This window comes from Zoogloea sp. (assembly GCF_017302315.1).
Lineage (GTDB): Bacteria > Pseudomonadota > Gammaproteobacteria > Burkholderiales > Rhodocyclaceae > Zoogloea.
Genome location: NZ_JAFLDT010000033.1, coordinates 1 through 41614 on the forward strand (window position 1 = coordinate 1; position 41614 = coordinate 41614).

Annotated in this window: 37 protein-coding genes, 1 tRNA gene and 2 pseudogenes; 14 read left to right on the forward strand and 26 right to left on the reverse strand. The window is 66.0% G+C overall.

Annotated elements, in window-relative coordinates:
- Positions 1–120: 120 nt before the first annotated feature.
- Positions 121–483 (reverse strand): cysteine rich repeat-containing protein, encoded by a 363-nt coding sequence (locus J0L98_RS11380; protein WP_296411910.1) that lies wholly within the window; start codon positions 481–483, stop codon positions 121–123.
- A 5-nt stretch (positions 484–488) separates the two neighbouring features.
- Positions 489–851 carry a hypothetical protein gene (locus tag J0L98_RS11385; protein WP_296411911.1) on the reverse strand — a complete coding sequence of 121 codons (363 nt, stop codon included), beginning with the start codon at positions 849–851 and terminating at the stop codon, positions 489–491.
- Positions 852–1048: 197 nt separating this feature from the next.
- Here J0L98_RS11385 and J0L98_RS11390 point away from each other — a divergent pair, with 197 nt between their 5' ends.
- Entirely contained in the window at positions 1049–1759 is a 711-nt protein-coding gene (locus J0L98_RS11390; protein ID WP_296411912.1) for a response regulator transcription factor, read from the forward strand.
- Between the two features lie 18 nt (positions 1760–1777).
- Positions 1778–3100 carry an ATP-binding protein gene (locus tag J0L98_RS11395; protein WP_296411913.1) on the forward strand — a complete coding sequence of 441 codons (1323 nt, stop codon included), beginning with the start codon at positions 1778–1780 and terminating at the stop codon, positions 3098–3100.
- Positions 3101–3217: 117 nt separating this feature from the next.
- Here the strand turns inward: J0L98_RS11395 and J0L98_RS21605 are convergent.
- Positions 3218–3322: pseudogene (locus tag J0L98_RS21605) on the reverse strand (GNAT family N-acetyltransferase); the annotation flags it as partial.
- 103 nt (positions 3323–3425) lie between these two features.
- Entirely contained in the window at positions 3426–4376 is a 951-nt protein-coding gene (locus J0L98_RS11400) for a restriction endonuclease (protein ID WP_296411914.1), read from the reverse strand.
- Between the two features lie 237 nt (positions 4377–4613).
- On the opposite strand from J0L98_RS11400, the gene J0L98_RS11405 reads away from it, so the two are divergent.
- The 5 genes from J0L98_RS11405 to J0L98_RS11425 all read left to right on the forward strand — a co-directional run bounded on the left by J0L98_RS11405 (position 4614) and on the right by J0L98_RS11425 (position 12560).
- Positions 4614–7394 (forward strand): type I restriction-modification enzyme R subunit C-terminal domain-containing protein, encoded by a 2781-nt coding sequence (locus tag J0L98_RS11405; protein ID WP_296411915.1) that lies wholly within the window; start codon positions 4614–4616, stop codon positions 7392–7394.
- Between the two features lie 122 nt (positions 7395–7516).
- Positions 7517–8938: a hypothetical protein gene (locus J0L98_RS11410; RefSeq protein ID WP_296411916.1), complete on the forward strand. Its 1422-nt coding sequence runs from the start codon at positions 7517–7519 to the stop codon at positions 8936–8938.
- A 279-nt stretch (positions 8939–9217) separates the two neighbouring features.
- Positions 9218–9454, forward strand: a complete 237-nt coding sequence (locus J0L98_RS11415; protein WP_296411917.1) for a type I restriction-modification system subunit M N-terminal domain-containing protein — start codon at positions 9218–9220, stop codon at positions 9452–9454.
- The gene (locus J0L98_RS11420) at positions 9447–10904 is read left to right on the forward strand and encodes an ATP-binding protein (RefSeq protein WP_296411918.1); all 1458 of its coding nucleotides are present in this window, start codon (positions 9447–9449) and stop codon (positions 10902–10904) included. The genes J0L98_RS11415 and J0L98_RS11420 overlap by 8 nt, the downstream gene beginning before the upstream one ends.
- 132 nt (positions 10905–11036) lie before the next feature.
- Positions 11037–12560: a class I SAM-dependent DNA methyltransferase gene (locus tag J0L98_RS11425; protein WP_296411919.1), complete on the forward strand. Its 1524-nt coding sequence runs from the start codon at positions 11037–11039 to the stop codon at positions 12558–12560.
- A 142-nt stretch (positions 12561–12702) separates the two neighbouring features.
- Here J0L98_RS11425 and J0L98_RS11430 read toward each other — a convergent pair.
- A tRNA-Gly gene (locus J0L98_RS11430) sits at positions 12703–12776 on the reverse strand.
- Positions 12777–12843: 67 nt separating this feature from the next.
- On the opposite strand from J0L98_RS11430, the gene thiS reads away from it, so the two are divergent.
- The 4 genes from thiS (at position 12844) to J0L98_RS11450 (ending at position 14985) form a co-directional block, all read left to right on the forward strand.
- Positions 12844–13074: a sulfur carrier protein ThiS gene (gene thiS, locus J0L98_RS11435; protein WP_296411920.1), complete on the forward strand. Its 231-nt coding sequence runs from the start codon at positions 12844–12846 to the stop codon at positions 13072–13074.
- A gap of 72 nt (positions 13075–13146) precedes the next feature.
- Positions 13147–13932 carry a thiazole synthase gene (locus tag J0L98_RS11440; protein WP_296411921.1) on the forward strand — a complete coding sequence of 262 codons (786 nt, stop codon included), beginning with the start codon at positions 13147–13149 and terminating at the stop codon, positions 13930–13932.
- A gap of 121 nt (positions 13933–14053) precedes the next feature.
- Entirely contained in the window at positions 14054–14755 is a 702-nt protein-coding gene (gene trmB / locus J0L98_RS11445; protein WP_296411922.1) for a tRNA (guanosine(46)-N7)-methyltransferase TrmB, read from the forward strand.
- Between the two features lie 2 nt (positions 14756–14757).
- Complete coding sequence (locus tag J0L98_RS11450) at positions 14758–14985, forward strand: hypothetical protein (RefSeq protein ID WP_296406875.1); 228 nt, start codon at positions 14758–14760, stop codon at positions 14983–14985.
- Between the two features lie 179 nt (positions 14986–15164).
- Here the strand turns inward: J0L98_RS11450 and J0L98_RS11455 are convergent, their stop codons facing one another.
- Positions 15165–16037, reverse strand: a complete 873-nt coding sequence (locus tag J0L98_RS11455; RefSeq protein WP_296411923.1) for a lipid A biosynthesis acyltransferase — start codon at positions 16035–16037, stop codon at positions 15165–15167.
- Between the two features lie 9 nt (positions 16038–16046).
- Positions 16047–16907 carry a lysophospholipid acyltransferase family protein gene (locus J0L98_RS11460; protein ID WP_296411924.1) on the reverse strand — a complete coding sequence of 287 codons (861 nt, stop codon included), beginning with the start codon at positions 16905–16907 and terminating at the stop codon, positions 16047–16049.
- Between the two features lie 215 nt (positions 16908–17122).
- Here J0L98_RS11460 and metK point away from each other — a divergent pair, with 215 nt between their 5' ends.
- Positions 17123–18289, forward strand: a complete 1167-nt coding sequence (metK, locus tag J0L98_RS11465) for a methionine adenosyltransferase (RefSeq protein ID WP_296411925.1) — start codon at positions 17123–17125, stop codon at positions 18287–18289.
- Positions 18290–18358: 69 nt separating this feature from the next.
- On the opposite strand, the pseudogene J0L98_RS11470 reads toward metK, so the two are convergent.
- Both J0L98_RS11470 and J0L98_RS11475 read right to left on the reverse strand, forming a co-directional pair.
- Positions 18359–19336 (reverse strand): annotated as a pseudogene (locus tag J0L98_RS11470) (MBL fold metallo-hydrolase).
- 63 nt (positions 19337–19399) lie between these two features.
- A complete protein-coding gene (locus tag J0L98_RS11475; protein WP_296411926.1) occupies positions 19400–19717 on the reverse strand; it encodes a cupin domain-containing protein in 318 nt (105 codons plus the stop codon).
- Positions 19718–20022: 305 nt separating this feature from the next.
- Between J0L98_RS11475 and J0L98_RS11480 the strand changes: the two genes are divergently transcribed.
- Positions 20023–22518: a diguanylate cyclase gene (locus J0L98_RS11480; RefSeq protein ID WP_296411927.1), complete on the forward strand. Its 2496-nt coding sequence runs from the start codon at positions 20023–20025 to the stop codon at positions 22516–22518.
- 114 nt (positions 22519–22632) lie between these two features.
- Here the strand turns inward: J0L98_RS11480 and ccmI are convergent, their stop codons facing one another.
- From ccmI to J0L98_RS11565, 17 genes are all read right to left on the reverse strand, one after another.
- The gene (gene ccmI / locus J0L98_RS11485; protein ID WP_296411928.1) at positions 22633–23856 is read right to left on the reverse strand and encodes a c-type cytochrome biogenesis protein CcmI; all 1224 of its coding nucleotides are present in this window, start codon (positions 23854–23856) and stop codon (positions 22633–22635) included.
- Complete coding sequence (locus J0L98_RS11490; protein ID WP_296411929.1) at positions 23853–24353, reverse strand: cytochrome c-type biogenesis protein; 501 nt, start codon at positions 24351–24353, stop codon at positions 23853–23855. Before J0L98_RS11490 ends, ccmI begins: the two co-directional genes overlap by 4 nt.
- 1 nt (position 24354) lies before the next feature.
- The gene (locus J0L98_RS11495; RefSeq protein ID WP_296411944.1) at positions 24355–24948 is read right to left on the reverse strand and encodes a DsbE family thiol:disulfide interchange protein; all 594 of its coding nucleotides are present in this window, start codon (positions 24946–24948) and stop codon (positions 24355–24357) included.
- Positions 24942–26897 carry a heme lyase CcmF/NrfE family subunit gene (locus tag J0L98_RS11500; protein ID WP_296411930.1) on the reverse strand — a complete coding sequence of 652 codons (1956 nt, stop codon included), beginning with the start codon at positions 26895–26897 and terminating at the stop codon, positions 24942–24944. The genes J0L98_RS11495 and J0L98_RS11500 overlap by 7 nt, the downstream gene beginning before the upstream one ends.
- Positions 26898–26913: 16 nt before the next feature.
- A complete protein-coding gene (gene ccmE / locus J0L98_RS11505; RefSeq protein WP_296411931.1) occupies positions 26914–27354 on the reverse strand; it encodes a cytochrome c maturation protein CcmE in 441 nt (146 codons plus the stop codon).
- Positions 27355–27357: 3 nt separating this feature from the next.
- Entirely contained in the window at positions 27358–27540 is a 183-nt protein-coding gene (gene ccmD, locus J0L98_RS11510) for a heme exporter protein CcmD (protein WP_296411932.1), read from the reverse strand.
- A complete protein-coding gene (gene ccmC / locus J0L98_RS11515) occupies positions 27537–28286 on the reverse strand; it encodes a heme ABC transporter permease CcmC (protein WP_296406853.1) in 750 nt (249 codons plus the stop codon). The genes ccmD and ccmC overlap by 4 nt, the downstream gene beginning before the upstream one ends.
- A 31-nt stretch (positions 28287–28317) precedes the next feature.
- A complete protein-coding gene (gene ccmB, locus J0L98_RS11520) occupies positions 28318–28983 on the reverse strand; it encodes a heme exporter protein CcmB (RefSeq protein ID WP_296411933.1) in 666 nt (221 codons plus the stop codon).
- A gap of 55 nt (positions 28984–29038) precedes the next feature.
- Complete coding sequence (ccmA, locus tag J0L98_RS11525; protein WP_296411934.1) at positions 29039–29701, reverse strand: cytochrome c biogenesis heme-transporting ATPase CcmA; 663 nt, start codon at positions 29699–29701, stop codon at positions 29039–29041.
- Positions 29702–29796: 95 nt separating this feature from the next.
- A complete protein-coding gene (locus J0L98_RS11530; RefSeq protein ID WP_296411935.1) occupies positions 29797–30504 on the reverse strand; it encodes a hypothetical protein in 708 nt (235 codons plus the stop codon).
- A gap of 84 nt (positions 30505–30588) precedes the next feature.
- The gene (locus tag J0L98_RS11535) at positions 30589–31371 is read right to left on the reverse strand and encodes a class I SAM-dependent methyltransferase (RefSeq protein WP_296411936.1); all 783 of its coding nucleotides are present in this window, start codon (positions 31369–31371) and stop codon (positions 30589–30591) included.
- A gap of 37 nt (positions 31372–31408) precedes the next feature.
- The gene (locus J0L98_RS11540; RefSeq protein ID WP_296411937.1) at positions 31409–31906 is read right to left on the reverse strand and encodes a DUF2059 domain-containing protein; all 498 of its coding nucleotides are present in this window, start codon (positions 31904–31906) and stop codon (positions 31409–31411) included.
- A 79-nt stretch (positions 31907–31985) separates the two neighbouring features.
- Positions 31986–35573, reverse strand: coding sequence for an indolepyruvate ferredoxin oxidoreductase family protein (locus J0L98_RS11545; protein ID WP_296411938.1), 3588 nt, complete (start codon positions 35571–35573; stop codon positions 31986–31988).
- Positions 35574–35736: 163 nt separating this feature from the next.
- Positions 35737–37632, reverse strand: a complete 1896-nt coding sequence (locus J0L98_RS11550; RefSeq protein ID WP_296411939.1) for a DUF4105 domain-containing protein — start codon at positions 37630–37632, stop codon at positions 35737–35739.
- A gap of 94 nt (positions 37633–37726) precedes the next feature.
- On the reverse strand, positions 37727–38209 hold the full coding sequence (locus tag J0L98_RS11555) for a DUF3015 family protein (protein WP_296411940.1): 483 nt from the start codon (positions 38207–38209) through the stop codon (positions 37727–37729).
- Between the two features lie 140 nt (positions 38210–38349).
- Positions 38350–39576 (reverse strand): methyl-accepting chemotaxis protein, encoded by a 1227-nt coding sequence (locus J0L98_RS11560; RefSeq protein WP_296411941.1) that lies wholly within the window; start codon positions 39574–39576, stop codon positions 38350–38352.
- A gap of 94 nt (positions 39577–39670) precedes the next feature.
- The gene (locus tag J0L98_RS11565) at positions 39671–41056 is read right to left on the reverse strand and encodes an FAD-linked oxidase C-terminal domain-containing protein (protein WP_296411942.1); all 1386 of its coding nucleotides are present in this window, start codon (positions 41054–41056) and stop codon (positions 39671–39673) included.
- A 129-nt stretch (positions 41057–41185) separates the two neighbouring features.
- Here J0L98_RS11565 and J0L98_RS11570 point away from each other — a divergent pair, with 129 nt between their 5' ends.
- On the forward strand, positions 41186–41566 hold the full coding sequence (locus J0L98_RS11570) for a RidA family protein (RefSeq protein ID WP_296411943.1): 381 nt from the start codon (positions 41186–41188) through the stop codon (positions 41564–41566).
- Positions 41567–41614: the final 48 nt, after the last annotated feature.

Genomic DNA, 41614 nt, shown 5'->3' on the forward strand with positions numbered 1-41614 from the left:
CGACGCTCTTCCGATCTGGCCCAGGCCCAGTGCCAGCAGCCAGGGTCGCCAGTGTTGCGGTATCGCCTCCTGCAGTGGGGGCATGGTGCGTGATCCGTGGCTGAACGCGCGCGGGGCCGGTCAGGGCACCGCCAGTTGCGAGCGGCACGATGCGGAGAGTGCCTCGCGCTGCTGCTGCAGGCATTCACGCATGGCCTTGCGATCCGGCCCCTTGCCGTCGCCGCCGCAGAGCTGGCGGGCCTGGTCGGCGCAGGCCTGGGCCGTCTCAAGGCTGGCCTTGCAGTCGGCGGAGATCTGGTCCTGGTGTTGGCGCAGGCAGGCCAGCACGCGCCCTTCCCCGGGCGTGGTGCCTTTGCAGAACTTCGTGAAGTCGGCCCGACAGGCCCGGTTGGCCGCCTGGGCGTGGGCGGTGGGCGCCAGGCCGGCGCCGAGCAAGGCCAGCACCAGGGCCGCCGTTGTGGTGGTGAGATGGAATGGGCGCATGGTGATCACGGCTGGCGGGTGGTGGAGCGGGTCATGGTCTGGCCGTTGGGCAGGGTGACGACCGCGTCCGTCGCCTCCGGCGTGCGCGCCACGGTGCGGGTGGCGCTCTGGCCGTTGGGGCCGGTGACCGAGCTATCCACGTGGCCGTCGCCCCGCACCGTCTGACGGCTCATGCTCCGCCCCCCGGGGCCGGTGGTGCTGGAAGACACATCGCCGTGGGCGCGGCTGACGTTGCGGGTCATGGTCTGACCCTGGGGGCCGCTGAAGCTGGTGCTGCGGTCGCGGGCGCTGGCCGTCGTGGACAAGGTGGATAGGGACAGCAGGACAGCACAGCAGACAAGGCTGGATCGGATGGCAGTGGTTTTCATGGCATGACTCCTGGAAAATGGATGAAACAGTCGGTGGCCCGAAGGCCTGCGGGTGTGTCCTGCAGCCGGTGACGGCAGGTCTGGCACGACTGCATTACAGGCCATGGGCCGGCGTCCGTGCCTGTCGTTGTGCGACGAAATATGTCAGTGTTGAAACATCAAAGGCCGCCACGCCCGGCCGGCGTAAACTGCATGCCATGCCTGTTGCTCTTCCCCAAGACCCCCTCACCGTCCTGATGGTGGACGACGACGCCGAGCTCGCGGCCATGGTGGCCGAGCTGCTGCACGCGCACGGGATGCGTGTGCATTGCGCCGGCACCGCGGCCCAGGGGCTGGCCGATCTGACCCGGCTCGAACCCGACGTGCTGCTGCTGGACCTGATGCTGCCCGACGCCAACGGCATCGACCTGTGCCGGCGTCTGCGGGAGAGCGGCCACGAGCTGCCGGTGCTCATGCTGACGGCGCGGGGCGATCCCTTCGACCGCGTGCTGGGTCTTGAGCTGGGCGCCGACGACTACCTGGGCAAGCCCTTCGAGCCACGGGAGCTGGTGGCGCGGGTGCGCGCGCTGGCAAGGCGTCAGCAGGCGGTCATGCGCCGGACCCAGCTCCGCTTTGACGGACTGACGCTGGACCTGCTGGCGCGGCGCGTGAAGTGCCAGGGAGAACCGCTGTCTCTGACCTCCACCGAATTCAAACTGCTGCTGGCCCTGGCCAGCCAGCCCGGCGTGTGTGTGTCCCGCCAGGCCTTGTCCGCGGCGGTGCAGCCGGGCAACTATGTGCCCATGGACCGCGCAGTGGATGTGCAGGTGGCGCGCCTGCGCAAGAAGCTCTCCGCCGCACCCGGCGGGCGCGACTGGATCGAGACCGTGCGTGGAGAAGGCTATGTGTTCACCGGCAGCCGGCTTTGATCGCCGTGTGAGTGCGCCATGAGGGCGCCCTGGTTCGACACCCTCTTTGCGCGGATCTTCCTGCTTCAGGTGGGGGTGGCCGCGTTGCTGGTGGCGATGCTCGTGCTGGTGCTCTTCAATGATCAGGCCAGCGTGTTTGCCAAGGCAGCGCTCCCGACCTGGTCGGCGGCCCTGAAGCCCTTGCAGGCGCAGCTGCTGCGCGGCGAAGCACCCGTCCTGCCCCAGGGAGTGGACGTGCTGGTGCCCGTCGATCTGGAGCCGGGGCCACCGCCGTTGCGGGCACGTTTCATCGAACCGACGGCCTTGGCACCGCGCTACACGGCCTTGCGCGAGGGGCTGCGCGAACAGGGTATCCAGGTGGGGCGAATGGCAGTCAGCGGCGAGCATGGCGAATCCATCACCTGGCTGGAACTCGGATCGGCGGACCAGACGGCCGTTTGGGTGGGAATCCACGGCGCACTGGAAAATCCCGGCCTGCGCGCCCGCGGTGCCATCGGGCTGGGCTTGGCGGTGGTGGTCTTTCTGCTCGCGGCGGCATGGCTAAGCCGCATCGTGGCCCGCCCCCTTCAGGAATTGCAGCGCAGCGTCAGGCTCTTTGCCGAGACCGGCGAGCCGCCGCCGCCGCTCAAACCGCGCGGGCCGCAGGAGCTGCGCCAGCTGGCGCAGCAATTCGACGCCTTTGCCGCCCAGCGCGTGCAGCAGGACGATGCCCGCGCCATGATGCTCGCCGGCATCTCCCACGATCTGCGCTCACCGCTGGGACGCATCCGGCTGGCCGCCGAACTGCTGCCCGAGGCCCCCGGCGTTGCCGCGCGGCGCGAGAGCATCGTGCGCAACGCGCAACTGGCCGACGAGTTGGTGGGCTCCTTCATCGCCCTGGTGCGTACCGCCACCGAGCCGCTGGACGAAAGGGTGGAGCTGCACGCCCTGGTGCGCGAGCTGCTGGGCAATGGCGACCACGCCGACGTGCACGCCCGGCTACCCGCCGAAGGCGAAGCCCTGTGGGTCGAGCCAGCCTCGCGCATCGTGTTGCAGCGCTGCCTGCTCAACCTGCTGGACAACGCCCGCCGCTACGGGCGCCCACCGCTGGAAGTGGACCTGCAGGCGCAGGGGGGCGAGGCCGTGCTGAGCGTGCGCGACCACGGCCCGGGCATGCCCCCGGCGCAGCGCGAAACCTTGCTCCAACCCTTTTATCGGGGCACGAAAGACCGCGGCCAGCCCGGCACCGGCCTGGGCCTGCCGGTGGTCGAACGCGCCGTGCGCCGCCACGGCGGGCAGATGGCGCTGCACGATGCCGAGCCGGGGCTGCGGGTCACGCTGCGTCTGCCCTTGGCGGGGTGACGAGCGGCGGCATCGCAAGGGGAGGTGCCGGGTGGGTGTCATTGGCAGGGGGGCGCCCCGGGGCCGTGTGACACGCCATGCGCTGGCCGTGCCATCCTTGGCATCGACCATCAGGGCGTAGGCCGCAATTCCTGACCGGATGGCCCGCTCAAGCGCATCGGCGAGTAGCGCACCACCCAGGCCCTGCCCGGTGAAGGCTTCATCGACCGCCAGTCGCCCCATGCGAACGGCTGGCGCGGTCGGGTAGCCATCCAGTCATGCTCGAAGCGTTCGTTGATGTCTTCGAGGCGCACACAATCCGCAGCCCCCCGAAGACAGCCCCGTCTCAGACACTGTCCCCCTCGAAGTAGTCCGAATCGACCCGCTTGATTTCGAATCGACTAAGCGGAGAAACCCCGACGTTGTGATCGACCATCAAGGCGGCCAACTGCTCGCCTCCCACAAGAATGATCTTCAAGGGAATGATTCCCGCATACTCATGGGCCTCTCGCGAGAATCCTGACGTAGTGATGAACACCCCCTTGTTCGCACGCTGTCCTTGAAGAGCTCCAGCGAACTTCTGTATTTCCGGACGCCCGACGGTACCCTCCCATCGCTTGGCCTGCACGTAGATCACGTCGAGGCCCAGCTTGTCCTCCTTGATGATCCCGTCGATGCCGCCATCGCCGCTTCTGCCTATCGCCCTGCCCGCGTCCTGGCGTGAGCCGCCGTAGCCCATCGCGACCAGCAGATCGATGACCAGGCGCTCGAAGAAGGCGGGCGTGGCGGCCTTCACCTGCTCCAGCACCTCGGCTTCGAGATTGCTGCGCAGTCGCTGATAGGCCTGCGAGAAGAGCTCCTCCGGTGTGGCTTCCGGCGTCGCTGGTGTCGCGGTCTGGGGCGGGGAGGTCATCGGGAAGTCAGCTTGCAGCACGCCGTTGCCCTCACTTCTGCGTGACCTGAACGCCCTGAATTCGTGATACTTCTCTGCCAGCAGGGCACTGTCGATCTGGTCCGGGCGTGTTCCGAGAAGCTCGGTACCCCGCGGCGTGATCCGGAAGTAGCCCCGCCGAGTGGCATCGATCAACCCCGCCTGCTTCAGGTAGGTCTTTGCCCATCCGACCCTGTTGTCGAACATCGGTGCCGTACCACTGGGCAGCATCGTGGCCCGCTCGTCATCGGACAATTCGAACCTGGCGGCCAGTTGCTCGACTGCGTTGCGGAAGCGATGCTCATTGCCGTCTGCAGCCAGGGCCAAGAGCGGCAGCATCAGGGATTGATAGTCGGGAATGGACATGGTGAGCGCGGAAGTGTGCTTATGGATTCAACATCTGCTGCATGTCGCGGATGGTATCCGACGCGATGTCTGTTGCTGCGCGAAATTTCAGTGTTCGTTAGCTGCTGCAGGTGCTGACTTGAGCGAACGGCTGCCTATTGCCGAGAATCTTCTGTAATGGAAGTGCCGGTGTCAGCCTATCGCCACTAAAATATTCCCTGAACATCAACAAACAAGCGACGAGCGCAGAAGAAAACGATGACTCCGGAATCTCTGGCCAGGATCGAGATCGACAGTCGGCTGGAGAAGGCCGGCTGGGTCGTGCAGGATTTGAAAAAGCTCGACCTGTCGGCGGGTCTGGGCGTCGCGGTGCGCGAGTACCCCACCGATAGCGGGCCGGCGGATTACGTGTTGTTTGTTGCCCGACATGCCGTGGGCGTGATCGAAGCCAAGAGAGACAGCGCCGGTGAAAACCTGACCGCCACCGAGGCCCAGACCGAGCGCTATGCCTCCGCCCGGCTCAAGTGGCGCAAGGATGACAGCCCGCTGCGCTTCCTGTTCGAGGCCACCGGCCAGATCATCCGCTTCACTGACGGCGCCGACCCGGCGCCGAGGTCCCGCGAGATCTTCCACTTCTTCAAACCCGAAACCCTGGCTGAGTGGCTGGCGCAGCCGGACACCCTGCGCGGCAGGCTTGCCGGTCAGATGCCTGCGTTGCCCGAGGAAAACCTGCGGGACTGCCAGATCGGCGCCGTCACCGGGCTGGAACACTCGCTGGCACTCAACAAACCCCGCGCCCTGGTGCATATGGCCACCGGCGCGGGCAAGACCTTTACCGCCATCACCTCGGTCTATCGCCTGCTGAGGTTTGGCGGGGCGAAGCGCATCCTGTTTCTGGTGGATACCCGCAACCTCGGCAAGCAGGCCCACCAGGAGTTCATGGCCTACACGCCGCCCGACGATGGCCGCAATTTCACCGAGCTCTATAACGTGCAGCGGCTCGCCTCGCCCAGCATCGACCCGCATTCGAAGGTGTGCATCAGCACCATCCAGCGCATGTACTCCATCCTCAGCGGCGAGCCGATCGACGAATCGGCCGAGGATGTCTCGCTCAACGAAGTGCAGCAAACCGCAAAACAGGAAAAGCTCGTCCGCTACAACCCGGCGGTGCCCGTCGAGACTTTCGATTTCATCATCATCGACGAATGCCACCGCAGCATCTACAACCTGTGGAAGCAGGTGCTCGACTACTTCGATGCCAGCCTGATCGGCCTCACCGCCACCCCCGACAAGCGCACCTTCGGCTTCTTCAACGAGAACATCGTCGCCGAATACACCTATGAGCAATCCGTCGCCGACGGCGTCAACGTCGGCTACGACGTCTACACCATCGAAACCGAGATCACCCGGAAAGGTGCCCGGCTGAAAGCCCGGGAGTGGGTAGACCACCGTGATCGTCAGACCCGCAAGCGGCGTTGGGCCCAGACCGAGGACGACACCGCCTACGCCGGTAAGGCCCTCGACAAGTCTGTGGTCAACCCGAGCCAGATCCGCAAGGTGATCCAGGCCATGAAAACCGCCGTCGAGACGGAGATCTTCCCAACCCGCAAAGAGACGCCCAAGACGCTCATCTTTGCCAAGACCGACAGCCACGCCGACGACATCATCAACATCGTGCGCGAGGTCTATGGCCAGGGGAACGCCTTCTGCAAGAAGGTCACCTACCGCGCCGAGGAGGACGCCGACAGCGTGCTGAGCAGCTTCCGCAACGACTACAACCCGCGCATCGCCGTGACCGTGGACATGATCGCCACCGGCACCGACGTCAAACCCCTCGAAGTGCTGCTGTTCATGCGCGATGTGCGCAGCAAAGGCTACTACGAACAGATGAAGGGCCGCGGCGTGCGCAGCCTCGATGGCGACGGCCTCCGGCGCGTGAGCAACAGCGCGGACGGTGCCAAGACCCGCTTCGTGCTGATCGACGCCGTGGGTGTGGAGAAATCCCTCAAGACCGAAAGCCGGCAGTTGGAAAAGAAGCCCGGCGTGCCCCTCAAGGACCTGCTGCAAGGCGTGGCCATGGGCAGCCGCGACGACGACACCGTGCTCTCCCTCGCCAACCGTTTGGTGCGCCTCGCCAAGCAGCTCGACGACAAGGCCCGCTCCCGCATCGAGAAAGCCAGCGGCGGCATCCCGGTGGGCGAGCTGGGCAAAAGCCTGATTGCCGCGCTCGATCCGGACGCCATCGTCGAGGCCGCACTGGCCACCGCCAGAGCCGCCGGTATCACCCGTTCCGAAGACACCCTGCTCCCCGCGGAGATCGCCGCTGCCCGCGCCCAACGCGTGGCCGCCGCCTGCGCGCCCTTTGACAAACCCGAGCTGCGCGACGAGGTCGAGAACGCCCGCCGCGAGCGCGAGCAGATCATCGACCACATCAACGTCGATGAGCTCATCTTCTCGGGCTATGCCGAGCAGGCCGAGGAAGAGGCCAAGGCCGTGATCCAGCGCTTTGCCGACTATATTCAGCAGCACAAGGACGAGATCGCCGCGCTGGACTTCTTCTACCAGCAGCCCTATCAGCGCCGGGCGCTGAGCTTCGAGATGATCGAAGAACTCCACGCCCACCTCGCCAAGCCGCCGCTGATGCTCACCACCGAGCGCCTGTGGAGCGCCTACGCCCGCGTGCATGCCAGCCAGGTGAAGGGCATGAACAGCAGGCGCCAGCTCACCGACCTGGTCTCGCTGCTGCGCTTTGCGCTGGGGCTGGACGGCGAACTCAGGCCCTTCGCCGACGAGGTGGATAAACGCTTCCAGGCCTGGATCTTCCGTCACAATGCGCGCCGCGCCACTGCCTTCACCCCCGAGCAGACCGAATGGCTGCGGATGATGAAGGACCACATCGCCAGCGCCTGCGCCATCCACCGGGATGACTTCGACTACGCCGAGCTGGCGGACAAGGGCGGGCTGCAGAAGGCCTGGGGGCTGTTTGGCAAGGAACTGGACAGGTTGATGGATGAGATGAATGGGGAGTTGGTGGCGTGAGGGAGTTTGTGAAGTTGCCCGGGACGTGGGTGCTTGCTCCACTGTCGGATATTGCAGAGATCAATCCACGCGCGTTCTGCCTGGTTCCAAGTGCTGTCGGTAAACCTGTGCACTTTGTGCCAATGAGCGCCGTGACCGAGGAGTTTGGTGGAATTGACGTTTCAGCAAGGCGGCCGCTTGGCGATGTGCAGAAGGGTTACACGTCGTTTTTGGCCAATGACGTGCTGCTTGCGAAAATCACCCCCTGCATGGAAAACGGCAAACTGGCTGTGGTGCCGCCATTGCCGGACCAACTTGCTTTTGGGTCCACCGAGTTTCACGTCTTGCGGGCGATGAGTCAGGTCCGGCCAAGCTGGCTGGCGCATTTCTTGTCTCAATCAGCCTTCCGAAAACACGCACGGCAGAACATGACAGGGAGCGCGGGTCAGTTGCGTGTCTCAACCAAGTGGTTAGCTGACGCACAGATCCCCGTTGCGCCCGCAGCCGAGCAAACCCGCATCGTTGGCAAACTCGAAGAACTGCTCTCCGATCTCGATGCCGGCGTGGCCGAGCTCAAGGCGGCCCAAAAGAAGCTCACCCAATACCGCCAATCCCTCCTGAAAGCCGCCGTCGAAGGCGCGCTCACCGCCGACTGGCGCCGACACAACCGCCCCACCGAGACCGGCGCGCAACTGCTCGAACGCATCCTCACCGAACGCCGCGCCCGCTGGGAGGCCGGGCAACTTGCCAAATTCAAGGAGCAGGGCAAGACGCCGCCGAAGGACTGGCAGAAGAAATACCCCGAGCCAGTGCAGCCCGATACCGCTGACTTGCCGAAACTGCCGGAAGGGTGGGTGTGGGCGAGTGTGGATCAGCTTTCACCCGGTGACCTTGCTAATGGGCGCTCCGTTCCGACCGCAGATAACGGGGCAAAGGTCTTGAGACTAACGGCTGTTCGTGATGGGCAGATAGACCTGAAGGAGTTTAAATGTGGGGCGTGGACGGACAAGGATGCTCGTCCTTTCGCGTTAAGCAAGGGGGATCTGCTAGTAGTTCGAGGAAATGGGTCTTTGTCTCTTTTAGGGCGTATGGGCTTGGTTCCGGCGGTTACTGAGCCTATTGCATACCCCGATACGTTAATCAGGCTGCGAGTATTGGAAAGCATCGTGACTCCAGGCTGGATTTCGACGCTTTGGGATAGTGCCCTAGTGCGTCTTCACCTTGAAAGACGTGCGCGAACGTCTGCCGGCATCTACAAGATCTCGCAACCTGACATCGTCTCTGTAGCGATTCCCGTCCCTCCAATCAGTGAGCAAATGACGGCCTTGAGAGTCTTAGATCTTGTGAGACAAGAAGCTCTTTCGAGCGCGATTGCGATAGACCACGCACTCCACCAGTCCACAGCCCAACGCCAGAACATCCTCCGCGCCGCCTTCTCCGGCCAGCTGGTTCCCCAAGACCCCGACGACGAACCGGCCGCCGTGCTGCTCGAACGCATCCGCGCCGAGCGTGCCACACAGCGCGGCACGCTAACCCGCCGGGGGCGGAAGAAGAAAGCCGCATGATCACGCTATCGCAAGCGGACGCGCATTGGGCTCGGCAGCTTCTGGACTGGGTCTTGCCCCGGGCCGAGTCAGACACGCTGGAAACCAAGCGCGTGTCCGGCAAGATGGTGGGCAAGGCGCTGGGTGGATCAAGGCCTGCTCATCTTTGTTTTCTTTCGGTGCTTCGAGCGCGCGCTCCGCGCTCTGCGTTTACTATCTTCCGCCGAGGATAACAACTCGCACAGCAAGCCTAAGCAATTGAATGAAATAAGTTTTCAGGGTCAGTTGTTATCCCCGCTCATGAATACCTTCTCCCTCATCCAGAAAGTCTGGAACTTCTGCCACACCCTGCGCGACGACGGCGTGGGCTACGGTGACGGTCTGGAGCAGCTCACCTACCTGCTGTTCCTCAAGCTCGCCCCTGAATACGTGCAGGAGCCCTACAAGCGCGTCACCCGCATCCGCAGCGAGCAGTCCGCCCGGGCCATCATGAAGAAGCCCCGCACATGCAGAGCGAAGGAAGCCTCCCATGCGTGACGAACAGTATTGGGTCAGCCTGGCTCACGAACTGCGTGCCCTGCCCCGCGAAACGGGCTGGCTGGAGTTCAAGCACAACAATGCGGAGCCGCGGGAGATCGGCGAGTACATCTCGGCGCTGGCCAACACCGCGGCACTGGAAGGCAAGGCCCATGCCTATCTGCTCTGGGGCGTGGATGACACGACACATCGGGCGATAGGCACGACTTTCGACCCCGCTCACAAACGCGTCGGCAACGAAGAACTGGAGAGCTGGCTGCTGCGCCAGCTAGCCCCAAAGATTGGCTTTCACTTCGTCCAGCTGGCCCTGGATGGCTTGCCGCTGGTACTGCTGGAGATTGATTGCGCGTATCGCCACCCCGTGCAGTTCGGTGGGGCCGAATTCATCCGCATCGGTTCCTACAAGAAGCGCCTGAAAGACTTTCAGGAAAAGGAGCGTGAGCTTTGGCGCGTGCTCGATGCCACCCCCTTCGAGCGCTTGCCAGCCGTGGAAAAGCTGAGTGCGGAAGAAGTACTGAAACGGCTGGATTACCCGAGCTACTTTGACCTGATCGACCGCTCCTTACCCGATGGCCGGGCTGCCATTCTGGACGCCCTTGCCGCCGACCGGCTGATCGAGCCTGCTGGCGGTGGCTACTGGAATGTGATGAATCTCGGCGCAATCCTGCTAGCCAAGCAGTTGTCAGATTTCGGGCGACTGCAGCGCAAAGCCGTGCGTGTGATTGTTTACAAGGGTAAAGGCCGTGTAGAGACCTTGCGGGAGCAGACGGGCAACAAGGGCTATGCGGCAGGCTTCGAAGGGCTGATCGGCTTCATCAACGGACTTCTTCCGGTCAATGAAGTGATCGGGCAAGCGCTGCGCAAGGCGGTGCCGGTGTATCCGGAGCTGGCGATTCGGGAGCTGGTTGCCAATGCGCTGATCCACCAGGATTTCTCAATTACCGGCAGCGGTCCCATGGTGGAGATCTTTGATGACCGGATGGAGATCACCAACCCGGGCCTGCCCCTGGTGGACACCGCCCGGATGCTGGACAGTCCGCCGCGCTCCCGCAATGAGGCGCTGGCTTCGCTGATGCGGCGCATGGGCATCTGTGAAGAGCGTGGCAGCGGAGTGGACAAGGTGGTGTCCCAGGCCGAGTTCTACCAGCTACCTGCGCCGGCATTCGACGTAGTGGGCGACTCGACCCGCAGCACTTTGTTCGCCCCGCGCAGCCTGACGCAGATGGATCAGGCGGATCGCGTCCGTGCCGTGTATCTGCACGCCTGCCTGCGGTATGTGCAGCGGGAATTCATGACCAATAGCTCTCTGCGGGAACGCTTCGGGATCGATACGAGGAACAGCGCCACCGCCTCCCGCCTCATCAAGGAGGCTTTGGGTGCGGGAATGGTTCGTCTGCATGACCCGGACGCGGCACCCAAGCTCAGGCGTTACGTGCCGAACTGGGCGTGATTTACTTGATGGGTACTTGATGGAACACCCGATACCTGTCGCACAAGAAAATAAATCCATTAAAAAACAATGCGGTGCGGAGAGAACGCTACTTGATGGGTATTTGATGCCCGCCGCAACGGAACGCTGAAGATGAACACCTCCTCCCTCATCCAGAAGGTCTGGAACTTTTGCCACACCCTGCGCGACGACGGCGTGGGCTATGGCGACTATCTGGAGCAGCTCACCTACCTGCTGTTCCTCAAGCTGGCCCATGAATACGCGCAGGAGCCCTACAAGCGCGACACCCGCATCCCCGCGGGCTACGACTGGGCGAGCCTGCGCGGCAAGACCGGCGAGCCGCTGGAGGCCCACTATCTGGCGATCCTGCACAAGCTCGGTACGGAGTCCGGCATGCTGGGCGCCATCTTCTTCAAGGCGCAGAACAAGATCCAGGACCCGGCCAAGCTGGCGCGCCTGGTGCAGATGATCGATGCCGAGAGCTGGATCGGGCTGGATGCCGACACCAAGGGCGACCTCTACGAAGGCCTGCTGCAGAAGAACGCGGAAGACACCAAGAGCGGCGCCGGGCAGTACTTCACGCCCCGGGCGATCATCCAGGCGATGGTGGCCTGCGTCCGCCCCCAGCCGGAAAAGACCATCGCCGACCCGGCCTGTGGCACAGGTGGGTTCTTCCTGACGGCCAACGAATGGCTGTCGGGTTCCGGGCAATGGCTGAAGGACAACGCGGCGTGGCTGCACCGGGATCTGCTCCCGCTGAACCCGAGGCAGAAGCGCTTCCTGCGCGAGCAGACCTTCCACGGCAACGAGATCGTGCCCAACACGCGCCGCCTGTGCCTGATGAACCTGTTCCTGCACAATATCGGCGAGCTGGATGGCGAGCCCTCGGTAGCGCGCGCGGATGCGCTGATCGCCGAGCCGAAGATCAGGGTGGATTACGTGCTGGCCAACCCGCCCTTCGGCAAGAAGAGCAGCATGACCATCACCAACGAGGAGGGCGACGAAGACCGCGACGCGCTCACCTACGAGCGGCAGGACTTCTGGCAGACCACGTCCAACAAGCAGCTCAACTTCCTGCAGCACATCGTGAGCATGCTCAAAGTGGACGGCAAGGCGGCGGTGGTGCTGCCCGACAACGTGCTCTTCGAAGGCGGTGCCGGCGAGAAGATCCGCCGCAAACTGCTGGAGAACTGCGATGTGCACACCATCCTGCGGTTGCCCACCGGCATCTTCTACGCCCAGGGCGTGAAGGCCAACGTGGTGTTCTTCGACAACGCGCCGAAGGACGGGCGGGGGCATACGAAGGGCGTGTGGTTCTACGACCTGCGCACGAACAAGCATTTCACCCTCAAGACCCGTCAGCTGAGGCTGGACGATCTGAAGGACTTTGTCGTCTCCTACAACCCCGAGAACCGGCACGAGCGCCAGGAAACCGAGCGCTTCAAGTTCTTTGCTTACGATGAACTGATAGCCCGAGACAAGGCGAGCCTGGATATCTTCTGGCTGAAGGACGACAGCCTGGAAAATCTGGACGACCTGCCACCCCCGGACGTGTTACAGCAGGAGATCATCGAACACCTGGAGGCCGCGCTGGCCGCGTTCCGTGATGTTGCATCGGGCCTGCCGAGCTTTGCACGGGTTGAGGGCGGGAAATGAATGTTACGGCGTGCCGTTGATCGGTGGCACGGCCGCCATGTGACCTGATCGAGCCCTGCCCACCCCCCGACCAGACAACAAAAAGGCCAACCCTCTCAGGTTGGCCTTTTTGCTTGCAGATCAACGACCTGCCGGAATCCGGTGGAGCGGGCGATGGGAATCGAACCCACGGCTCTAGCTTGGGAAGCTAGGGTATTACCATTATACGACGCCCGCTCGAAGAGCCGGGATTGTACGCAGGCCGGAGGCGGAGGGCAACCGGTGGGCGTGGTAAACTCTTGCCATGTCTGCCCAAGCCGCTTCTTCCGCATCCCTTACCGTCACCGTCAATGGCGAGGCCCGTGCCCTTGCGGCACCTGTCTCGGTGGCGGGCCTGCTTGACCAGATGGGCCTCACCGGCAAGCGGCTGGCGGTGGAGCGCAACGGTGAGATCGTGCCCAGGGGCTTGCATGCCGCGACGCTGCTGGCGGAGGGTGACACCCTCGAGATCGTCGTTGCCGTGGGCGGCGGTTAGACTCCGCAACGGGGTTTTTGGGGCGGCGGGCAGCCCCTTCATTTTTCCTTTCCCTTTCAGACTGGCGCTTCGATGGACGATTTGCTGACGATTGCAGGCTTGGCCTATTCCTCCCGGCTGCTGGTGGGCACCGGCAAGTACAAGGATTTCACCGAGACCCGCGCGGCGGTGCGGGCCAGCGGGGCGCAGATCGTCACCGTGGCGATCCGCCGGACCAACATCGGGCAGGATCCAAACGCGCCCAGCCTGCTGGATGCGCTGCCCCCGTCCGAGTTCACCTACCTGCCCAACACGGCGGGCTGCTATTCGGCCGATGATGCGGTGCGCACCCTGCGCCTGGCGCGGGAGCTGCTGGATGACCACAAGCTGGTGAAGCTGGAGGTGCTGGGTGATCCCCATACCCTCTTCCCCAACATGCCCGAAACCCTCAAGGCGGCGCAGACGCTGGTGAAGGAGGGCTTCGAGGTGATGGTCTACTGCTCCGACGACCCCATCCAGGCCAAGATGCTGGAAGACATCGGTTGTGTGGCGGTGATGCCGCTGGCGAGCCTCATCGGTTCCGGCATGGGCGTGCTCAACCCCTGGAACGTGCAACTGGTGCGCGATGCGGTGAAGGTGCCGGTGCTGCTGGATGCGGGCGTGGGTACCGCGTCGGATGCGGCCATCGCCATGGAGCTGGGTTGCGACGGAGTGTTGATGAACACAGCCATTGCCCTGGCGAAGGATCCGGTGCTGATGGCCCGCGCCATGAAGAAGGGGGTCGAGGCCGGCCGCGAGGCTTTCCTGGCCGGGCGCATGCCCCGCAAGTTCTACACTGCCAGCCCGAGCTCGCCGACCACGGGCATGATCGGCAGCTGAACACCGGGTAATTGGGGCAACTGCAGGGGCGACTTCAGTCGCCCGCCTTCCGCCTTCCCCCTTTCCATCATCAACCTCCGCGGGCGACTGAAGTCGCCCCTACATATTTCGGATTTGCGGCATGAGCGAAGAAGAACAGGTTCCGGGCTCGCGCCTGACCTCCCAGTCCATCCGCAGCTTCGTGCTGCGCCAGGGGCGCATGTCGGATGCGCAGCACCGCTTTCTCGACGAGATGATGCCCAAGGTCGGCATCGATTTCCGCCCCGAGCCCATCGATCTGGCCCAGGTCTTCGGGCGCAAGGCGCCGCAGATCGTGGAGATCGGTTTTGGCATGGGGCAGGCCACGGCCCAGATCGCCCAGGCGCGGCCGGGTGACGACTTCGTCGGCATCGAGGTGCATGCACCCGGCGTCGGCGGCCTGTGCAAGCTGATCGAGGAGGGCGGCATCACCAACCTGCGCATCGTCCAGCACGACGCCGTGGAGGTGCTGCGCGACATGATCCCCGAAGGTTCGCTGGCCGGCGTGCACATCTACTTTCCCGATCCCTGGCCCAAGAAGCGCCACCACAAGCGCCGTCTGGTGCAGGGGCCCTTCGTCAAGCTGATCGCCTCGCGCCTGGCGCCGGGTGGCTACCTGCACTGCGCCACCGACTGGGAGGAATACGCCCAGCAGATGCTGGAGGTGCTGTCCGCCGAGCCGATGCTGGCCAACACGGCCGAGGGCTTTGCGCCAAAGCCTGATTATCGCCCCCTCACCAAGTTCGAAAACCGTGGCATCAAGCTCGGCCACGGGGTGTGGGACGTGGTTTTCCGGAAGGTGTGAGCATGGCCCTCAAGCGCTTGCCGGCCGGTGCGTGGCTGCTGGGGGTTCCCGGCCTGCTCTGTCTGATCGCCGGTGGCCTGCTGCTGGCAGGCCTGGGGGCCGATCTGCACCCCTTGTTGCAGGAGTCGGGGGCCGGGCTGGTGCTGCTGGTGTCGGGTGTGGCGCTGGTGGGCAGCGCGGCCTTTCCGCTGGTGCTGGCCGAGCTGGCGGCGAAGGACGAGCAGGGCTGAGGGTTGTTCCCTTCAGCATCGGCGTGCCTGTGCTCATCGTCTGCGGGCGAATGAATTCGCCCCTACAGGCAAATCCCCGCAGCCCAGGCAAGCGTCGCCCGGGGGCGAATTCATCGACCTGCCCGGGTTGAACCACCAGCCGGCCGTTGCGCAAAGCCGGTAACTGCGGCTTGCGCGCCTCAATACACCTTCGCCTCGCCCTCCGGCCGGGTCTTGAAGCGGCGGTGCACCCAGTAATACTGGGCCGGCATGGTGCGCACCAGGTCTTCGATGGCGGCGTTCATGCGATGCACGTCCGCCTCCACGTCGCCACTCGGAAAGTCCGTCCACGGTTCGCTCAGCGTAAGGACATAGCCCTGGCCGCCGGGGAGCATGCGGGTCACGCAGGTCACCACCACCGCGCCACCCAGACGGGTGAGGCGGGGCAGGGCGGAGAGGGTGGCCGCCTGCACGCCGAAGAAGGGCGAGAAGATGGAGTCCTCCATGCCGTTGTCCATGTCCGGCAGGTAGTAGAAGGGCCGCATTTCCTTCATGGCCTTGATGGAGGCGCGCACGCTTTCGTCCCTGCGCAGCAGCACCTGGCTGCCGAAACGGCTGCGTCCATGGAACAGCCAGTGGTCGATCACCGGGTCGCGCTGGCGGGCGTAGATGCTCACGCAGTCGAAGCTGGCGGCCAGCCGGGTGCCGCCCAGATCCAGGCCGAGGAAGTGGGGCGTCAGCATGATCACCGGCTGGCGCTGCGCGATCAGGCGGGCCAGGATCTCCTCGCCCTCCACGCGTACGATCCGGCGGATGCGCGCCTCCGGCGCAAACCAGGCCAGTCCGCGCTCGATCAGGCTGCGGCCGGCCAAGGCGAAGTGTTCCCTGGCCAGGGTGCGGCGTTGGGCTTCGGACAGATCGGGAAAGCACAGGCGCAGGTTGGTGTGCACCACCCGGCGGCGGGGCGCGATGATCCAGTACAGCAGTAGGCCGATGCCGCGGCCGATGGGGGCCTGGATGGACAAGGGCAGCCAGTGCAGCAGCCACAGCAGGGCAACGATGAGTCGACTCATTAAGGGGGATTACCGGGTTGCAGGTGCGGGCGGTGCGCCGGACGGGCGCTTGTAGCGGTTGTAGCCCCACAGGTACTGGGCAGGATTCTCGCGGATCTGGGCTTCGAGTTCGTGGTTGATGGCAGCAGCCCGGGCGGGTGTGTCGCCGTTGAGGGGCGTCAGCGGCGGGCGCAGGTGCAGGTGAAAGCCCTTGCCGGCGGGCAGGCGTTCGGCCCAGGCAAAGAGGGTGCTCACGCCGGCGACTTCCGAGAGGCGGGCCGCCAGGGTCATCGTATACGCCGGACGGCTGAAGAAGGGCAGCCAGGCACCTTCTCCGCCACCGGGCACCTGGTCGGGCAGCATGCCCACCGCCTCGCCGGCCCGCAGGGCCTTGATCAGACGGCGCACACCGCTCACGTCGGCCGGCGCCAGGTGCATGTTGCCGCGGCGACGCCCGGCATCAATCACCGGTTGCAGCACCGCCTTCTTCGGAGCCCGGTAGAGCACGGTGATCGGCTTGTGCAGGGAGAAGTACTGGGCCGAGATTTCGAAGCAGCCCAGGTGCGGGGTGATGAACAGGATGCCGCCACCGCTCGCTTCCGCCGCCTCCACATGCTCCCAGCCGCTTACCTGCACTACCTTGGCAGCAATCTCGTCCTGGGGGCGCAGGAGCACCCAGGGCAGTTCCAGGGCTTGCTTGCCGATCTCGCCGACGCAGCGTCGCCAGAGGCGCCCCGCTTCGTCCTGGCCAAGGGCCTGCTCAAGATTCGCGCGCAGGCGCCGTCGATAGGTGGGTGACAGGGCGTAGGTGAGCCAGCCAGCGAGAACGCCCAGGGACTGCAGGAGTCCGAGGGGAAGACCGGCAAGAAACTTGAATATCAGGGACGCCATCAGCCAGTGCCGGGTAGCGGCCGAATTGACGGCCGGGTGCGCAAAGTTATAATTGTGATTCCGCCGAGTTAATCCGACAACTTGCAGGGCGGGGGCACAGCGCAGCCAGGCTGCCAGGGCGCCCAAAGAATACTGCTAAAGCGTCGCCGCTCCGATGATCCCCAGAGACGGCAACGCCGAACCACTGGGGATTTTTGTTTTTTGAGGAGCGTTGCATGGCCCGTGAATTCCTATTTACTTCTGAGTCCGTCTCCGAAGGCCATCCGGACAAGGTCGCCGACCAGATCTCCGATGCGGTGCTCGACGCCATCCTGGCCCAGGATCCCCGCGGCCGGGTGGCCTGCGAGACCCTGGTGTCCACCGGCCTGGTAGTGATTTCCGGCGAGATCACCACCAACGCCGACATCAACTACATGGATCTCGCCCGCGAGACCATCAAGCGCATCGGCTACGACGATTCCGACATCGGTTTCGACTACAAGAGCTGTGCGGTGCTCACCGCCATCAACCGCCAGTCTTCCGACATCGCCCAGGGTGTGAATGAAGGCGAAGGCCTCGACCTGGACCAGGGCGCCGGCGACCAGGGGCTGATGTTCGGCTACGCCACCAAGGAAACGCCGAGTCTGATGCCCTTCCCCATCTACTACGCCCACCGCATCATGCAGCGGCAGGCCGAAGTGCGGAAGGACGGCCGTCTGCCCTGGCTGCGCCCCGATGCCAAGAGCCAGCTCACTGTGAAGTACGTGGACGGCAAGCCGGTGGCCATCGACACCGTGGTTGTGTCCACCCAGCATCATCCGGACATCTCCCATGCCGATCTGACCGAGGCGGTGATTGAGGAGGTCATCAAGCCGGTGCTGCCCAAGGACATGCTCACCGCCAGCACCCGCTTCCTCATCAACCCCACGGGGCGTTTCGTGATTGGCGGCCCGAACGGTGACTGCGGCCTGACCGGCCGCAAGATCATTGTCGACACCTATGGCGGTGCCGCCCACCATGGCGGCGGTGCCTTCTCGGGCAAGGATCCGTCCAAGGTGGATCGCTCCGCCGCTTACGCCGGCCGTTACGTGGCCAAGAACATCGTGGCTGCCGGCCTGGCCGACAAGTGCGAGGTGCAGGTGGCCTACGCCATCGGCGTGGCCCAGCCGGTCAGCCTGATGGTGGAAACCTACGGCACGGGCAAGATTTCCGACGACCGCATTGTCGAGCTGGTGCGTGCCCACTTCGATCTGCGCCCCAAGGGCATCATCGCGGCCCTGGATCTGCTGCGCCCGATCTATTCACGTACCGCCGCCTATGGCCACTTTGGTCGTGACGAGGTGGATTTCACCTGGGAACATACCGACAAGGCCGCTGCACTGCGTTCCGACGCCGGCCTGTAAGCCGACCTGATGTGGACTGCAAAAGAGCGACCCGTGGGTCGCCCTTTTGCATGGGTAGGCAGAAAAGGCCTATTTGTCGCTGCGGATCGGGCTGAATTCCACCGGTACCCAGGCGTAGCCCTTGCCTTCGGTACGCACGTGGCCGAGGCCCGGGAAGGGCAGGTGCATGCCGGCGAGGGCGAGCTTCTCCCTGGCGGCGCGGGCGAAGAGCTGCTTGCGGGCGGCCACGGCTTTCTTCTTGTCGCTGTCAAACTCGATGGCCACTTCCGGCCGGGCAAACTGGACGGCGTGGCTGTGCACCACATCGCCGATGATCAGCAGTTGCTGACCCTTCGATTCGACCAGATAGGCTGTGTGGCCGGGGGTGTGACCGTGGGTGTCGACGGCCTTGATGCCTGGTGCCAGTTCCACGTCGCCGCTGAAGGGCTTCCAGTGCCCCGCGGCCTGGTAGGGGGCGGCGGCGTCCCGCGCCAGCTTGAAGAAGGGCTTGAAGCCTTCCGGTGCCTTGGCGGCGATGTCCTCGGAGAGTCAGAAATCGTGGTCGGCCTGGGCAACCCGGATGTCGGCGTTGGGGAAGAGGGGCTTGCCGTCAGCGCCGAGCAAGCCGGCGGCGTGGTCGGCGTGCAGGTGGGTGAGCAGCACCATGTCCACCTGCTCGGGGCTGTAGCCGGCGGCTTTGAGGTTGTCGCCGATGAAGCCGAGGGTGGGTCCGAAGGCTTTGGCGGCGCCCGCATCCACCAGCACGAGCTTGCCACCGGCGTTGATCAGGAAGGCATTGACGGCGGTCTGGACCTTCTGGCCGCCCAGGAACATGCGGGTCAGCAGGCGCTGGACTTCGGCCGGGCTCGCGTTGCTCAGGACTTTGGTGTCGAGATCGATGAAGCCATCGTAGAGGGCGGTCACTTCCATCTCGCCGACAGCCATGCGGTAGTAACCGGGCACCTGGGTGCGCACAGCGGGGGCTTCGGCGAATGCCGGCACGGAGGGAGCGAGTGCGCTGCCAAGCGCCAGGGCCAGTACCAGGCGGGTGAGGCGATGACGGACCATTGGGGGAGGACTCCTGCTTGGAAAAGGACAATAGCTTACCGAAGAGTTGTCCGCTTGCGGGCGTCAGGGCGTCAAGTGGATGGCCAGCCAGACAGTGTCCGGGCCGGTTGCGGCTACCCGGTGGCGCCGTCCCGCCGGGATCAGCAGCCAGTCGCCGGGGCTGAGGGCAAGGAGCTCGCCATCGTCGAATTCCAGCTCGGCACTGCCGCGGGCCAGCATCACCCATTCGTCTTCGGTCTGGTCAAACCAGAAATCCGCGGGGCTGGCATGGTAGTGGGAAACGATGCGCTCAATGCGCAAGCCGGGTCGGCACAGCAAGGGTTCAAAGTGCTCTTCCGTGCCAGCGGGCGGCAGCGGAAAGAAGAGATTCTGGCAGGGCAATTGGGGGCCTGGGAAGCCTGGTGCCCGAACGGGCGGATGAATGAAAAAAGGCTGCGCCGGGATGAAATCTCTGTGGGGTTCTGGGGGTCTTTGTTGTGCCCCGGCGCGCCGCTCAAGCCAACCCCATTGACCGACGGGTCAATGAAGCTGCAGAGGATCATACGACGTGTGGTCGGCCGAGGCCAATTGAAAGTAGGCATGCACTACATAGTTCATCCCTATCGGGACTTGGGTAATGATCTGCCCGAAATGGGCGCGATTGCAACCCGTGTCGGGTCATCAGGGAATACCCTGATCAGAGGAGGATGAAGAAAACAATGGGGACGCTGAAGGATCGCGCTCGCGCTGCGCTCAAGCCCCTGTCGGGGTCGCTGCGGACGCGTGTGGTGTTGGGCTTGTTGCTTGGGGTGATGGTGGCCTTGTGGCTGACCACGCTCGCGCTGATGTATTTTCTGAAACAGGAGATGCTGGCGACCCTGGCGGCCCAGCAGTATTCGGTGGTGTCGCTTCTCGCCAACGACATCGATCGTTCCGTGACCGAGCGCATCCGGGCGCTGGAGGGGGTTGCCGCCACCCTTGACGCAAAGACCATGGAGCAGCCTGCCCGTCTGGACGCATCCGTGCGCGGGCAGACCGTGTTATTGACGCTTTTCAATTGGGGCGTGCTGGTCACCGACCGGAAGGGGACTACGCTGGTCAGCTTGCCGGAGGCCCATGGCCGGCAGGGGGTCAACTATGCGGATGTGGAGGCGGTGAGGGAAACGCTCGAAACCGGGCGCACCACTGTCGGGGCGGCATTGCTGGGCAAGACCACCCATCAACCCGTGGTGCCCATGATCGTGCCCATCCGCGATGGCAACGGACAGGTGATCGGCAGCCTGATCGGCCTGACCAATCTGGCCGCGTCCAACTTTCTCGACGAGATCGGCGCCAACCGGTTTGGGCGCCAGGGTGGCTACCTGATCACCGATCCCTCGCAGAGGATCTTCATTGCGGCCACGGACAAGACCCGCGTCATGCAGCCCGGGCCGCCGGTGGGCGTCAATCCCGTCTACGACCGCTATATTGATGGTCATGAAGGGTCCGGTGTGGCGCGCAGTTCCCGAGGCGTGGTGGAGCTTTCGTCCAGCCGCAAGGTGCGATCCACAGGCTGGCTGATGCAGTCCGTGCTGCCTGCGGATGAAGCCTTTGCGCCTTTCTACGCACTGCGCTGGCGCCTGCTGGCGTCGGCCCTGATCCTCAGCGTGCTGGCAGCGGGCATGGGCTGGTGGTGGTTGCGGCGTGAGCTCAGGCCCCTTGGCGAGGCGGTGGACATGCTCGGTGCCATGCGTGATGGCGTGATTCCCCGCCAGCCGCTGCCGGTGCGCCGGGATGACGAGATCGGTGCCCTGGCCGGGGCATTCAATGGCCTGCTGCAAAGGCTTATCGAAGGCGAGGCGCGGGCCGCCGAGCACAGTTTCAACCAGCGCCTCCGGGTGATCGTGTCGCAGATCCCCGGGGTGGTTTTCCAGTACCGTATCGGGGCCGACGGACGCCATAGCCTGCCCTTTGTCAGTGATGCCGCCCGGGAGGTATGGGGGCTTGCACCCGATGGGCTGGCGGAGGACTCGGAGGGTTTCCTGGTCACGCTTGAAGGCGAGGACCGGGTGGCGTTCCTGGCGTCCCTGTTTGCTTCGGCCTGCACACTCGGGCCCTGGCATCTGGAGTGCCGCATCCAGCACCCGCGTCGCGGGGTGCGCTGGATGCACATGGACGGGATTCCCGAGGCCGCTGCCGACGGTAGCCTGACCTGGCAGGGCTTTGCCATGGACATCACCGACGCGAAGGACGCGGAGAGCGAACTGCGTATCGCCGCTGCGACCTTCGAGACCCAGGAAGGCATTTTCATCACCGATGCCCAGACGCGCATCGTGCGGGTGAACCAGGCCTTCACGACCATGACCGGCTATACGGCGCGGGAGGCCATCGGACAGACGCCACGCCTGCTCCGCTCGGGTCGTCACGATGCGGAGTTCTATGGACGATTGCGCGAAGGGCTGGCGCGAAACGGCTTCTGGCAGGGCGAGATCTGGAATCGCAGGAAGAGCGGTGAAGTGTTTGCCGAATGGGTCACCATTTCGACCGTGCGGGATCGATCAGGCGAGGTGACCCACTACGTGGCCGCCTTCTCGGACATCACCGAGCACAAGCGCGCGGAGGAGCAGATCGAGCAATTGGCGTTCTACGATCCGCTTACCCGCCTGCCCAACCGCCGGCTGTTCCATGACCGTTTCGACCAGGCCCTGGCGGCGAGCGCCCGCAACAACACCCGGGGCGCGTTGATGTTCCTGGATCTGGACGGATTCAAGGGCCTCAACGACCAGCACGGGCATGTCATGGGGGATGCCCTGCTGGCCGAGGTGGCCCGGCGTCTGACGGCATCCGTCCGCGAGACGGACACCGTGGCCCGTCTTGGCGGGGACGAGTTCGTGGTGGTCCTGGAGAGCCTGGATGAAGGTCGCGCCGCGGCCGCGGCCCATGCGGGACGGGTGGCAGAGAAACTACGGGAAGCCCTGGCCCGGCCTTATCTGCTGGTGCTGCCCACCGGCGGGGCGGAGGTGAGCCACCACTGCACGGCGAGCATCGGCATCAGCCTGTTCAACGGCCATGGAGAGAGCCGCGACGAGCTCCTCAAGCAGGCGGATATCGCCATGTACCGGGCCAAGTCGGCGGGGCGCAACGCGATATGCTTTTTCGGAGACCATACGGCATCGGCCCCCGGCAGCCCGGAAGGATGTCCGCAATCGGCCGGGTCGGCCTGACGCCCCCGTGTGCCGGCAAAGAGGCGCAGGCATGGATGCCGGCTCAGCGCGTGTGAAGGAATCGTTGCGCGCGGTGCGAGTTTCGCGCCGCGCAACGGATTTACTCGCGTGCGCTCAGGGCAGGGTCTTGTCGATGACGATTTTCAGGCCGTTGGCGCCCGGCTTCACCGATGACACTTCGCCGCTCAGGTCACCCGGCTTGGCAATGGCATCGCCCCCCTTGGAGACGCGCGCCTCGATGCGCAGCTCGCTGGCGGAAGACAGCTTGGTGTCAGGGCTCATGGCCATGCTGTCGTCCAGGGTGAAGTCCTTGGGCAGGTCGGCCACGCGCGTGCGCAGCACGGCCAGGGGCATGCGCGGCCCGTTGGTGGGGCGGGCGAAGATGAAGACCACGTCGTCCGGGTTGGTCTTGTCCTTGAGCGCGGGCGACAGGCTGACCGTACCACTGACGGCGGCGGCCTTGCCGGTGGGGGCGGGTTTGGCCGCCGGTGCGGGGGTGGATGCGCCCTGGCCCATGAGGCTACGCACTTTCTCGATACCCGCGCCCAGGTTGCGGGCATCCTCCGAATCCGGCGGCACCTGGGCCAGCACCCGCTCCCAGTGACGCAGGGCAGCGGGATAATCCTGGCGGAAGTAGGCGTCGGTCCCCGCCAGCACCAGCGCCTGGGGGTTGTCCGGCTGGGCCTGCAGCACCTTCTTCAGCAGCGCGGCGCCGCGGCCCTCCACCTTGCCCTGGTTGAGTTCCGCCGACAATTCGGCCACTTCGAGCATCAGCTCGGGCTCCGACTCCATGAAGGCCCCTGCTTTGTCGAAAGCCTTGCCGGCTTCCTCAAGACGGCCCATGACCTTGTAGCTGCGGCCCAACATGGCCCAGCCCTGGGGGTTTTCCGGATTCTTCTCGAGCCTGGCGGCCAGGGTGGAGACCATCTGCTCCACTTCGGCCTGACTCGGCATGTTGCCTTGCTGGGCAGCCGGATCCAGGGCGGCCGGATTGCCCAGCACGAAGTAAAGGGCCACCGCCGCCACGGGCAGGCTCAGGCCCAGGCTGATCGCTGTGCGCGGCAGGCGTTTTGGTGCCTCGGCTGCGGGGCTGCCGTCATCGGCCACGTCTTCGAGAACACGCCGTTCGAGTTCGTCCCGGGCGGTGGCGTAGTCGTCCCGCGACAGGGTTCCGGAGGCCAGATCCCGTTCCAGGTCGGCCAGCTGGTCACGGAAGATGGCGGCATTGATGGCGCGCCGGGAGGCACTGGTGTTTTCCCGGCGGCGTAGCAGCGGCCAGCACAGCACGGCAAGGGACAGGGCGGTGAGCAGCCCGGCGGCGATCCAGAAGGCGGTCATGCGGGGTCTTTCGGACGGGGGGGCGTATCGGCGAGAAGGGCTTCGGCGGAGGCCTTGTCGGCAGCGGAGAGATGCGCCGGCTGGACCCGGGAGGCGCGCCGGCGGAGGTAGGCGACCAGACCGGCAACGGCGCCGGCCAAAAGGGCAAACGGGCCGAACCACAGCAGCCAGGTGGTTGGCTTGACGGGTGGGCGGTAGAGCACGAAGTCACCGTAGCGGGCCACCAGGTAATCCTTGATCTCGGTATCGCTCTTGCCATCCTGGATCAGCTTGCGCACCTCCCGCCGCAGGTCTTCGGCCAGCTCGGCGCGGGAGCCGGCCAGGCTTTCGTTCTGGCACACCAGGCAGCGCAGCTCTTCGGAAATGGCGATCAGACGGGCTTCGACAACCGGATTGTCGGCCATCGGCGTGGCTTCGCCGGCCAGGGCAGTGAGGCCCAGGGGGCCCAGCAGCAGGGCGGTGGCGCAGGTGGTGAGGGTACGGCGGAGTGCCTTCATGTCAGGACTCCGTGGCCAGCTGACGGGCCAGGGGGAGGATCTTCTTCTCCAGGGCGTCGGGGGTGATGGGGCCGATCTGCTTGAAGCGGATCACGCCCTTTTTGTCGATCAGATAGGTTTCAGGGACGCCATACACCCCGTAATCGATGCCGACCCGGCCATCCATGTCGAGGACCGACAGGGTGTAGGGGTCGCCGTGCTGGCTCAACCAGGCGCCCGCGCGCTGGCGGGTCAGGCTGGCTTCGTCGGCGGGGGACAGTTTCTTCGCATCGATGCCGCCGTCGCCGCGCACTTCCTTGTAGTTGAGGCCCACGATGGGCAGCCCGCCCTGCCTGGAAAAGGCCACCAGCAGCGGGTGTTCGGCCCGGCACGACACGCACCAGGATGCCCACACGTTGAGCAGCCAGACCTGGCCCTGCATGTCGGTCGGGGAGAAGGTCTTGCCGGGTTCGGCGAGTTTTTCGACGCTGAAGGCCGGGGCCGGCTTGCCCACCAGCGGTGAGGGGACTTCGTGGGGGTCGCGGTTGAGGCCGATGGCCAGGAAGACGACCAGGACCAGGAAGAGGCCGAGGGGAATCAGGAAACGTTTCAAGATGCGGCTCCCTGGGCGGCCAGCTTGCCGGCCCGTGCTGCGGTGGATTTGAGGCGATAGCGCCGGTCGCTGGCGGCAAGCAGGCCACCCAGGGCCATCAGCACGGCGCCACCCCAGATCCAGCTGACGAAAGGTTTGTAGTAAACACGCACGCTCCAGGCTCCGTCACCGCCCTCCAGCGGATCACCGAGGGAGACGTAGATGTCGCGGGTCAGGCCCGGGTCGATGAAGGCTTCGGTCATGGGCATGGCCGACGACAGGTACTTGCGCTTTTCCGGGTGCAGCGGCATCACCAGCTGGCCGTCCTTGAGCAGCTCCAGGTTGCCGCGGGCCGCGTTGTAGTTGGGGCCGCTGATGCCCTCGACACCCAGGAAGCGGATCTGGTAGCCGCCGGTCTTGACCGTGTCACCGGGGGCCATGCGCACGTCCCGTTCGGACTCGTACTGGGTGACCATGACGATGCCGACCACCGTGACGGCTACACCCATGTGGGCCAGGTGCATGCCCCAGAAGGCCCGCGGCGGCAGGCCCGAACGGGTGCGGGCGAGGATCTGCAGCACCGAGGCGCCGACGATCCAGATGGCCAGCCCCATCCCCAGGGCCACGCTGCCGGACCAGCCGCCGTAAAAGAAGGGGATGCTGACCCCGGCGGCCACGGCGATGCCGAAGGCCCAGCGCAGGGGGCGGGCGATCTCGGCCAGGCTGGTGTGCTTCCAGCGCGCCACCGGGCCGACGGCCATCAGGAACAGCAGGGGCACCATCAGCGGGGTGAACACGGCGTTGAAGTAGGGGGGGCCGACGGACAGTTTGCCCAGGTTGAGGGCGTCGATCACCAGCGGGTAGAGGGTGCCCAGCAGCACCGCGCCTGCGGCGGACAGCAGCAGCACGTTGTTGATCAGCAGCAGGGTTTCCCGGGACATCAGGGCGAAGGCGCCGCCCAGGCTGACCTTGGGGGCACGCCAGGCGAAGAGGGTCAAGGACGAGCCCACCACCACGGCCAGGAAGACCAGGATGAAGATGCCGCGCTTGGGGTCGGAGGCGAAGGCATGCACCGAGCTCAGCACCCCGGAACGGACCAGGAAGGTGCCCAGCAGGGACAGGGAGAAGGCGCCGATGGCCAGCAGGACGGTCCAGTTCTTGAAGCTGCCGCGCTTCTCTGTGACGGCCAGGGAGTGGATTAGTGCGGTGCCCACCAGCCAGGGCAGGAAGGAGGCGTTCTCCACCGGATCCCAGAACCACCAGCCGCCCCAGCCCAGCTCGTAATAGGCCCAGATGGAGCCGAGGCCGATGCCCAGGGTGAGGAAGATCCAGGCTGCCGTGGTCCACGGCCGTGACCAGCGCGCCCAGGCGGCATCCAGCCGGCCCGACAGCAGGGCGGCGATGGCGAAGGCAAAGGCGACGGAGAAGCCCACGTAGCCCATGTAAAGCATGGGTGGGTGGAAGATCAGCCCCGGATCCTGCAGCAGGGGGTTCAGGTCGCGGCCATCCTCGGCGCCGGGGAGCAGGCGCTCGAAGGGGCTGGATGTGAGCAGGATGAACAGGATGAAGCCCGCCGCCACCAGACCCAGCACGCCCTGCACCCGGGCCACCATGTCGTCGGGCAGGCTGCGGGAGAAGGCCGCCACGGCCAGGGACCACAGGGACAGCATCAGCACCCACAGCAGCAGGGAGCCCTCATGGCCGCCCCACACGCCGGAAATGCGGTATTCCAGGGGGAGGCGTGAATTGGAGTGCTGGGCGACATAGACGACCGAGAAGTCGTTGTTGATGAAGCTCGCGGTGAGGCAGCCGAAGGCCACGGCGATGAGCAGGAACAGCATCGACGAGGCCGGGCGGGCCAGGGCGATCCAGGCGGGGATGCCGCGCTGGGCACCGATCAGCGGCAGACTGCCCTGCACGAGGGCGACCAGCAGGGCGAGGACGAGGGCAAAACTGCCGATTTCCGGGATCATGGGGGAGCCTCCGGGCTTACTGCTTGAGGGTACGGGTGGCTTCGTGGGCCTTGTTCACGGCAGCCTGGGCTTCCGGTGGCATGTAGTTTTCGTCGTGCTTGGCGAGCACCTCGGTGGCGGTGAATTTTCCGTCGGCGCTCAGTACGCCCTGGGCGACTACGCCCTTACCCTCGCTGAAGAGATCGGGCAGGATGCCCTGGTAGGAAACCGGGATCTCCTTGGCGGTGTCGGTGACGATGAAGCGGGCGACGATGTCGCTGCGTTGGAGGCTGCCCTCCTTGACCAGCCCTCCGATACGGAAGGCGCGCTCCTTAGGTGCTTCTCCGTTGGCCACCTGGGTGGGGGTGAAGAAGAACACCAGGTTGCTCTGGAAGGCGTTGAGGATGAGGGTGGCGGCGATGCCGAGGGTGGCAAGCCCGCCGACGATGATGGCGAGGCGTTTCTGACGTGGTTTCATGATTCAGTCCTGAGTGTCCCGGTCGGCAGCAAGTTCCCGGCGCAGACTGCGCCGCACGGCGGAAAAGCGCTGGCGCACCAGCACCACCTCGATCAGGAGCGCTGCGGCCGTGACACCGAAGCTGCCCCAAACGTAGAGGCCGTAGCCCCCCATGGCGAAGAACTCGCCGGCGCTGCCCCAGTTCATCGTTGCATCTCCGGCAGTTCGGCCACCCAGGTGGTGTGGCGTTCCCGTTCAAGGATGATGGCCCGCACCCGGTAGAGGGCGATGGCGATGCTGTACATCCAGAAGGCCAGGGCCATGATCAGCATGCCCCACAGCATGGTGGCGGCCATGGACGGCGCCTTGGTGAGGGACACCGAGGCGCCCTGGTGCAGGGTGTTCCACCACTTCACCGAGAAATAGATGATGGGTACGTTCACCACGCCGACCAGGGAGATGATGGCCCCGGCCTTGTCCGCCCGGCGCGGGTCGTCGATGGCGGCGGTGAGGGCGATGTAGCCGATATAAAGGAAGAACAGGATCAGCTCGGAGGTGAGGCGCGCGTCCCACACCCACCAGGCGCCCCACATGGGTTTGCCCCACAGGGCACCGGTCCACAGGGACAGGAAGGCGAAGAGGGCGCCGGTGGGCGCCAGGGCCGAGCTCATCATGCCCGACAGGCGGGTGTTGAAGGTGATGCCGATTGCCGCCCAGAAGGCCATCACGCAATAGATGAACATGGACATCCACGAGGCCGGCACGTGGATGAAGATGATCCGGTAGCCCTCGCCCTGCTGGAAGTCGGTGGGGGCGACAAAAAAGCTGATCCACAGGCCGGCGGCGGCCAGTACGGTGCCGATGGCCGCAAACCAGGGCCACATCTTCCCGGCGAGGGGGTAGAAGCTGGCCGGCGAGGCAAACTTGAACCAATTGACGAGACGCTGACTCATGGATGAATCCGGTTGATTGGATCGGGGTGCCCTACTCGAGGGCGATTCGCAGGGCAGCGGTGGCCGCCCAGGGGGCAAAGAACACGCCCAGCGCCAGCAGCGCGCCGAGCAGTGACAGATGACCGCCGGCCCCCAGGCCGGCCACGTCCGCTTCCACTGCACCGGCACCGAAAATGAGCGCAGGAATATACAGGGGCAGCACCAGCAGGGACAGCAGCACGCCACCGCCGCGAACTCCGAGGGTCAGGGCCGCGCCAATGGCACCCACCAGGGACAGGACCGGCGTGCCCAGCAGGAGACTGACCATCAGCACACCCAGGGCCCGGGGCGAGAGGTCGAACTGCAGACCCAACACCGGTGCCAGCAGCACCAGGGGCAGGCCGGAGGTCAGCCAGTGGGCCAGCACCTTGCCACTCACCAGCAGGGCCAGCGGAGTGGGAGACAGGCTCATCTGCTCGAGAGTTCCGTCCTGGTGGTCGGCGGCGAACAGGCGGTTGAGGGACAGCATCGCGGCCAGCAGGGCGGCGACCCACAGCACGCCCGGGGCAATGCGCCGCAGCATGGCGGTTTCCGGCCCGATGCCGAGGGGAAACAGGCTGACCACGATCATGAAGAAGAACAGGGCGGTGAACACTTCGCTCTTGCGCCGGGCGGCGAGCAGCAGGTCACGGCGGACGATGGCGATGAAGGCGTTCACTGGACGCCCTCCACGCCGTGCACCGCGGGACGGCGCCCAGGCCGGCCCGGTGCGCTCATGCCTGCACCTCCGCGATAGTGGGGCGAGGCCGTGATGCATCCGGGTCCGGGCCGAGCCGGAGGGTGTTGCCGATGCCGCCGAGCTGCACCGCCTGGTGGCTGGTGAAGACCAGCAGCCCACCCCGGGACAGGTGCTCGTCGAGGATGCTGCATAGCTGTGACACGGCCGCCACGTCCAGGGCCACGAAGGGTTCGTCGAGGATCCACAGGCGGGCCTGGCTGCACAGCAGGCGGGCCAGGGCCACGCGGCGCTTCTGGCCCTGTGAAAGAACCCGGGCGGGCAGATCCTCGCGACCCTTCAGGCCGATGCGGCGCAGGGCGGCGAGGGCAGTGGCCTCGTCCAGGGGGCGGCCGGCCACGGCGGCGGCGGTCTGCAGGTTCTCGAGGGCGGAGAGATCTTCCTTGATGGCGGGGGCGTGGCCCAGGTACAGCAGGCGGGCATGGAACTCATCGCGCACATTGCTCACCGGCTGGCCGTCCCATTCGATATGCCCGTCGGCACTGGGCGCCAGACCGGCCAGCATGCGCAGCAGGCTGGTCTTGCCGGCCCCGTTGGCGCCCTCCACCTGCAGCCATTCCCCGGGGGCGAGGGAAAAGTCCACGGCAGAGAACAGGCGGCGGTCGCCGCGGTCGCAGGCCAGGCCGTGGGCACGAAGCATCAGGAGGCACACCGGGAAGTCGAAGGTCGGCGCATTCTGCCCGACCCACCCCGGTGGGTAAACCGCCTAGGTCAAGGAAACGTCTTGGTGCGGCGTCAGTGATGGGCGGTGCTGGCGTAGCTTTCGGGAAGAACCGTGGGCGGGGGTGGGGCGGCGGGCGTGTCCTGGTGTGCGGGATGGGGCGTGTTGCGGGCGCTGTCTTCGATCTCCAGCACGTCCATCACCTGCCGCGCCAGTGCCCGGCAGGCGTTGCCCACATTGGACGGCAGGCCGTCGGGGATGTGCTTCTGGAGCAGCAGTTTGGTGGCCGAGAGGCTGGCGACGGGGTGCAGGAGGCGGTCGCGGTGGGCGCCGAGCATCTGCGCCACGCTACGGTCGGCGGCGTCCCGTGCCCAGGCGTTGGTGGGCCACTGGGAGGGCAGGGCGTAGGCGTTGGGGAAGGCTTCCAGGTCGCGCAGCACGGTGCGCAGGTCTTCGTGGGAGTCGCGGAAGGGCAGCAGCACGATGTCGGCGAGGCCATTGAGGGTGCGGTCCATCTCGGCGCGGTTGCCGCCGCCGTCGATGACGCCGATCCAGCCATTCATGGTGCGCAGCTTGCCCACGACCTTGTGCAGGGCTTCCGGGGTGCGTGCGTCGGCGGTGACGTAGCGGCGACCGTCGGGGCTCAGGGGTTCGCGTGAGGTATCCGTGAGGACGCAGGCGGAGCGTTGGCCGAGCAGGCCGAGGCCCTGGCAGAGCATGTGGGACAAGGTGGTCTTGCCGGTGCCGCCCTTGTTGCCGATGATGCAGATGATCCGGGACATGGTGGAAATCCTCTCGCTGAACGCCAGGCGCGATGGCGCCATTATTCGGGCTATAACGGCCGCGGGAGGCGCGGAATTGAGGGGCTATCGGCCGGTAATTCCGGATTTTTGCAGGTAGGCGGGCCCGGCGGGGCGGTAGCAGTAAAGGCGGGTATGGCGCCGGTCCTCCACTTCGATGACCTGTTCCGGTTCAACGCCCTCGATGGGAAAGCTGTTGCTGACCAGGAGGGCACCGGGGCGCAGTTCGGCGCTGGCCTTGTGCCACACGGCGTTCATGGGGACGGGCGACAGGAAGGCATAGACCAGATCGTAGTCGTGCCAGGGTATGGCGAAGAAGTCTCCCCGCGCCACGGCAATGGTGGGTTGTCGGCGGGACAGCAGGACCGACAGGGCATAGGGCGCGGGGGCGGATTCGATGCCCTCAAGGCGGCAATCGGGGCGCATTCGTGCCAGGGGGCGCAGTAACGAGCCCGTGCCGCTGCCCAGGTCGAGGAGGCGGGCCGGGCGCCCATGGGGGAGCAGTGTTGCGACAGCCGCTGCGGTGGCCCGGTTGGACAGGAACAGGGGAACCTGGGTGCGGAAACTGCTCCAGAACACCAGCGCGAAGCCCACGAAGGCAGCCAGATACCAGCCAGGGGCGATGTGCAGTTGCAGGGCCACCACCACCAGGGGGGCGAAGCCCAGGTGGATCCAGCGCCACCAGGGGGCGCTGCCGAGTGCGATGGCAACGACCGTGGCCGCCAGTGCCTGGATCACGGTGACGGGCCACAGGCCGCCCGGCAACAGGCCGCTGCGGGCAATGGCGAGGGCCGCCGCGGTTCCGATGACCTGGGCCAGCAGGGCCTTCAGGGCGGGAGGGAGCTTCATGCCGTCAGTGCGCCGGGCGGAGCCTGGCGCCAGAGGCTTACTTGGCTGCCTTGGCATCCTCGACGGTCTTTGCCATGGAGGCCTTGAGCTTTTCCACCAGGGGGACAATGCGCGCCTGGGTGATGGCGGCTGACTTCTGGGTGACCTGGGGCATCTTTTCCAGCAGTGCCACGCCGGCCGGGCTGCGGTAGAAGGCCAGCAGACCGTCCACCTCTTCCTGGGTGAAGGTTTCTCCGTACAGTTTGAGGTAGGCGCCCTTCAGATCCGCCCAGTTGATCTCCTTGCGGATGATGGCGCCCGCCTCGGAGGTGAACTTGTCGACGACCTTCTGGCCCTGGGGGGTGAGGGTCTTGCCCTGCAGCCCCTGGTTGATGGAGTTGCGTACCGCCTGCTCCAGGTTCTGCTGGGCAACGCCCACAGAGCGTTCCATCCGGGTGGCGACCAGAAGTTGGTTGAGGGATTCTGTGCTGGGTGGGGCGGCGAAGGCCGAAGTGCCGAGAAGGAGGGTGGCGACCAGCAGGGACACGTGTTTCATGGGGGGCTTTCGTAGGGCAGGGGGAATGAGGTTCCCGGATGATGAAGCCATTTCGCGATGCTGGAAAGCCTGCTGTCGTTCATGCGGCCCGGCTGCGTGAGTCGGTCGCGTCCGACCAGCGGGCCAGCACGGCCTTGCGTTGTTGCGCCACGCGGTGCATCGCGGCTGCCTTCACATGACCATAGCCCCGGATACCCTCGGGCAGGCTGGCAATTTCCACTGCCAGGGGCAGGCGGCCAGCGTCGAGGCCCGCAAGGAGGAGGGCGATGTCCTGCTCGTACTCGACGATCAGGGCCCGCTCGGCCTTGCGTTCCGGGTGATAACCGAAGACATCGAAGGGCGTGCCGCGCAGGCGCCGCAGCCTGGCCAGCCAGCTGAAGGCGGTGAGCATCCAGGGGCCGAAGGCGAGCTTGCGGATGCGCCCGGAGGCCGGGTCGGGCCGGGCCAGGAAGGTCGGAGCGAGGTGGAAGCGCAGGCGGAAGTCGCCCTCGAACTGGCTGTCCACCGCCTCGCGGAAGCCCGGATCGCTGAACAGGCGGGCCACTTCGTATTCGTCCTTGTAGGCAAGCAGCTTGAAGTAATGGCGCAGCACCGCGTCGGTGAGGCGCTCGCTGCCCAGGGGGGCTTCGGCGGCGCGGACGCGGGCCACCAGGTCGGTGTAGCGACGGGCGTAGGCGGCGTCCTGGTAGGTGGTGAGCACGGCCGCCCGGCGGGCGATGCGGTCATCCAGGGTTTCGGGGCGGATGGGGATCACCGGCGCCGGCTTCACCTCCCGTTCGACGGCGCTCAGGTCCACGGCCGCCCGGCGGCCCCACAGGAAGGCCTGGCGGTTCATGTCCACGGCCGCGCCGTTGAGTTCGATGGCCTGGTCCAGGCTGGCGGCGCTGACCGGCACCCAGCCCTTCTGCCAGGCGTAGCCGAGCAGGAAAAGGTTGGTGGCGATGGCGTCGCCGAGCAGGCGGGTGGCCAGGAACTGGGCGTCCAGGAACGCGCAGCCGTCATTGCCCACGGCCTCGACGATGGCGGCCTGCATCTTTTCCAGTGGGAACTGCCAGTCCGGGTTGCGGGTGAATTCCGAGGTCGGCGTTTCGGCGCAATTGACCACGCCGCGGGTGCGCCCGACGGCCATCTTGGCTAGGGCGTCGACGCTGGCGGTGACCACCACGTCACCGCCGATCACCGCGTTGGCTTCGCCAGCGGCGATGCGCACGGCGTGCAGGTCGTCCGGCCGGTCGGCAATGCGGATATGGCTGAACACGGAGCCGCCCTTCTGGGCCAGGCCGGTCATGTCGAGCACGGTGACACCTTTGCCGTCCAGGTGGGCGGCCATGCCGATCAGGGCACCGATAGTGACCACCCCGGTGCCACCCACGCCGGTGACGAGAATGCCCCAGGGCTCGCGGGTGGCCGGCAGGGTGGGCTCGGGCAGGGGGGCGAAGCGCTGCTCGTCGGACTGCAGGGCGCGCCCCTTGCGCACCCGGCCGCCTTCGATGGTGACGAAACTCGGGCAGAAGCCGTTCATGCACGAGTAGTCCTTGTTGCAGGCCGACTGGTCGATCTGGCGCTTGCGCCCGAACTCGGTTTCTACCGGCAGGATGGCCATGCAGTTGGATTCCCGGCCGCAGTCACCGCAGCCCTCGCACACCGCCTCGTTGATGAAGACGCGGGTCTGCGGGTCGGGGAAGGTGCCGCGCTTCCTGCGCCGGCGCTTCTCGGCGGCGCAGGTCTGGTCGAAGACCAGGGCCGACACGCCGGGCACGGTGCGCAGCTCGCGCTGGATCACGTCCAGTTCGTCGCGCTGGCGGATCGGGATACCGTGGGGAATGTCGGCCACATGCCAGGCCCGGTCGGTGCCGTCGGTGACCAGCACGATGGTGTGCACCCCTTCGCCTTGCAACTGGCGCAGCAGCTTTGGCACCGTCAGGTCACCGTCCACCGGCTGGCCGCCGGTCATGGCGACGGCGTCGTTGAAGAGGATCTTGTAGGTGATGCCACTGGTCGCCGGCCCGCTGCCACCGGGGCGGTTGAAGGCCGCCACGGCCTGGCGGATGGCCAGCAGGCCGGAGTGGAAGTAGGTGCCGTCGCCCAGGTTGGCAAAGATGTGGGGCTCGTCGATGAAGGGCGCCTGGCCGACCCAGGGCACGCCTTCGCCGCCCATGTGGGTGAAGGTGCCTGTCTTGCGGTCGGGCATGAAGGTGGCCATGTAGTGGCAGCCGATGCCGGCCATGGCGCGGCTGCCTTCGGGCACCACCGTGGAGGTGTTGTGGGGGCAGCCGGGGCAGAAGGTGGGTACCCGGTCGATGGCAAAGACGCGGCGGCCTAGGGTGGCCTCCTTGGCCTGCAGGAAGGCCAGGCGGGCCTCGATGCGCTCCGAGGTGAAGAAGCGCCCGATGCGGGCAGCGATGACCCGGGCGATCATCGCCGGGGTCAGCTCACCGGCGGCGGGGAGCAGCCATTCGCCATGGTCAACAGTGGTACGGCCGTCCGCGCCCAGGGTAGTGAGCAGCGACCACTCGCCCTTCTCGTCGAACTTGCCGACAACGCGGGGGCGCACGTCCTCGCGCCAGTTGTAGAGCTCTTCCTTGAGCTGATACTCGAGGAGCTGGCGCTTCTCTTCGATCACCAGGATCTCGTCCAGCCCTTCGGCGAAGTGGCGCACGCCTTCTGCCTCCAGGGGCCACACCATGCCCACCTTGTACAGGCGGATGCCGATCTCGGCGGCGAGCTCCTCGTCGATGCCCAGGTCGTCGAAGGCCTGGCGCACATCCAGGTAGCTCTTGCCGCTGGTGATGATGCCCAAGCGCGGCTGGGGCGAGTCGATGACGATACGGTTGAGGCCGTTGGCCCGGCAGTAGGCCAGGGCGGCGTAGAGCTTGGCGTGGAGCAGGCGCTTCTCCTGCACCAGCGGCGGGTCGGGCCAGCGGATGTTGAGGCCATCGGGGGGCAGGGCGAAGTCGTCGGGGATCTTCGTGGTGACGCGCAGCGGATCCACGTCCACCGAGGCCGAGGTCTCCACGGTGTCGGCCAGGGCCTTGAAGGCCACCCAGCAGCCGGAATAGCGCGACAGGGCCCAGCCATGCACACCGAAGTCGAGATAGTCCTGCACGCCGGCGGGGGCCAGCACCGGCATCATCATCGACTTGAAGAAGTGGTCGGTCTGATGGGGCAGGGTGGAGGATTTGGCGGCGTGGTCGTCACCGGCGATCACCAGCACGCCACCATACTGCGAGCTGCCGGCGGCGTTGGCGTGGCGGAACACGTCGCCACAGCGATCCACGCCCGGCCCCTTGCCGTACCACATGCCGAACACGCCCTGCACGCGGGCCTTGGCGGACAGGGCGACTTGCTGGCTGCCCCACACGGCGGTGGCCGCCATGTCCTCGTTGATGCCCGGCTGGAAGACGATGTCGTGGCTGGCCAGGTGGGCCTTGGCCTTCCACAGGGTCTGGTCGAGCCCGCCCAGGGGCGAGCCCCGGTAGCCGGAGACAAAGCCGGCGGTGTTGAGCCCGGCGGCCCGGTCGCGATCACGCTGAATCATCAGCAGGCGCACCAGCGCCTGGTAACCGGTCAGATAAATGCGCCCGGAGGGGGTGGTGTATTTGTCGTCGAGAAGCGTGCTGCCCGGAGTGGGCACGGAAAGCGCGCGGACGGGGTCCTGCTCGGCCATGGTGGGTTTCCTCGCAAAAATCGTGTTTTTGATCCGTTCGCGGGTCGGGCCTTGTGGGCCCGGTCGCGGAGGTGTTGCAAGGCGAGTCTGGCTGCCGGGGCGCGGCAGCTCAATGCTTGGATACCCTGATGGCGGCGGGGGTTCCGGTGTGCTGGGTGGGGATTCAGAAGTAATGCTGCCAGCCTACCGTGAGGCGGCGTTCCTGCGTGTCGGTGTCGGGGAGTTCGATGTGCGTCCATTCGTAGCCGGCGACGAGGTTGTCGCGGGGGCTGAGGCGGGTGCGCAGGTGGGCGCGGGCGGTGCTGCGGTCGAGGCGCCGGTCGAGGCGCCGGTCGTTGAACCACTGGCGGCCGGCTTCGAGCTGCAGGCGGTTGCCGGCACCCACGTCCCACAGCAGGCCGGCCAGGGGGCCGCTGCCGATGGCCCAGTGCTTCTGCAGGTCGCCGTGGCCGAGGAGCTGGTTCTCGAGGAAGATGTAGCCTAGCAGACCCTTCCACTCCCAGGCGGCACCGGGGCCACCGGCCACCATCGGTCCGGTGGCGTGACGCGCGCCCAGGACGCGCTCCCAGCCGAAGCGGACTTTCCAGGACAGGGGCTGGGTCCAGCTCAGACGGGGCGCGACGGAAACGATGTCCACCGGCAGGAAACGGTCGAGCCGCCAGCCCTGCCCTTCGCGCTGGCTCGCCCCCAGGTCGAGGAAGCGGATCTGGGCACCGCGGGCGTAGCCGGTTTCGGGGTCGAGGAGGTCGTGGTAGGCCGGTCGCAGATCGAGGAAGAGGGCGTTGGCGCCGTCCAGCCGGCCGGCGGCGAGGCCGAAGCGCCCGGAAGCGTGGCCGCTCTCGGGGCGAGGCGGCACCGGGACCGTGCCGGTGTCGATGGTTGGAAGCTGGCTGCGGGTGATCTGGATGGTTTTCAGGCGGGCCAGGGCGTCGTTCTGGCCGAGCTTGCCCGCATGCCCGCGGAAGGACACCAGGCGGTCGGCGAACTCGAGCTGTTCGATGGCCTGCGGGTCGGTGCCAAGGCTCTGCGGGGTGCGCCGGCCGTCGGCCACGGCGACGGCCGCGTCCAGGCTGGCGGGGTCGAGGCGGCTGGCGCGATGGCTCAGTTCAGTGCCGGTGGAGGGGCGGAAGGTGATGTCGGTGACCAGATCCGGCACAGCCACCACCCCCTTTACGGTGTCCACGGGAATGGCGGTCCAGTAGAACTGCTTTGCCACCTGCAGGCCCGGTCGGGCCACATCGAGGAGGCGCAGGATCATGTAGGAGCAGTTCTCGTCAAAGAACCAGTAGTCGAAGCGGGTGGCGCCGATCTCCCAGGCGTGGCGCAGTAGTTGGCGGGTTTCGGCGGGCGTCAGGTTGAGCCTGTACTCCCAGACGTCGCGGCTCTCCATGTCACTGTACTCGCGCACCTTGGCGTAGTAGGGCGAGCTGGACAGGGCGCCGGGGTAGAGGCCGGTGAGGCCCTTCAGTGCGAAGGTGAAGCCGTCGGTGGCGTCGGCTTTGGCGGCGTAGTTGATGGTATAGGCGAGCAGGCGGGTGGCTTCGGTCTGCCCCGGGGTGTCGATGCGCAGCAGGGTGTGGCCGAACATGGACGCCGGGCTATTCACGTAGGCAGAGGGAAAGACCAGGGTCACGCCGGCGGGGTTGATCTCGGCCGCCCACTTTTCCAGGCGCGGGCAGGGCTGCTCGGGTAGCTGCGCGGGGGTCAGGGCAAGGCGCTGGCGCAACCAGTGATGGCGCGCCGGGAAGCGGCATTGGGGGTGCTCGTCGGGCGCCTCGGGCCGGGCCGGCTCGAACAGGCGGGCCAGGGTGACGTCGAGTTCGGCAGTCGGGTTGCGGGCACCGTCGGGGGCATTGAAGAAGCCCGTGTCGTCGGCCAGGCTGCGACGGTGGCCGGTGATGGGGTAGGGCTCGTACTGGAGCAGGTCGGCCCAGGCCGGGTCATCGGCCAGACGCGCGTCGCGCGCCGCAGCCTGCGCATCGGCCAGGGGGTCGGCCTGGACGGCGTGCGCGGCCAGGCTCAGGCTCAGGACGGTGCCGAGGGCGATCAGTATCTTCATGGGTGGGGCGGGTGCAAAAAGAAAAGCCCTGTGCAGGCACAGGGCTTGGCGTGGCGCGGGTCGGGGAAGGTCCGTCGACCCGCAGCCCCGTGGCTTACACCGCGTCGGCGTACTTGGCGAGGCGGGCGTCGGACTGCAGGGCAGCCTTAAGCTGGGTGGCGATGGTTTCAGCCGAGTCGACGGAAGCGAAGATTTCGGCGTGACGGGTTTTGGTCAGGCTGACGAAGGCGGCCTTGTCCTGGGCGTCGATCTTCAGCAGGGCAGCCAGTGCATCCAGGGTTTCGCCCTGGCCGGAGGCGGCGTCGCGGGCGAGCTGCGACTTGTTGCCGTCAATGAACATGGCGGTCTTCCAGGCGGAGGTGACGACGCCGTCCTGGGAGCAGCCGAGGGTGCCGGAGGTGATGCCGAAGGTCTGGTTGCCAAAGGTGCCGTTGGTGGTGACTGCGAGAACCTGCGGGGCGACGCCCTTCTGGCCTTCGAAAACCTTGGAGCCGAGGCCACAGGAGCCCACGTTGTTGGCGGCGGCGAAAGCCGTTACGGGCAGGAATACGACCAGCGGAAACAGCAGTTTTTTCATGGTGCTTACCCTCAGTCTATGTTTGTTTGATGGCAGATGCTTGGTGCAATGCCGAGGGAATGGTAGCGCGTTCGCACTTTGGGGCAAGGCTTCGTCGGGGGGCGAGTGTTGTTTTTCTGCACATGGCCGCAAAGGGCCGTTCAGAACAGATCCACCGCGCCCGCGTCGACGCCGGTCTGGCGCACGGAGTCGAAACGGATTTCCTCGGCGGAGCGGTTTGAGGCTTGCAGCAGCTCCGACAGGATGGTGTTGCGACGCTGGATGCGGGCAAGGCCGTCGCGCTCCGCCACGTCGCGATGCACATCGAAGAAGCCGTGCGCGTACTCGCTCATGAATTCGGTGTGCTGGCGCAGCTTGCCGAGGAGCTGGCTGACGATGTCCTCGAACTGCATTGACAGCACGCCCTGCATGACCAGCCGGTGGATGGCCGCCGATACTTCGTTGATGCGCCGGGACTGCTCGGCGGCAAGGGTGGTCAGATCCTGCATTTCCCGGCCCATTGCCGTGACGCTGGCCTGGGAGGCCTCGGCCTTGCTGACGTCGGTGGACGCGGAGACATCCACGGCGCTGCCCACGTCGTTGATGGCCGTATGGATTTCGGCCAGCAGGGTGTCGATCTGCTCACTGAACTTCTCGGTGCGCTGGGCCAGCTTGCGCACTTCGTCGGCGACCACCGCGAAGCCGCGTCCCGCCTCGCCGGCCCGGGCGGCTTCGATGGCTGCGTTGAGGGCCAGCAGTTCGGTCTGGTTGTTGATCTGGCTGACTTCGGTCATCAGCCGGCTGACGGCGTCGACCTTGCCGCGCATGGTTGAAAAGCGCTCGGCGATGTCGGCGCCGCTGGCCTTGAGCTGCTGCACGGTGCTGACGAAAGCATTGAGGGTGTCGCGGGTTTCCTCCGCAAAGCGGGTCAGCCCGCTATTGCGGGCCGAGCTCTCCTGGGCGCCCGCCAGGGCGAGGAGTTCATCGGCCAGATGGCGGAGTGAGTCGGACTGACTGCTGTTACTGCCGGTGAGGCTGCGATTGAGATCGGCCAGGGCGTTGGAGAAGACCTCCTGGATCTGGCCCAGGGATTCCTTCAGGCGCTGATATTGCTGCTCGCTGCTGCCCGCGATGCGTTCGCACAGGGTGTCGTACTCCTGCACGCTGCCGTCGATCCGTTCGCGCTGCAACTGCTGATTGCGCCGGGCGCGGGCCCGGGCGCGATGGCTGATCGCGGTTGCTGCCAGCAGGGACAGGATGGTTCCCGCACCCAGCGCATAGGCCAGCCATCCGGGGCCATCAAACGCGGTGGTAATGATGCTGGCAATGGACAGGGCGATGCCAGAGAAGGTGGCGACGTCGTCGGCGCGAATGGTCGTGGCGTGCATGGGCGGGAACGGTTGCGGACGGGGCAATTCCTTAACGGCGACCTTTGGGGTGACTTGATGATTGACTATGACAAGAATCACAATTTGACAGGAACTAGGTCGCTTTTCCGGAGAGTACTTTTCCGGGGTTCATGAGATCCAGGGGGTCCAGGGCGGCCTTCAGGGCCGTCATCACGGCGACGCCTTCGCCGTGCTCGGCCAGCAGGAAATCCCGTTTTCCGATACCGATGCCGTGCTCGCCGGAGCAGGTTCCGTCCAGGGCAAGCGCGCATTCCACGATGCGCCGGCCGAGCGCTTCGGCGGCGTGCACCTGGGCCGGATCGTCCGGGGTGGTGAGGATCACCACATGAAAGTTGCCGTCGCCCACGTGGCCCACCACCGGCGCGATCAGGCCGCTCTCCGCGATGGCTGCCTGGGCGCCGGCAATGGCGTCGGCGAGACGCGAGATGGGGACGCAGACGTCGGTAGAGATGCCCCGGCTGCCCGGTTTGAGGGCCAGGCTGGCGTAGAGCACGTCGTGACGGGCCTGCCAAAGGCGGCTGCGGTCTTCCGGGCGGGTGGCCCACTCGAAGCCTTCGCCGCCGTTGTCGGCCGCGATCTCCTGCACCGTGCGGGCCTGCTCCTCGACGCCGTTGGGGGAGCCGTGGAATTCGAAGAACAACATCGGCGATTCGCGCAGGCTGGTCTTGCTGTAGCGGTTCACCGCGTGCACGGTGAGGGCGTCGAGGAGTTCGATGCGCGCCACCGGCACGCCCAGCTGGATGGTCTGGATCACTGTCTGCACGGCGCTGGCCACGTCCGGGAAGGAGCAGGTGGCGCTGGAGATGGCTTCGGGCAGCGGGTGCAGGCGCACCGTGACTTCGGTGATGACGCCCAGGGTACCTTCCGAGCCGACGAACAGGCGGGTCAGGTCGTAGCCCGCAGCCGACTTGCGGGCGCGGCCACCGGTGCGGATAACCCGACCGTCGGCGAGCACCACTTCCAGGGCCAGCACGTTCTCGCGCATGGTGCCGTAGCGCACGGCGTTGGTGCCCGAAGCGCGGGTGGCCGTCATGCCGCCGAGGGAGGCGTCGGCGCCCGGGTCGATGGGAAAGAACAGGCCGCTGCCATGCAGCGCTGCGTTGAGCGTCTTGCGGGTCACGCCGGGCTGCACCACGGCATCCATGTCTTCGTTGTGGATGGCCAGTACCTGATTCATCTCGGACATGTCCAGGCTGAGGCCGCCGCGGGTGGCCAGGATGTGGCCCTCCAGGGAGCTGCCGACACCGAAGGGAATCAGCGGCACCCGGTGTTCCCGGCACAGGTTAACCACCTCGACCACTTCGGCGGTGCTGTGGGGCCACACCACGCCGTCCGGCAGGGCGTCAGGGAAGTGGGATTCGTCATGGCCGTGGTGGGCGCGCACGGCTTCGGCGGTGGAGAAGCGCTTGCCGAAGCGTTCGGTGAGCTGCTGGACGAGGGGGGCGGGCAGGGCAGGCATGGTGTCTTTCCGGTTCGAACGGGGCAAACCCGAATCTTGCCACCGGCGTGCGCCGGGCAGGAGCAGGGTAAACTCCGGCGCGAGCAGAGTCCGCCGGATTGCCGGCCTTTTTTCACCCGGAGCCCATTCATGAGCAAGCAGATCATTGCCACGCCCAGCGCCCCCGCCGCCATTGGCACTTATTCCCAGGCCGTCAAGGCCGGCAACACCGTCTACCTGTCCGGCCAGATCGGCCTCGACCCGGTCAGCATGCAGATGGTCGAGGGTTTCGAAGCCCAGACCGTGCGTGTTTTCGAGAACCTCAAGGCGGTGGCCGAGGCGGCCGGCGGCTCCCTGGCCGATGCGGTCAAGCTCAACATCTACCTCACCGACCTGGCCAACTTTGCCAAGGTGAATGAAGTCATGGCCCGTTACTTCTCCGAGCCCTACCCGGCCCGGGCTGCCGTGGGCGTGAAGGAGCTGCCCCGCGGCGCCGTCGTCGAAGCTGACGCCATCCTGGTCATCGGCTGAGCACCCGGGCCCGTGCCGGTCGAGTCTGCCGCCGCGCCCCCGGCTGCG

Coding starts and splice junctions, on each gene's coding strand:
- J0L98_RS11380 (WP_296411910.1), bottom strand. CDS start 483: ATGCGCCCATTCCATCTCACCACCACAACGGCGGCCCTGGTGCTGGCC.
- J0L98_RS11385 (WP_296411911.1), bottom strand. CDS start 851: ATGAAAACCACTGCCATCCGATCCAGCCTTGTCTGCTGTGCTGTCCTG.
- J0L98_RS11390 (WP_296411912.1), top strand. CDS start 1,049: ATGCCTGTTGCTCTTCCCCAAGACCCCCTCACCGTCCTGATGGTGGAC.
- J0L98_RS11395 (WP_296411913.1), top strand. CDS start 1,778: ATGAGGGCGCCCTGGTTCGACACCCTCTTTGCGCGGATCTTCCTGCTT.
- J0L98_RS11400 (WP_296411914.1), bottom strand. CDS start 4,376: ATGTCCATTCCCGACTATCAATCCCTGATGCTGCCGCTCTTGGCCCTG.
- J0L98_RS11405 (WP_296411915.1), top strand. CDS start 4,614: ATGACTCCGGAATCTCTGGCCAGGATCGAGATCGACAGTCGGCTGGAG.
- J0L98_RS11410 (WP_296411916.1), top strand. CDS start 7,517: ATGAGCGCCGTGACCGAGGAGTTTGGTGGAATTGACGTTTCAGCAAGG.
- J0L98_RS11415 (WP_296411917.1), top strand. CDS start 9,218: ATGAATACCTTCTCCCTCATCCAGAAAGTCTGGAACTTCTGCCACACC.
- J0L98_RS11420 (WP_296411918.1), top strand. CDS start 9,447: ATGCGTGACGAACAGTATTGGGTCAGCCTGGCTCACGAACTGCGTGCC.
- J0L98_RS11425 (WP_296411919.1), top strand. CDS start 11,037: ATGAACACCTCCTCCCTCATCCAGAAGGTCTGGAACTTTTGCCACACC.
- thiS (WP_296411920.1), top strand. CDS start 12,844: ATGTCTGCCCAAGCCGCTTCTTCCGCATCCCTTACCGTCACCGTCAAT.
- J0L98_RS11440 (WP_296411921.1), top strand. CDS start 13,147: ATGGACGATTTGCTGACGATTGCAGGCTTGGCCTATTCCTCCCGGCTG.
- trmB (WP_296411922.1), top strand. CDS start 14,054: ATGAGCGAAGAAGAACAGGTTCCGGGCTCGCGCCTGACCTCCCAGTCC.
- J0L98_RS11450 (WP_296406875.1), top strand. CDS start 14,758: ATGGCCCTCAAGCGCTTGCCGGCCGGTGCGTGGCTGCTGGGGGTTCCC.
- J0L98_RS11455 (WP_296411923.1), bottom strand. CDS start 16,037: ATGAGTCGACTCATCGTTGCCCTGCTGTGGCTGCTGCACTGGCTGCCC.
- J0L98_RS11460 (WP_296411924.1), bottom strand. CDS start 16,907: ATGGCGTCCCTGATATTCAAGTTTCTTGCCGGTCTTCCCCTCGGACTC.
- metK (WP_296411925.1), top strand. CDS start 17,123: ATGGCCCGTGAATTCCTATTTACTTCTGAGTCCGTCTCCGAAGGCCAT.
- J0L98_RS11480 (WP_296411927.1), top strand. CDS start 20,023: ATGAAGAAAACAATGGGGACGCTGAAGGATCGCGCTCGCGCTGCGCTC.
- ccmI (WP_296411928.1), bottom strand. CDS start 23,856: ATGACCGCCTTCTGGATCGCCGCCGGGCTGCTCACCGCCCTGTCCCTT.
- J0L98_RS11490 (WP_296411929.1), bottom strand. CDS start 24,353: ATGAAGGCACTCCGCCGTACCCTCACCACCTGCGCCACCGCCCTGCTG.
- J0L98_RS11500 (WP_296411930.1), bottom strand. CDS start 26,897: ATGATCCCGGAAATCGGCAGTTTTGCCCTCGTCCTCGCCCTGCTGGTC.
- ccmE (WP_296411931.1), bottom strand. CDS start 27,354: ATGAAACCACGTCAGAAACGCCTCGCCATCATCGTCGGCGGGCTTGCC.
- ccmD (WP_296411932.1), bottom strand. CDS start 27,540: ATGAACTGGGGCAGCGCCGGCGAGTTCTTCGCCATGGGGGGCTACGGC.
- ccmC (WP_296406853.1), bottom strand. CDS start 28,286: ATGAGTCAGCGTCTCGTCAATTGGTTCAAGTTTGCCTCGCCGGCCAGC.
- ccmA (WP_296411934.1), bottom strand. CDS start 29,701: ATGCTTCGTGCCCACGGCCTGGCCTGCGACCGCGGCGACCGCCGCCTG.
- J0L98_RS11530 (WP_296411935.1), bottom strand. CDS start 30,504: ATGTCCCGGATCATCTGCATCATCGGCAACAAGGGCGGCACCGGCAAG.
- J0L98_RS11535 (WP_296411936.1), bottom strand. CDS start 31,371: ATGAAGCTCCCTCCCGCCCTGAAGGCCCTGCTGGCCCAGGTCATCGGA.
- J0L98_RS11540 (WP_296411937.1), bottom strand. CDS start 31,906: ATGAAACACGTGTCCCTGCTGGTCGCCACCCTCCTTCTCGGCACTTCG.
- J0L98_RS11545 (WP_296411938.1), bottom strand. CDS start 35,573: ATGGCCGAGCAGGACCCCGTCCGCGCGCTTTCCGTGCCCACTCCGGGC.
- J0L98_RS11550 (WP_296411939.1), bottom strand. CDS start 37,632: ATGAAGATACTGATCGCCCTCGGCACCGTCCTGAGCCTGAGCCTGGCC.
- J0L98_RS11555 (WP_296411940.1), bottom strand. CDS start 38,209: ATGAAAAAACTGCTGTTTCCGCTGGTCGTATTCCTGCCCGTAACGGCT.
- J0L98_RS11560 (WP_296411941.1), bottom strand. CDS start 39,576: ATGCACGCCACGACCATTCGCGCCGACGACGTCGCCACCTTCTCTGGC.
- J0L98_RS11565 (WP_296411942.1), bottom strand. CDS start 41,056: ATGCCTGCCCTGCCCGCCCCCCTCGTCCAGCAGCTCACCGAACGCTTC.
- J0L98_RS11570 (WP_296411943.1), top strand. CDS start 41,186: ATGAGCAAGCAGATCATTGCCACGCCCAGCGCCCCCGCCGCCATTGGC.